A 57,486-nucleotide genomic window follows, 5' to 3' on the forward strand; every position below is an offset into this window, starting at 1 on the left:
ACGGCGAGCGCGCCGAGCAGCACGTACACCGGGTCCGCGGCGTAGATCAGCCAGAGTGAGTACACGGAGCCGATCAGGCCCACGATAAGGTGCCTGCGGTTGTCGCGGCGGGACACTTCTGGCCCGGAGTCGTCGAAACGCGTGCCGGCGTGCGGGTGGGTCAGCCCCTTGCCTCTGATGGTTAAGAGCACCAGGTAGATGGATGAGAAGATGTACGGCAGCAGGTACATGATGGTGGCCAGCTGCACCATGGCGTTGTAGGACGCCGAGGAGAGGAAGAACACCACCACGAAGAACTGGATCGCCAGCGTGGACAGCAGCTGCGCGCGTACTGGGGAACCGTTGGAATTGTGGCTGCCCATGGAGCGGGGCAAAAGGCCGTCGAGAGCCATGAGCACGATCGGCTCGGCGCACAGCATCTGCCACGACACGTACGCGCCCAGCACCGACAGGCACAGACCGATGGAGATCAGGGCGCCGCCCCACGGGCCCACCACCTGCTCGAGCACCGCACCCATGGAATTGTCCGGCAGCGCCGCCAGCTCTTCCTGGCTGAGCACGCCGTAGGAGAGGGTGGACACCGCCACCAGGAGGCCCAAAACGGACAGGAAGCCGATGATGGTGGCCTTGCCCACGTCGCTACGCACACGCGCCTGCTTCGAGTACACCGAGGCGCCCTCGATGCCGATGAAGACCCAGACGGTGTAGAGCATGATCCCCTTGAGCTGGTCAGTGAAGGGGATGTGTGAACCCCAGAAATCCATGGTGAAGCGGTCCCAGGAGAAGCCGAGGAACGCCACCAGCACAATGAAGGCGAGGATGGGCAGCAGTTTTGCCACGGTCGTCACCGCATTCATCACTGCCGCCTGCCTCAAGCCGCGTGTCAGGCCGTAGAAGATCAGCCAGCTCATTGCACTCACTGAGAGGGCCAGCACCCAGCGGTTGGAGAAGGCCGGGAAGTAGTAACCGAGTGTGTTAAAGAACAGTGTGGCGTAACCCACCTGGGCCATCACGGAGCCGAGCCAGTAGCCCATGCCGGAGGTAAACCCGATGAAATCGCCCAGCCCCGCCCGCACGTAGGAATAGACGCCGGAGTCCAGGTGCGGCTTCCTCACCGCGAGGATTTGGAAAACGAAGGCGATGGAAAGCATTCCCACGCCCGCGATAGCCCAGCCGGTGAGCATGGCGCCCGGGCTGGCTACTGAACCAATGTTTTGGGGCAGCGCGAAAATGCCGGACCCGATGGTGGATCCGATAATGAGTGAGACCAAGGTCCACACGGAAACAGTGCGCTTTGACATGGCGAGTAAGACTACATCAGGACTTGTCGACTACAATCATTCCATATTCAAAGCCGTATAAACATTTACAACTGAGGAAACCTTAGAAATGCGCACCAAACTTATCGCCTTCACGAGCGCCATCGCGCTCGCCTGCGCGTCCGTTTCCCCAGCTCATGCCGAAGATGGGTACGATCCCACCAACGTGGTTCCGGGCCTTACAGCCACCGTAGAACCCCCGCTGCCACTCGGTGCAGCATGGTACGAAGCGAACTCCATGCCTAGCTGGGCGACGATCACGCCAGACGGCACCATCCGCCTCGAACCGGGGGAGGACATCACCCCCGGTGTGTACACGTGGACCGTGACCGCGACGTTCGCGGACGACACCACCCAGGACTTCCCGGTCCGCGTCACTGTGGGCGACGAGACTGAGGATGAGGCGTCCCAGGAGGGCGCCGTCATCGACGCGTTTGTTCAGTACGCCCCGGAGGTCTCGCACCGCTGCGCCGCCACAGCCCTCGGCGTCGGCCTGCCGCTGCTTGTGTTGCTGCCCCTCGGGTTCGCGTCCCAGCTGAGCATCCCGTTCGTGGCGCGCCAGGATCACCTGCAGCTGCAGGTGGACGACCTACCGTTGCAGTTGGACGTGAAGCTTCGCGACCTCAACTCCAGGGACGTGGACATGGGCATCGCCGCCATCCTCGCCGCCGCGGGCCTCGCCGGCGCCGGCGCCATCATTTCCCAGTGCCAGTAGGGTCCTCAGGCCACGCGTGTTTGGGGTAGCGGCCCCGCATCTCCTTGCGCACCTGCTGGTACGGCCCCTCCCAGAAGCTGTCTAGGTCGTCCGTCACCGCGAGCGGGCGCCCGGCGGGGGAGAGCAGGTGGTACAGCACCTTCACGCCTGAGACCGTCTGTCCCTTTTGACCAAACATGTGCTGCAGCTTCACGCGCTTGACCGGCCTGCCGCTGCCGTACTGGTATTCATTCGGCGCCGCCGCATCCAGCACCGCCACCTGCCGCCAATCCAGTTGGCGCAGCATCGCTTGCCGCATGTCGCAGCTGCCTATCGACGCACCTTCGGCCACCCCACGTACCTCGACCGAATAATCGCCCTGGCTGACATCCGGCCAGCCCAGCGTCTCGTGCAGGAAGTCCAGCCGCTCCTTCAAGTGCTGCTCCTCCTTGGTGAGCGGGAAGCTGGCGAAATCTAGCCCGGTGAGCGCCTCCGCCGCCTCATCCGGCGTGAGCTTCACCGGTGTGGAGCTGAGCTCGATCGCGCCGATCCTGGCCACCTTCCGGCCCCGGACCTTGCCGTCTTCCAGGTAGGCCACCTTTTCTTCCACCACGCGGTGCTCCGGAAACGCGATCGGCTCCGCCTCCCGGATGACCGCGCCGTTGTGAGTCCGTTGCACCTCCGCGGCGGCGATCCACTCTGCATTGGAGTTGAACTTCGCTCGTGTTCCGGACGCCAGCTGGTAGTCCTCGCCCACCTTCTTGGCTATCCACTGCGGGAAGGCAGACGCAATGACTTCGCCCGGGTCCACCGGGCCCTTGTCTTCCACCAGCCTGCGCAGCCGCTTCGGGTCCGCCTCGCCTGCAAGTCTCGCCACCGTCGGCGCCGCCTGCGCGCCCCACTCCAGCAGCGCCGCGCCGAGTCTCGGGTCCACGGGCATACTCGCGAGCTTCCTACCAAAGGCGGTGATCTTGCCGTTATGTGTCGCCCCGAGCTGTTCGAGGTTGGATGCGGCTTCGGAGAGGTCCTTTGGTTCGTCGATAAGCGGTAAGTCCGGCGACCCCCAAGCCTTCATGGTCAAAAGCGCGCCGGTGAGGTCCGCGGTGAGGATTTCCGGGGTGATGTCCGGCTGCATCTTTGCGTACTCGTCGCGGGTGAAGATGCGCACCACCTCGCCGGGTCCCTCACGTCCCGCGCGGCCCGCCCGCTGGTCAGCGCTGGTTTTCGCCTCCGACACCGTGACCAGGCCCGTCATGCCCCTGGCGTCGCGCTTGGGCACCCTGGACAGCCCGGCGTCCACCACCTTGCGCACCCCCGGCACAGTTATCGACGACTCCGCCACCGACGTCGCCACCACCACCCTGTTGGCGCCGCGCAGCGCCTCGTCCTGCTCCTTGCTGGTCTGGCGGCCGTGGAGGGGCTTCGCGTCGTCGAGGAACCCGCACACCAGGTCCACCTCGCGCACGCCCGGCACAAACACGAGCGTCCGGTGCTCACTCTGGGCGTGGGCGGCGACGTGACGATAAAACTCCTTTGTCCCCCGGATCCTTTCTGCATGCGGCGCGTACTGGATGTCCAGCGGGTGCGTCACCGCCTCCGTGGACAGAATCCGCGCGCCCATGTGGTCTGCGAACTTCTGAGCGTCGAGGGTGGCGGACATGGCGGCCAGGTACAGGTCATCGCGCAGGAGCGCGACCTCCATGCACATCGCCAACACCAGGTCGGTGTCTAGTTGGCGCTCGTGCACCTCGTCGATCACCACGGCGTTGACGCCCTCGAGGCCCGGGTCCTCGAGCAGGCGGTTCAGTAGCACGCCCGGCGTGACAAATTGGACCAACGAGCCGTCCTTGTGTTCGCCGCGGATGCTGTAGCCGACCTTTTCGCTGTCGCTGAGCTGCGCGAGCCTGTGCGCCGCGGACCGCACCGCCACCCTCCTGGGCGCTGTGACCAGCGTTTTTCCCACCTTGTTCGCGATCGCCGGCGGCACCAGTGTGGTCTTGCCCGTGCCGGGCGGCGCCTCCACCAACAGTGGGCCTTTGTCCGGCAACTGGTCGATGACGCGCGACACGGGCAAATCCCGTCCGATTTTCGCGAGGTCAAACATGGCAATAAAGGGTAGCGTGTGGGCCATGAGACGCCTCTTCGCAGCGATCGTCCCTCCGGCCGATGTTCGCGAACACCTCATCACCGCCCTGCGGCCCATCCGCGACTTCTCGGGCACAGAAGTGCGGTGGGCCGACCCCGACAACTGGCACATCACGGTCGCCTTCTACGGGTCACAGCCGAACGACGCCGCCGCGGTCACCGACCACCTGGCCCAAGCCACCGCCTTCACCCGGCCCTTGAGGTTGCACCTCCGAGGGGCCGGGTGTTTTGATCGGCGCACCATGTGGATCGGCGTCGGCGGCGACAAGGCACCGCTGAAAGACCTGATGGCGGACTGCCAGCTCGACCCGGACATGCGCCGACGCCAGCGCGCGCACCTGACCGTCGCGCGGACCGGAACAAGAACCAGGGATCCATGGCTTCTCGACGACCACGCCCACGCCCTCGCCATCTACACCGGCCCCGAATTCGCCGCCGATGAAGTGCTGCTGTTGGAGTCACACCTAGGCAGGGGCCGAAGCGGCGGCCCAAAGTACGAGGTGGTGGATAAGTTCTACCTGCGTTAGTGCTCCTCTTCCGGGTCGGGGAACGGGGCCTCAACCGGTTCTTCGGGTAAGGGTTCCACGTACGGCATCTCCGGGGTGAACCCGAATTTCATGCCGTACTCCTGCTCCAGGTCCTGGATCGCGGCAGTCGCCTGCTCGAGGTCGAGGTCCTGGTCGAAGGTGTCCAGGATCTTGTGGCCTTTGGCGAAAAACTCCGCGACCCGGGCGCGATTCTTGCGCACGGCGGACATGCTGGACTGCCACCTAGGATTGTGCGGCGTGAACTGGTCGCGCAGGAGACCATCTTCCACGGTGACCACGTAGGAGCCGTCGGCGAACAGCCAAATGATGTCCCCCGTGTACGGGTCCGGGATGTAGAACGCCGTCCGGTCGGTCTTCATGTTGTGGTGCCGCTGGCACAGGGGGAACAGGTTGTCCGCCTCGGTTGGGCCGCCCTCGTCGTACGGAATGCGGTGGTCCAGCTGACACTGCTCGGCGGGGCGGTTGCACTCCGGGTAGATGCAGGTGCGGTTGCGGGCGTACACGGCGTGGCGCATTCCCTCGCTGGGGACGTAGCCCCGCAGGCTTTTCTTCAGCTCAGCGTCGAGGTCACGTTCGTCTAAGAATGTGTCGGCGATCCAGCGCTCGAAAGCGGTCGCGGCCTCCGGCTCGGTCCACCCGCGGCCGGAAATGAATACCGGGTCGCCATTGCCGCGGTTCTTTGGGCTGTACACGTGCAGTACCGGCGAGACCTCAATGCCGAGGGCTTCTCCGCTGAGCAGTTTGATGGCCGCGTCGGCCGCGCTGATGCCGAGCTTGCGCGCCACCTCGACGACATTGGCCTGGATCCTCCGACCGTCCAGAGAATTCGTGTCCAGCTGCACGATCGCACGGTCGCGGTACTCGTGGACGCCGAACTTCTCTGAGTTGTCCTGCTCGCGGTTTTCGCGCTTGCGCTTGTCGTAGGCGCGGCCTCTATCCATGCGCTTGATCGCGGCCCGGATGCGGTCCGTAACCGTCTTGCGCTGGGGAACGGCCTGGTCGTGGCGGGTGGGGGTGAAGGTGTCGAACAGGATGCCGTCGATAAGCATGAGTGCTTCCTCGTCCACATCCGGTCCGAGCTCCTCGATCGCGGTGTAGACCGCGGTGAGGTGCCCCACGTCCATCAGGCGCGTTTCCTGCTGCAGTTCGCGCAGGCGCGGGAGGTCCTGCAGCGCGGCGTGCCCCAGGATCGCGTTTTTGACAAACCCCTTGTGCCAACCGGTGGCGAGTTGTAGCTGGGTCACTGTGGCGTCGAAATCTTCGACGTCGAAACCGGGGTACGCGTAGTGCCCAAACATCGTCCAATACGTGTCCCGGATGGCCTGGGCACATTCGCTATCCGGGTCGTGTTCTCGCTGGTTACGGAATTTTTTCGGTGCTGTGGTCGCGGTTGTCACGGTCGCCCCTCTCGTCGTGGCACCTTCCATAATATAGAACACAGAACCGATTGTCAACGGATATGCCAGGAAAAAGAACAAATAAACCACTCACACATTCGACACCGACGAGAGGGTGCGCTACATTAATCCCGTGCTCGTCATTCCGCGGCCACCCGCCCGCATCATCCCTGGTGCGGTTCATTTGCCTGCCTTTTTCACGCCCACTGAGCAGGAGGAACTGGTCAATCAGGCGCGCGAGCTGGCACAGAAAGCGGCGGGGACGCCGGTTGCTATGCGACGTCCAAAGGTCGGCCACGGCCAAATGGATGCCTGGCTGCTCTCGCTAGGCTGGTTCTGGGCGACGAACCCGTACCGCATTGTCAGGGAGGTCGACGGCCACCCGGTGCCGCCGATCCCGGAGAACTTCCAAGCCATCGCGGACAACGTCATGACGAAGGCGCGGGAAATAGACCCGCTTGTCGGCCCGACCCCAACAATCGAAACTGCGCTAGTGAACTTCTACCCGCCGGGCAAGGGCATGGGGCAGCACGTGGACGCGGAGGAGGAATCGGACAACGCGGTGGTCAGCCTGTCGTTCGGCCAAGACACGATCTTCCGCATCGCAGGACGCGATACGCTGCTCCTATCGGGCGACGTCGTCGTCTTTGGCGGGCCCGCCAGAAGGGCGAAACACGGCGTGCTCGGCGCGAGAAAAGGGACGTCCGACCTGCTTGACGGCCGGTTGAACATCACGATGAGACAGATGGAGGGCTCATGAGCGAGCAGAAGGTAGCAGTAGTCACTGGCGGATCGGCAGGCATCGGGGAGGCCACCTGCAGGGCGCTGGCCAAGGACGGCTGGAAGGTCGTCGTGGCGGCGCGGCGCCTGGAGAAGTGCCAGCAGATCGCAGACGAAATCGGCGGGGTAGCGATGGAGTTGGACGTGGTGGACCGGGGGAGCGTCGAGAAGCTTGCGCAGCTTGAACGCGTGGACCTGCTGGTTAACAACGCCGGCGGCGCGAAGGAGCTGGATTACCTACGCGACGCGGACGACGCGGACTGGGAGTGGATGTTCCAGACCAACGTGATGGGCACCATGCGGGTGACCCGCGCGCTGTACCCGCAGCTCAAGGCCGCCAAAGGCCTGGTGGTGAACATCGGATCGGTGGCTGGCACGGACGCGTACAAGGGCGGCTCCGGCTACAACGCCGCAAAGCACGGGTTACGCGGCGTAACCAGGGCGTTTCGGCGCGAGGAGGCGGAAAACGACATCCGCGTGTGCGAGATCGATCCCGGCAGGGTGAAAACCGACTTCGCGCTGAACCGCTTCGGCGGCGACGAGGAGCGCGCAAACAAGGTCTATGAGGGCAAACAAAACCTCACCGCGGACGACATCGCCGAGGCCGTCCGCTGGGTGGCCAGCCTCCCGGCGCACGTGAACATCGACACGATGAGCATCATGCCGGTGGACCAGGCGGAACGCTAGAGGTAATCCACCACCTCCACGTTGAGGCGCTCCCGCAGGTCCGTCATCCATTTTTGAACGTCCACGTAGTCGCCGGCCTCGACGAGGGGGAGCACATGGTGGTCGTAGCTGATCGGCGGGCCGACGGTATAGGTGGGCATGAACCGTGCGCCGGTAAACGACACCTCATCGCCGCGCTCGGTAAACGTGAACTCGCCGATGCCGCCGATCTTGGTCGGCTCCTCCAACTGGCCGTGGAGGAAGTTGCCGTGGGAGTACCAGACGGGCCCGTCGAACGGCTCGACCACGTGCGGGTGCCCGCCGAGCACCAAGTCAGCGCCCGCTTCCAGGGCAGCCGCGGCGGTCTCCTCCTGGAACTCGTTTTGCAGCGGGGCGTACTCATCGCCCATGTGCAGCATCACGACGGTGACGTCTACCTCGGAGTCCAGGGTGGTGATGCGGTCCGTGAGGTTGTCGTCGATAAGCGATGCAAAATGCTCCTCCTCCACAGGCAGGCCGTTGGTGCCGTACGTGGAGCCGAGGAAACCGACGGTGATGCCGTTCGCCTCGATGATGCGCGGGGTGGCGGCGTCGGCGGCGCTGGAGAAGCTGCCCGCGTAGAGCATCCCCCGGTCGCGCATGTGGCCGGTAGAGGCGATCACGCCCTCGCCGCCACGGTCCATGGAGTGGTTGGTGGCGTTGTTCACGATGTCCACGCCAGAACTTTTCAGTGCATCGATGATCTCGGACGGGGAGTTGAACTGCGGGTACCCGGACAGGCCGAACGCCTCGCCGGCGACGGGGACCTCCATGTTGGCGGTGGTGATGTCGGCGTCCGCCATGTACTGTCTGACCGGGTCGAACATGCGCGTAAAGTCGAAGCCGGTGTCCGTGCGTGCGGTGGTGTACACGTCGGAGTGGACGAGGATGTCGCCGACGGAGCGGATGGTCACGGTGGAGACGGCCTCTTCGACCTCTTCAACGACCTCGGGCTCCTCTGGTGTGTCTGGTGTGCATCCCGCGAGCAGGAGCGTGAGGGCCAGCGCCCAGATTCTTCGCATGCCTTAGACTAACCTGCATGCATATCGACGTGCCCATTTCCGGCGACACGATCAAACTCGGACAATTTCTCAAGCTCGCTAACCTCGTCGAATCCGGCGGCCACGCGAAGGAGGCCATCAGCGCCGGCGAGGTCACCGTCAACAACGAGGTGGTCACCTCCAGGGGGCATTCGCTTATCGACGGCGATACCGTCGGCCTCGGAGAAGATTCAGCCACGGTAGTAGTTGACGGAGACGACGGCGACTACTTCGACGAACGCACCGCCAACGACGATTTCGACCCCGAGAAGTGGAGGAACCTCTAATGCCCGCATTTGAAGGCAAAGACGGCATGCCGTTCTGGCAGGACCTGGTCACCCAGAACCAGCTCAAGTCCACCCACTTCTACTCCGATCTGCTGGGCTGGGAGATTGTGGACGGCACCGCCCGCAAAGAGGGCCTGCCGGTGGCGGGCATCGTGCCGGCGCAGATGGACATGTGGGTCACGTCGTTTATCGGCAGCCCGGACAACGTGGAGAAGCTGGGCGGCAAGGTGCTCAGCTCCGACGATTCCGTGGTGCTGTGCCAGGACCCCGCCGGCGGCCTGTTCGGGCTGAAGGAGCCGGAGGAGCGCTTCTTCGCCGCAGGTGAGCCGGGCGTTCCGGCGTGGTACGAGTACTCGGCTCCGAGCATGGACGCCATCGACTTCTACGGCGAACTGTTCGACTGGGAGATCCGCGAGGAAGACGGCTACTTCATCGCGCTGGAAGAAGGCGCGCCGTTTTTGGGCATGTTCGTCGGCGAGCACGCCCAGTGGTTCAGCTACTTCGGCGTGCGCGACGTGGACGCGGCCTGCCGGCAGGTGGAAAACCTCGGCGGTGGGGTGGAGTTCGGCCCCGAAAATGGCACCGCAGGCGTGCACGACGCTAACGGCGCCCAGTTCTTCCTCTCCGAGGTCGACGAGCCCACCTTCGACGAGGTGGACGAAGCAGAGTCCGTCCTGGGCTAGAGCGCCTCAGCGGCGTCTGCGACCCGGCGGCGAATCTCCGCCGGCGTGGAGATGAACCCGTCGGCGTAGTACTCGGTGCCCTCGAGGCCGGATCCCTTCCGCACCTGCACGAACGCAGGTTTGGTTGGCTGCGCGGTGGGGAAGGTGGCGATGTAGCGGGGGGCTGGCGGGAGCGAAACATCCCCCAACGCCCACACCACCTCGGCGCCGACCAGGTCCACTGCTTCCGCTGCATCTGCCACCGAGTCCACATCCAGGATCGTGGTGCCGGACAGCTCCGCGGCGGCGGCTACGTCCGGGCGCCAGAGCATTTCCTTGGCGTTGGCGGGGCCGTCCCAAAGCGAGACTGCCCACCGGCCGTTCGGCTCCGACGGGCGGAACACCGCGCCCAGCTCGTGGGGCTCCACCGCGACCCCGCCGGCCCACTTCGTGGCGGGCAGCGCATGGTCGACGGCGGTGCCGAGCATGAGCATCGCGGCGTGGGTGATGCGGTCCGGCAGCAGGGCCAGGTAGTTCGGCCCGTCCTCGTAGGTTGCGTGAATGTAGGACGCAAGCTGCTTCAGCTGCAGCTCCGGCGGCATGTCTCTTTTCACGCCGCCGACGTTGAAGTCCGGGTCGCCCTGTTCGTTGATGTGCTCTACCAAATCGTCACCCTGTCCTCGGGATCGATCCACATCGTGGACCCCTGTTCCACTTCGAACGCCTCGTAGAATTCGGCGATGTTCGCGGCAATCACGTTGCAGCGGAACTCGTTCGGCGCGTGCGGGTCGATGGCCAACAGCTGCGCGGCCATCTCCGGGCGCGCCTTGGAGCGCCACACCCGCGCCCACGCCAGAAACAGGCGCTGGAAGCCGGTGTACTCGCCCTCAAGGTCGCCAAACTTCTGCGGCTGAACATCCTCGAGGCTGTTGTCATCCAGGTACTTCTTGTACGCCACCACGGCGATGCCCAGGCCGCCGAGGTCGCCAATGTTCTCGCCGAGGGTGAACTCGCCGTTGACGCCCTTCGTTTTCGTGCCCTCCAGCACGGACGGCACCAGGCCGTTGAACTGGCCGACCAGCTTGGCGGTCAGCTGCTCAAAGTTGGCTCGGTCCTCGTCGGTCCACCAGGAGTTGAGGTTGCCCAACCCGTCGTAACGCGAGCCCTGGTCGTCGAAGCCGTGGCCGATCTCGTGGCCGATCACCGCGCCGATCGCGCCGAAGTTTTCCGCGGCGTCAGCGTCCGGGTCGAAGAACGGCGGCTGCAGGATCGCGGCGGGGAAGGTGATGTCGTTGACCACCGGGTTGTAAAACGCGTTGACCGTCTGCGGGGAGGAAACCCATTCCTGCCGGTCAGAGGCTTTGCCAATCTTGGACAGCTGGTAGTCGTGCTCGAACGCGGCGCCGCGGCGCACGTTGTCCACCAGGTCCTCGCTGAACTCCAAGCCGTCGTAGCTGCGCCACTTCTCCGGGTAGCCGATCTTGGCGTTGAACTGCGCGAGCTTCTCCAGTGCGCGCTGCTTCGTCGGCTCGCTCATCCACTCCAGCTGCTGGATGCGGGAACGGTAGGCGGCGATCAAGTACTCGACAAGCTCCAGCATCTTCTCCTTGGATGAGGGCGGGAAATGCTTATCCACGTAGCTGCGCCCGATATCCTCGCCAACCAAGCTCTCCGCGAGCCCCACCCCACGCTTCCAACGGTCGCGCTGCTCGGTGGCGCCGCTCAACTTCTTTCCATAGAACTCGAAGTTGGCCTCGCCGATCTCCTCGGAGAGCACGCCGGCGCGGGAGCGCAGGATGTTCCACGCGGCCCACAGCTGCCAGTCCGCCAGGGTCTCGCGGCGCAACATGCCGTCCAGGTCAGAGGTAAACGACGGCATCATGTTGACGACTTTGCCGGAGAGACCGGAGGCGCCCAGAAGCGTGCGCACCAAAGGCGGCATCTCCTCGAGGTCGGTGGGGTTGTAGGTGGCCACCGCGTCGCGCGCCTTGACCACGTCCCAGTGGCTCGCGGCCAGCTGAGACTCCAGGTTGACGATGCGCTCGGCGGCGATCTGCGGGGTCAGGCCCTGCAGGTACTTCGGTTCGAGGAAACCGAGCATCTTCTCCACGTGAGCCTTGTACGCGGCGAGGGTTTCGGCGTGGTCCTCGTCGCGGTAGTAGGCCTCGTCCGGCAAGCCCAGGCCGGACTGGAAAATGTAGGCCACGGACTCCTCGCCCTGCGAGTCCTTCTCCACCCAGTAGCTCACCGGCCCGCCAATGCCGACGCGCTCCAGCTCTCCAAGGCCGCGGACGAATTCGTCGACGTTTGCGACCTCGATCTTGGCTAGGTCGGGGTCAAGAGAGCTGATGTCGCCGGGGTTGTCCATGAAGGACTTGAACAGAGTGCCGCCGAGACCGGTGCCGTCCTCCAGGATGGCGTGGACGTCTTCTTCGGATTTGTCGCGCAGGACGTAGAACGCGCCGTCGATGCCGCGGTCAGCGGGGATTTCGTGGGCGTTGACCCACGCGCCGTTTACAAGCTCAAAGAGGTCATTCATGCCCCAACTCTACGGGAATTTGGATGGGGGCTTGGGACTGTTCGATGATCCAGTTGCTGGCCTCTTGCTGTTGCGCCAGCGTGTAGCCGCCGTGGGAGCCGATGTCGAAGAAGATGCCCAGTGACTTCAAGCCGAGCGCGCGGAACAACACATTGAACTCGGCGAGCGGTATCCGGCCCGCGGCCAGGTTGGTGCGCATAGCGGGGGCCACCAGGCCGCGGTGCGACTCCTGCATGGAGCACACCAGGTCGTCGCCGCGGCAGATCTCCAGCACGCGGGGGCCGAGCACGCCGTAGCCGTCCGGGAGCGAGCCCAGCGAACCGCGCGAATGCGGCGACGTGCCAGCGGAGAGCACCGCGCCGTTGCCCCCCTGGTGCGGGTTGGCAAACAACGCCACGCCGGAAACGCGCTCCGGTTCGATCGGGCCGCGGCCCGCGGCGATGTCGCTGGTGATGGTGGCAGCGATGTCCGCGCCCAGCGAGTAACCGGTGAAGCTGAACTTCGCGTTAGGGCACACGTTGGCCAGCCGGGACACAGTGTTGCGTGCGCGCTTGAGCCCGCCCGCCTTGGACTTCTCGTACTCCGAAGTGGCAAACGGGGTGGAGGTGTAGGACACCCACAGCGGCTGGATCTCCCCGCCGGTGCCGAGGCGGGTGAGCATGCCGGTCATGAACACGTTGCCGCCGTGCGGAACGTAGTCCGGGATGCCCTCTGCCGTGTTGCCACCGCCCGGCACCGCGATCAAGTAGTGCGCGGCGCAGCTCTGCTGGGCCTGAGCCTGAACGGGTGAGGCCACCAGGGAAAACAGCAGGACAGCTGCGGCGGTGACTTTGGGCAGTTTCATGGCGTTATTCCTCCGGGTCGCGCACCTTCATCGGACCAGGAGTGTACAGGCCCCACCGGGTGGTTTCAGCAATGTCCACCTGCGCCAGCGCAGGCACGTCGCCGGCGGAGTTGGTGCGGCGTGTGTACTTGGCCACAGAGCCCCAGTCGCGCTGCCAGTCGCCCTTGAGGTAGCCCGGTACCTCGTAGGAGGTGTTCACGGCCTCCACCGGGGCGAGCGAGCCGCCGCCGAGGAAGTCCATGAAGCCGGACAGCTTTGCCTTGCCCGGGGCGTCCGGCATGATGCGGTACTCCGGGATCTCGTCTACGCCCGCGTGGTGGTAGAAGGGGCGCTGGCAGGGGTATTGGAACGCCACGGTCCAGTCCAAAAGCCCCGGGGTCTCCGAGTCGAACATGGTGTTCAGCTCCACCAGCTTCGGGTTGCGCAGCGGGGTCACCGCCACCCAGTCCTTCTCCGCCAGGGATGAGTCCTTGGCCACCAGGCGCACCACGTTGGCGTCCTCGGGCAAGTCTGCGATTGGGTAGCGCAGGTTGCGCCACTGCGGGGTCGGGCCCTGGTCCAGCATCTCCACCGCGCCGAGCTTCTGCACGCCGCCATCTGTTTTCCGGCCGTACTGCAGCTCCACCTCGCTGCCCTCTTGCTCGATGCCGTTGATGTCGTGGTGCTCGATGCGGCCGGCCACGGACGCCACCAGCAGCGGGCGCTCCTCGGAGGCGGACGGCAGGTCGAACCAGGAGGTCTCCAGCTCGGCAGACTGCGTCGGCTCGTCCTCGAAGGTGCCCAGCACCGGCACGCGGGTGTAGTCCAGGCCGAACGGCAGGCGCACCGTCGAGCCGTTCACACCGCGCATGGAACGCGGGCGGTTGCCCTGCGTGTTCACGCGCGAGGTGGACTGCGCCTCGTCGGAGCCCGGGTCCACGTCGGCGGTGTCGTCGTCCTGCACCTGCTGGTTGCTCGAATCAGAGGTGTCGGCGTTTTCAGACGCGATGAAGGCAGGAACTCCGTCGGGGTGGAACCCGTAGTTGTCGCCGGAATCTAGAGAGCGGCCGAGCGGGACGCCGTCGATAGGCGAAAGGAATGCGTCGTTGGTGTCCTCCTCCAACAGCACGTCCGCGCCCTGGGCGCAGTGCTCGCCCGCGAAGGTGCGCACGTTGCCCATGCCCACGGAGTAGTCCGGCGCCTGGGAGATGAAGGACTTCACAAACGTCAGGCAGGACAACGCCACAATCAGCGCCGCCGCAACGGCGATGGGGGCGGACATCACACCGGCCCAGCGGGAGGCGTCCACAGGCTTCGGCGGGCGCATGGACTGCACCACGCCCACCACGAACACCACAAGCGCGATGGCCAACACAATGGTGTTGAACTCCACGGCCTTCAGCTGCGGAGTGCGGTCCCACCACGGCACCGCGTAGGAGGACACGTACCACCAGCCGTTCCAGCCCGCCAGCGTCAGGGCCAGCAGGAACAGCACCGCGGCCGTGGCAAAGGAGCGGTTGCGCTTGGACTGCAATGCGATCCGCGAGAGCACCACCGAGCCGTAGGCCGCGATCGCGGCGCCAAGACCGGCGTAGATGCCGAAGTGGTGCGTCCACTTCGTCGGCGTGAACATGAGGAAGAAGGTGGAAAAGCCGATGATCAGCATCATCCGCTGTGCGGTCTTGGTCCTTTCGCCGCCGCGGGCGAGCCACCACAGGGTCAGGCCGATGCACATCAAGAGCACAAACATGGGGAAGCGGCGCGCCAGCGAGCCGTCCACCGTCTGCTCGAACAGCACGGAGTAGCGGCTCCACTCCTCAAACCAGCTCATTGCGGGGCCCACCTCGGAGCGCACCGCGGTCGCCTCCAACACGGTGGCCAGCGTCTGGTCCTTGAACACCGGCGCCATCACAGCCATGCCCGCGCCCATAAACGGCGCGACGTTCGCAAGCGTTGCCTTTCGACGCCCAATGGTCCCCAACACCCAGGGCAAAGAAATCAGGAACACGCCGACTGCCGCCAAACCGGTCGGGCCGCACGCCAGAGTCAGCGCCGCCACGACGGTGCCCCACGCGGCGGGGACCAGGCGGTCGGTTTCCATGGCGCGCTCGAACAGCGCCCACGTGGCCATCAGGCCGAAGGCGATGATCGGCTCCGGGCGGGTGCCGTTGTTGTACGGCAGCCAGAACGCCAGGAACACCAGCGCCGCCGTCCAGTGGGCGACCCTTCTTTGCGCGATAGCGGGGCCGAGCTTCGGCAGGATCTCGCGGGAGAGCAGCCACCACGTGCCCAGGCCCGCCAGCAGCGCCGGCAGGCGCATCCACATCGACGCCGTGCTCACCTGCGACAGCAGCGCGAGCAGATCGTAGAACGGGGAGCCAAACGGGGCCTCCGGCACGCCGTACCAGCGGTAGTAGTTGGCCATGTAGTCCGTGTTGGCGGCCACGCGGGCCATGGTGAGCAGGTAGCCGTCGTCGGAGGTGTTGGCGCCGAAGACGTGCCAGAAGCCGAGGACGGCGGCCACGAGGCCGTCGAGAGGCTTGAGCCCCTGGCGGCGCAAACGCGGCGCGGGGCGGTCCATCTTCCGTAGCGCGGCCAGGGAGATCAGGGCGCTGATCAGGCCGAGCACCATCGCCAGCGTCTTCACCAGCGTCGGCTGGGAGGTGAAGCGGGAGTTGATGTCCACGTTGGCGGACAGGCCTGCGTCGATAAGCTGCTGCTCATCTTCGAGCTCGGTGTAGATGCCGGTGAGCTGCGGGCGGTAATCCTCATCCTCGGAGTATTCGGTTCCCGGGACCTCCACGGTGGTGGAGTCGTGGGTGAGGGTGGCCTTGAGCTGTGCATCGTCCGGCAGCTTCGCCACCTGCGCCGGGGTCAGCTGCAGCAGCACCTCATTGAGGGAGCTGACCACCAGGCCGCCGTCGGGCGAGGTGACAAAGAAGCCGCGGTCGCTGGCCTTCGGGGAGCCTTCGGGCAGGGTGCCCAGAAGCAGCGACTGGCCGTCGCGGAGCTCGTCGATAGCTTTCAGTGGAACGGTGACATCGAGCTGTTGCGGCGCCAGCGAAATCAGCGGGGCGTTGACGGACGCCACCGAGTTATTCTGCGGCCACGACACGGAAGATTCCGTCTGCTTGACCGGCAGAAACGGTACGAGCAACAGCAGGACAAACGCGATCAAACCCGCGACAGTCGCGGTGGTCTGGACTCTTTTCACAGCGGACACCTTACTTCCTTACCGCCACAGCAAACGGGCCGAACTGCTCGACGTCCCAGTCCTGCTCAAATGCGTCTGGGTTGAAGAACAGGCCCTCGTAGCGCACGTTCGGCTGGCTCGGGTAGATGTCGTGCGCGATGTGCGTCTTCAGACCGTCTTTGCCGTTGTCGCGGAACACGAACGCCACCGGCGGCTCCCACTTCGAGTTGTCTACCGCCTCAGTGAACTTCTCCGGGTCGGCGTAGGAGATCTCCGCCCACTGCTTCAGCTCGTCGTTGCGGTGCTCGAACTCGCCCACTGGGTTGGCGTAGTGGCTGGTGTAAGCGTTAAACGCGTAGAAGGGATGGAACGCCATGAAGTTGATCTCGTCGGTGTAGATCACCGCGTCGTTCTTCATGTGGCCGTGGGCCTCGATGAAGTCCGCCATCTCCTGGTAGTAGCGGCCCGCGTCCGGCGGGAAGCGGTCCGCGCGCTCGCCGTTGCCGTCGGTGTCGGCGTAGGCCTGGTCGATGTAGTCCTCGTTTTCCACCGGGATGTTCTGCACCATCTGCAGCGCGCCCACCGCCAGGACCGCGGCGACGGCGGTGGTGTACTTGTTCAGCCCGAACTCGGAAATGGCAATCACGCCGAGGGTGGCAAACAGCGCCACAATCAGCACCTCAAGGCGGAAGCCCAGCAGGGAGGTGCCCAGCAGAGTGACCGCCATCGAGGCCAGCGCCCACAGGTAGCACACGCCTATCGACGCCCCAAGGGCCGCCAACTCAGGCTCCTTGATCCTGTAAATCAGGTAGATCAACCCGATCATGGACAAAAGCCCGATCAGCGAGAACGACAAAAACGGCAGCGGGAAATACGTGCCCTCGATGGGCAGGAAGTGGTTCGCGGTGGACTCCAGCTGCTCGTCGCCGGTGAGCACGCGCCAGACGTACGGGCCCCAGGAGATCGCGGCGATGGCCAGCGAGCCAAGGCCCGTGACCAGCAGGTGCACCAGCGGCTTGACCGAGTGCTTGGTAAAAGTGTGGATGACGGCCAGCACCACCATGGTCAGCGCCGCAATCGCGGTGAACAGCGTGTAGAAGCTGGCGGAAATGCCCAGGTAGACGGCCAGCGCAATGGTGGACGCCCACGAACCGTTGACCGCCCGGTACGACATCACGGCTGCGGCTGGCACGAACATGGCCACCACCGCCGCGTACGGCTCCTCCGGCACCTCCGTGAGCACGACAGCCGTGGTCACGGTGGCGATGGCGAGGGCGGTGGGCAGCGAGCCAGTGAGCCTGCGCCACACCGGCGTGAGCATCGCCGCAGCCGCCGCCAGCGTCGCGATCGCGAACGGCTGGTACACCTCCCAGCCTTCCATGCCCAGCACGTTGGCGGTGCGCCCGCCCAGCCAGAACCAGCCCATGGGGTAGAAGGTGGGCAGGTCCTTGTACGCCATGTCCGCATGACCCAAGTTTTCCGTCATGCGCGACAGGAACTGGGTGCGGAAACCCTGGTCCACCTGGATGCCGTCCAGGTACAACCGGGTCGCGCCCAGCGGGATACCGATGGAGGACACCACCAGCCCCGCCGGCACCAGCGACATCACGGCGGAGGAGACCCAGGGCTTCTTGCCTTTGGTCCACAGCACGGCCAAAACGACGCCGATGCCGATGCACACGAAGGAGGCGGCGGTGGCCAGCGACCTGGTCACCATCGACGTATTAAACGCCGGCAGCGAGATCTTGTGCAGCACGAACCAGGCGGCCAGGGCAATCACGCCGCCAGCGAGCCCGGCCGCGACAGTGCGGACAGCAGTCTGCCCGACCGACAGCTCGTCAGGGTGGTAAGCGGTAGTCATGCGTAACAGTTTCGCATACGCTACCCAACTCCACGTTCTGCCAGGTACATCAGGATTGCCCGTACTCGACGGTTGTCCTCGTCCGGGGTGAGACCCAGCTTGGAGAAGATACTGGAAACGTGCTTCGCCACCGCCGCGCCAGAGAGGAAGAGTTTCTCGGCGATCTGCGCGTTGGACAGGCCCTCCGCCATGTGCTCGAGTACCTCCATCTCGCGCGGTGTGAGCGTGGTCAGCCAACGCGAGCTCGCGGCCATGAGAGCGCTGGCCACGTCCGGGTCGATAACCACACCGCCGGTCGCCACGGTTTCGCACGCCTGGATGAAGTCTTTCACTTCGGCCACGCGGTCTTTGAGTAGGTAGCCGGTGCCGCCGTCGCCGCCGGAGAACAACTCCCGCGCGTAGGCGGGCGCGACGTACTGCGAGAGCACCAGTACGTTGACCGGGCCCTGCTTGCGTAGCGCCAGCGCAGCTTGGAGGCCATCGTCACGCATGTTCGGCGGCATCCGCACGTCCGTGATCACCAGGTCGGGCGCATGCGTATCGACGACCCCCTGCACCTGATCCGCGCTGCCCACCTGCGCCACAACCTCGTGGCCGCGCCGGGTGAGCAGGCCGGCAACACCTTCCCGCAGCAGTGCGGAGTCGTCCGCGACGGCAATCCTCACGGCACAATCCCACTTTCTCCCCGGAACAACAGCAAAGGAATACGCGCGGTGACGGTGGTTGGCCCGCCGTCAGGCGAGTGAAGTTCCAGCTCGCCGCCGAACGCCGCGACGCGCTCCTGCATCCCGTCGAGCCCGCCGCCGGGGGTGATGCGCGCGTTGCCGCCGCCCTGGTCGGTGACCGAGATGTTCAAGGTGTGGTCGCAGGTCACCAGCACGCTGACCGGTTGCTGTGGTGCATGCTTCGCGGCGTTGGTGAGTGCTTCGGCGGCGAAGAAATAGGCGGCGGCGGTGACGGAGTCGTCGATACGCGGCAGCGCGTGCGGCGCGCGGACCGTGACGTGCGGACCGTACTGCGCGGCAGCCGTCTCGATAGCGGCGATGAGCCCGTGGTCCGATAGCTCGCGAGGGTGGATGCCGCGCACGGTTCTCCTGAGTGCGTCGAGGCCGTTGTGGAGGTCGCGCGCGGCATCGTCGAGAAGTGGCGAATCGACGTCGAGCCTGGCCTCGCCGAGCTTCATCGCCGCGGCCACGAAGTGCTGCTGCGCGCCGTCGTGCAGGTCGCGCTCGATGCGCAGGCGCTCCACCTCGTACGCCTCGGCAATCTTGCGCCGCGACGCGGTGAGCTGGTGGATCTTCGCCGCCGCCCGCTGCTCGTGGTTTATTCTTCGCCGCATGTCCGAAAGCGTAGCGGGGTAGAGCTAGCACTACCCATATTCGGGAGTCAGGGCCATAGTGCTTAGCCACGACCATCTGTGAGATAGAAACCATGCTTGAACTCAGAGACATCACAAAGTCATTCCCCCAGCAGCGGGTCCTCGAAGGCATCAGCCTGACGGTGGGCGACGGCGAATCCGTGGCCATCATGGGGCCTTCGGGCTCCGGCAAATCGACCCTGTTGCACTGCATGTCCGGCGTGCTCGTACCCGATCAGGGCGAGGTGCTTTTCGACGGCCAGGATGTGTCGGCAATGAGCGACGCCGAACGCTCGCGCCTGCGCCTGGAGCACTTCGGCTTCATCTTCCAAGACGGCCAGTTGCTGCCGGAGCTGACCGCCACCGAAAACGTTGCCCTGCCGCAGATCATGCGCGGGGTGTCGCGGTCGCAAGCACACGACGAAGCCATTGACATGCTCACTCGCCTAGGCCTGGGTGCCTATGTGGACCGGTACCCGGGGCAGCTCTCCGGCGGCCAAGGGCAGCGCGTGGCCATCGCGCGTGCCTTGGCCGGGCCGCCGTCTGTAGTGTTCGCCGACGAGCCGACGGCGGCACTGGACCAGGCCACCGGCCACGAAGTCATGCAGCAGATCGTGGCCGTGTGCCAGAAGTTCGGTGTGACACTCGTGGTGGTTACGCACGACCCGAAGATCGCCGACTGGTGCAGCCGCCGTGTTGAAATCCGCGACGGCCTGATCCACTCGGAGGTGGCGCGATGAGTGCGGTGACGTTGATGCGGTCGGCGGTGTCGCAGACAAACGAAGGGCGCTCGCAGCGGCAGATCGGCGAGCGCTGGGTGCGTGCGTTGTCGCTGGTTGCGGTGACGGTTGCGACCTGGATGCTGTGCACCCTTATGGGCGGCACCTGGATGTTCGTGGCGCGCAACATGCACCCGCACGAGGCGCTCGTAGAGGTCGATCCGATCTCACTGGCGTATGTGTTCCTCGCTCTGTTTGCCAGTTTGCTGCTGGTGCCCAGCTTGTTGGGACTGCTTACTCAAGCTGCGCGAGCAAATCTAGGCGGGCGCGAGGAGCACTTAGCGGTGCTGCGTCTCATCGGCGCGACGGCTGGTGAGGTACGCGGGATGATGATCCTGGAATCGCTGCGCCAGGCGCTTGTCGGGCTGGTGCTCGGCTCGGTGCTGTACGTGGTCACGTGCCCCGCATGGAGTCTGCTGACGTTCCAGGAAAAGCGTGTCGGCACCTGGGAGATCTTCACTTGGTGGGTCATCCCCGCCGCGTGGATCGTGGTGCTTGTCCTGGCCGCGTGCTCCGTGTGGCTCGCGTTGCGACGAGTCGCCGTTACCCCACTCGGCGTGACCAAGAAAATCCCGCCGAAGGGCCAAAGCTGGGTCACGCTGGCGCTGTCGGTAGTTGGTGCGGTGCTGCTGTACCGCTACCTGAGTTCGCTAACCATCGCGCCGGAGGCAGACGCGTTGGAATTCGTGCCGGTGCTCGTCGTAGCCGGCGGCATCCTCACCGTCAACGCACTGATCGCCGTCGGCATCATCCAGCTGCTCGCGCGGCTGAGCTACCGGGTCCCCGGGGCTGCCAACTACGTGGCCACGCGCCGGGTGGGCCGGGGTGCCAGGACCACATGGAAACGCGTGACCGCGCTCTACTTCGTGGCGTTCATTGGTAGTTACGGTACTTGGGTCTCTGCCATCCCCTCGTTTGAAGAGGACCCGGTGATCAAGATGATCACGGGTGATATTCCCTCTGGCGTGGTCATCACCGTGGTCTTCGCGGCGGTGCTGATGGTGTCGTCCACTTTGCTCACCCAGGTGCTGAGTGTGGTGGAGCAGAAGCAGCTGACCAAGTCGTTCTACTTCATCGGTGCGCCCGCAGCCTTCCACACCAAGGTGGCTGTGCGCGAGGTCGGCATGCCAATGCTGGTGGTGGCGCTGCTCGGGTTCGGGATGGGCAGCCTGATGGGCACCGTCATGGTCTTGGTCCACGTCAATGTGATGGACAAGTTGGTGCTGTTCGGCGCGCTCGTTGTGGTGGCGCTGATCGGTTGCGTCCTGGCGGTGCTGGGGACCGGCCGGTTACGCGAGAAGGTGCTGCTCGGGATGGGCCGGGCGAAGGACTAGGTGGTCCTGACACTTTCAGGCAGAAAAATTCAGCCGCGATCCGTTAGCGGGGACGGGTCGCGGCTGAATTATGCGGGCAGTACTAGAAGTTCAGCTTGCTCATGATCGGCGCCGGGATGGCCTTCAGCACCAGGGAGATGGGGCCGAAGAGTTTGTGCACGAACACGGAGGGCTTTCCGGCCAAGGCAGCTTCGACGGCAGCCTCGGCGACGTCTTCCTTGTTCACAGTGAGCGGGGCTTCATCCAAGCCGTCGGTCATCTTGGTGCGTACCTGGCCGGGGCGGACCACGGTGACGGTCACGCCGTCGTCCTTCAGGGCCTCGCCGAGCTGCAGGTAGAAGCCGTCGATGCCGGCCTTGGAGGCGCCGTAGACGAAGTTGGAGCGGCGCACGCGCTGGCCCGCCACGGAGGACAGGGCGATGATCGTGCCGTGGCCCTGGCGCTTCATGTGCTGGCCCAGCAGGACGCCGACGGACATCGGGGCGGTGAAGTTGGTCTGCGCGGACGCGACTGCCGCTGCCTGGTCCTGCCAGAGCTGCTCTTGGTCCCCGAGGGTGCCAAAGGCGACCACGGCGACATCGACGTCGCCGTCTTCAAACGCGGCGTCGATCACGGCCGGGTGAGCGGCGAAATCGAGCGCATCGAAGTCCACGAGGCGCACGTGGCCCGCGCCGGCTTGTTGGACGGCCGAGATCGCGCCGTCGATACGCGGGGAGTCCTTGCGCGCACACAGGGTGACGGTGGGGTTGCCGCCGCGGGAGGCGAGCTCGGCGACGATGGCGAGGCCGATCTCGCTGGTGCCGCCGAGGAGCAGGATGTGCTGGGCTTGGCCTACTGCATTCAACATGGTCGGTTCTCCTTAGTTCAGCTCGAGTCGGCGGGACATGTCGGACGCGAACACGCCGGTCGGGTCGATTTCGCGGCGGGTCTTCAGCCAGCCGGGCAGCCCCGGGTACATGGCGTGGAACTTCTCGGCGGAGGTGCGGGACTCCTTAGCCAGGTAGAGGCGGCCGCCGAACTGCATGACCTGGTCGTCCAGGCGGTCCAGGAACTCGTTGAGACCCGGGCGGATAGGAAAGTCCACGCACACGTTCCAGCCCTTCATCGGGTAGGACAGCGGCGCCTGGTTGCCCTCGCCGAACAGCTTGAACACGTTCAGGGCGGTGTAGTGGCCGGAAGCCTGGATGTCGTAGATGATGTCCTTGAACGGCTCCACGGCGTCGGTGGGCACGACGAACTGGTACTGCAGGAAGCCGGCCTTGCCGTAGCCGCGGTTCCACTCGCCGATCAGATCCAGCGGCTGGTAGAACTGCGTGAGGTTTTGCACCTGGTTACGCGCGGGCGAGCCCATCAGGTAGTACGCCTCGCCGATGGCCATCAGCGACAGCTTGTTCATGGTCCAGGACGGGAAGATGTCCGGCACCGTCATCAGCTGCGGGGCGTTGAACTTCAGCGGGTCCTTCGCCAGCTTCGGGGCGAGCTCCTTGAGCTGGTCCAGGGTGGCCAGGGACCCGCGGGAGATGGTGGAGCGGCCGGTCTTCGGAGGCGCGGAGATGGCGTCGAACCAGGCCGAGGAGTAGGTGTAGTTCACCTCGGAGCCGTCGGAATGCAGCGCGATCGTCTCATCCAGGGTGTCGGTGCGGTCGGTGTCCGCGATGAAGTAGGCGGTTTCCGTGAACGTCATCTGGATGCGGGCGCGCAGGATGATGCCGGTCAGGCCCATACCGCCGACGGTGGCCCAGAACAGCTCGGCAGTTTCGCCCGTCGGCTCGAGGTGCAGCACGCGCCCGTCCGCGACCAACAGCTCCATGGAGAGCACGTGGTCGCCGAAAGAGCCTGCGGAGTGGTGGTTCTTGCCGTGGATGTCCGGGCCGATGGCGCCGCCGATGGTGACCTGGCGGGTTCCGGGCAGCACCGGGACCCACAGGCCGTAGGGCAGCGCGGCCTTCATCAGCTGGTCCAGGGTCACGCCGCCGTCCACGTCGACGATGCCGGTGTCCGGGTCGATGGAGTGGATGCGGTTCAGCGGGGTCATGTCCACGACGAGGCCGCCGCCGTTTTGGGCGGGGTCGCCGTAGGAGCGGCCCATGCCGCGGGCGATGACGCCGCGGCGCTTATGCTCTGGAAGCTCGGAGTTTTCGTCGGCCACCTGCTTGACAGCCTGGGCGATCGTGTCAACGTCGGCGGTGGACAACACCTGTGCGGTAGAGGGGGCGGTACGGCCCCAGCCGTAAAGGGATTGGGTTGTCAGTTCCATGCCCATCACCCTACGCCGGAATCACAGATCCATGATGCTACGAATCTCCGCGGGGAGCTCTTCTTGGCTGGAAATCACAGGTTTGCCGGCGGCCTTGTGCTCGCGCAGGATCTCGTAGATGCGGGTGCGTCCCTTGGAGTCCACGAAGGGCAGTTCCTCCGCCATGAGGCGGGCCATGAAGTCGGACAACGGAGCGTCGATACGCTGTGCTGCCTCGTGGATCGCGTGCGGGTCGTCGCCTTTGTAATGCTTCCTCATGGAAAGAAAGCCTATATTGGGCGCCATGTCCAGCACCCTCTACCGCTCAGACCACCTCGCGCCGGTGATCCGCCTCACCGAGCGCCGGGCTGGTGCGACGCTGCTTGTGCGCGTCGGCCTGGTCTCCGATGAGGTTGTGTACCGGTGGGTGGGCATCGACGAGGACGCGACCATCGCGGAGTGCTGCGAGATCGTGGGGGAGGTCTTCGGCGTCGAGGATGTGGGTGCGGATGCGCCACAGGGGCGTTTGCTTTGCGACGTCCTAAAGTCCCCCGGCGAATCCACCCACTTCTCCCACGGCTTGTGGTCTTTTGAAATGCAGTTGGCCAACGTGTACCCGCGCGACGAGTCCACACCGCCGTCCGTGTGCGTGGCGGGCTCCGGATCGTTCGGCGCGGCGCCTTTCGACATCCGGGCAGTCAACGCCCGTTTGATGGGAGAAGTCGAGGTGCCGGGGCTGCGCGCCGAGGTGCGCGAGTTCATGGCGCGTGCCCGCGGGCACGACTTCGCCCCGTTGATGCAGGCGCTGGATGTGGGGGCGGGGAAGCGGATTGCGGCGCTGCCGGTGGAGGCCGGGCGGTTGGAAAGAGACGCCTTCTGGTCCCTGGTGTTCGCGCTGACCTGCTGCGCCGGAGGGGAGACCGCGCACATCGCCGAAAGCATCTTCGCCTCGCTGGGGCACGGGGATTTGGGCATCGGGGAGATTCGGGCGCTGTGCGCTGAATCGCTCGCTTCGCTGGATGAAATTGGCGGCGAAAGGGCCCCGGCGGAGATGCTGGATATCTACCGCCAGCTCATGCGCGGGTAGGGTATTCGCCCGTGGCTTCAAGTTCTACCCTGAAACAGCAGCTCGTGCCCTTCCTCTTGGTCGGCGTCGGCTGCGCCGTCCTCGACTTCGGCATCACCTACACCCTGGACGTGCCGTTGGGGTGGCAGCGCGACTTTGCCAAGGCCGTCGGCTGGGTCTTCGGCACCCTCGCCGCCTACGTGCTCAACTCCAAGTTCTCCTTCCAATCCAAGATCAACGCGAAGAAGGCCGGGGCAGTCTTCGTGCTCTACGCGGTGACCTTCGCGGTGCAGATGGTGCTGTGGCGCGTGACGGACTCGCCGCTGACCTCGCTGGGCCTGGTCAACCCGTGGAAGAACGTCGTGTCCTTTGTCATCGCCCAGGGCGTGGCCACCGTGGTCAACTTTGAGCTGCAGCGGCACCTGATCTTCCGCGAAGCCAAGAAAACTATGGCCGCCTAAAGTCCTCTTTAGCCCCGCGGCGCAGTAGCTTCAGCCACTGGTAGAAGCCCTTCGGGTCCTTCTTCTCCAGCAGGAAGAACCAGCCGAAGCGGACCACCTCCTGCAGCTGCATCTTCTTCATGCCGCGCTGGTTAATGATGTAGCCGCGGTTGCGGTACGTGAAATACCGCTTGGTGGGGTTGTTGGGGAACTGCGCGTGCGCGCGGCCGCCCATGATCGGGTGGAACTCGCCCGAGCCGTCCGGGTGCAGGTAGAACGTGGTCAACGCCGTGCCGTAGGGGAGGCCGGATTGTGCCAGGCGACGGTGGTACTCCACCTCGTCGCCCCGGATAAACAGGCGGTAGTCCGGCACACCGATGCGCTCCATCGCCTCCGCCGAAATCAACGCGCCGTTGAACAGGCTGGCGTACTGGGGTAAAAAGTCGCCCTTTAATTGGTCCACGCGGCGGTGCCAGGTGGTGCCCTGCCTTAGGGGGAACGCCAGCTTTTCGGGGTCGTCGATGTTCGCCACCACCGGGGAAACCTCCGCCAGCTGGTGCTTCTCGGCGGTTCGGTAGAGCTCTTCGAGGACGGTGTGGTCTTTCGGGCGGCCGTCGTCGTCCGCGCACCAGATCGCGTCCGCGCCCAGGGCCAGGGCGTGCAGGAATCCGTAGGCGAACCCGCCTGCGCCACCCAGGTTGGTTTTGGACGGCAGGTAGACGGCGCGGTCGGCCGCGAGGTCGTCGAGAAGCTCCCGCACCTCGTCTTGCGCCCCGTTGTCCACCACAATCACCCAATCCACCGGGTGCGTCTGGTTAACCACCTGTTCCAGCGAATGTTTCAGCAGGTCAACGCGGCGGTGGGTGACAATCACGGCGGCGGTCGTGCCGTTCGGATTCAACGCAGTCATGCCTTTATTGTGCCCGAGGGATCCAAACGCGCATTCTTCACGTCTAAGTAGGCATGGCGAATTTGTGACGGGATGAATGTCGACTTCGAGCCGGTACTCACGCACGAGAGCCAGCGTGTGGCCGGGACCAACTACAGGCGGGTAAGCGGGCGACGGTATCTGGCTGAGCACCACTGCCGGGAGGCGTGGTTGGTGGATCTTTCCTCTCGCCACCACCCGCGCCGGGTGCACTATTGGGGACCGGCCGCCGCCCGAGCTGTCGCGCACGCGGTTGAGCGGCCCGGGTCCGTGCTCGGCGGGTTTTCGGCGTTGGCGGTGTACGGGATGCCGTTTCTAGTGGAAGGGGCGGATACTGTGTTGTTCTCCGCCACCGCGAAAAACCAGGTGGGCGGGGAGTTCTCGCCGACGGTGCGGCGGCCTTCTCGTGCCTCGTTCAGCGCCTGGGTTCTGGTTCACCGAGGGGTGTCTTTCCGGGCTGCGTCGCCGGTCGACGCATTGGTCCAAGCGCTGCAACAGGTGAAAAAGGGCGAACACGGTTGGGACGTTGTGGGGGTCGCCGGGTGGTCGCCGCAGGAGCTTATGGCTCTCCAGCTCATCGACTGCGCTCGTCGGTTCCTCGGCATTTCATTGCGGGACATCCACGACGGTGCGCGGGGGAGAGTGGATGCGCGGTGGCTGAAACGGCTGCTGGCCTGCAGCAGCAGCCGCGCCGATTCGCCGAAAGAAACCGAGATGCGTCTGTTGGTCAAGGAATTGGCCGCTCGCTACGGATACACCGTGGAAGAGCAGGTGCCATTTATTGTTAACGGGAGGATCGTCACGGTTTTCGATTTGGCTATCCCGGAGTTGAAGATCGCCATCATGTACGACGGCGCCCACCACCTGGAATGGAAACAGCGTAAGAAGGACTCTTCCATCACCATCAAGATGACCGCGGCAGGGTGGACGCCTGCGCGGTGCGCCTCAGAGACCATGTTTGAGTGTCTCGAGCTCATCGAGGACATCATGCAGAAAAGTTCACGCGGTCAGCCCGTCTGAGTGAACTTTTCCGCATCGCGCATTTTTCGGCCTGGGGAAAGTGAACTATTCCGCATGCCGATGTAGACGGATTCATCGGCGTGTGAATTTTTCTGCAGGGGGCTATTCCCCGTGGAAGCGCTCGACCAGCTCCGCGACGTACTCGCCGGTCTCGGGGCCCTCGTAGGCGCCCACGACGTCGGCGACCAGGCCGGCTTCGCGGATCTCGCCCTTGTCCACCCACAGGGCGGTGTTGCACAGCTGGGCCAAAAAGTCGTTGGAGTGGGAGGCGAAGACCAGGATGCCGGACTTTTTCACCATCTCGGCGAGCCGGACGCGGGCTTTGGCCATGAAGGCGGCGTCGACGGCGCCGATACCCTCGTCCAACAGCAAAATCTCCGGCTCGATGGAGGTGACCACGCCCAGCGCCAGGCGGACTCGCATGCCGGTGGAGTAGGTGCGAAGCGGCATGTTGAGGTAGTCGCCGAGCTCGGAAAACTCGGCGATTTCGTCCATCTTCGCCTTCATCTGCTTGCGCGTCTGGCCCAGGAACAACCCGCGGATGATGATGTTTTCGTAGCCGGAGATCTCCGGGTCCATGCCCACACCCAGGTCGAAGACGGGGGCGACGCGGCCGCGCACGTCGGCGACGCCGCGGGTGGGCTCGTAGATACCGGACAGCAGGCGCAGCAGGGTGGACTTGCCGGCGCCGTTGTGGCCGACCAGGCCGACGCGGTCGCCTTCCCTCAAATGAAGGTTGATGTCGCGCAGCGCCTCCACGACCACGGTGTTGGAGGCGTTCTGGCCGATCTTGCCGCCCGCGGAGGACATCACGGCCTTCTTCAGGGAGCGGGATTTGGCGTCGAAGATGGGGAAGTCGACGCAGGCGTTGTAGGTGTCGATGGAAACCATGTGAAACTCCTAACCTCCTAAACCCAGTACGGCACGCGGAAGCGCCAGCGCTTCATGGCCAGCAGGGTGATCAGGATGCCGGCAACGGTGCAGGCGAGGACGATGCCCCAGTGGTAGGCGGCCAACGGTTCGTCGATAAGCGGGGCCCTCACGATCTCGAGGTAGTGGTAGAGGGGGTTGACCTCGGCGAGCATGGCGCGCTGCGCGACCTCGCCGCCTTGGTCTTTGAGGGTGCGGGTGGTCCAGACGATCGGGGTGACGTAGAAGAGGAGCTGCACCAGGGCCTCGAGAAGCGGGGCGACGTCGCGGAAGCGGGTGGCCACCATGCCGAAGAACATGGCCACCCACACGCCGTTGACCACAAGCAGCGCCAGCCCGGGGATGAACAGCAGCGTGTGCAGGGTCAGCGGGATGCGGAAGATCAACACCAGCAGCAGCCAGATCACCATGTTGTGCGCCAAAAACAGCAGTTGGCGCCACACCAGGCGGTAGACGTGCACCGACAGCGCGGACGGGAGCTGTTTGATCAGCCCCTCGTTTTCGATGAAGACGTTCGCGCCGTCCTTGATGCAGCCGGAGAGGAAGCCCCAGACGATGAAGCCGACGGTGACGTGGGGGAGAAACTCCGCGACGTCGATCTGGAACAGCATGGAGTACAAAAGGCCCAGCGCCAGCGACATCACGCCGGTGGCGATGGTGATCCAGAGTGGACCGAGGGTGGACCTCTTATACCGCTGCTTGATGTCTTGCCACCCCAGTTGCAGCCAGAGCTCGTGCTGGCCCCAGCCGCGGATGAGGTCGTCGAACGCGCGCCGGAAGGTCTTGGACTTCGACGGCGGCGTGTCTTCGCCCGGAGGGCTGGTCATGCGGGCGACGTCTTGGCGCAGCTGATCTTCGTTGTGCACGCAGATCACCCTAGTGCACTGCATTTGCGCACCCGAGCTGGCGGTGTGCGCCGTGTCGGACAGGCGTGCATAATTGGGGCATTCTTGCCTGAAGGGAGGTCGGCCGTGGCGTATGACGTGTGGGGAGTGCGTGGACTTTACACATCGCTCGGTAGCGGCTGGACGTACCTGAACGCCCACACACAGCCGCAGGTGCCGGAGAAGGTGGCGACGGCGGTCTCGCGAAGCTTCCGCGGCGCGGCGCTGGTGCCGCCGCCGGAGCCGGTGCTGGGATCGCACTCGAAGGAGGCGTTGGGCCAGCCGGAGGGCGTGCAGTACCCGGAGATGGCGCGGGTGGCCATCGCGGACCTGACCGGTGTGGCGACGGACCAGGTGGTGCTGGGACCGAGCGTGTCTGCGCTGTACTCGGCGCTGGTCAACGCGATGAAGCCGATGCTGCGCCGCAATTCCTCTATCGTGCTCAACCCGCTGGACCGGCCGCATTTGACCAAGCGTCTGCGGCGCGCCGGGCTGGATGAGGCGTGGGCGCAGGCGGACCTGGCCACCGGCGATCTGCCGGCGTGGCAGTACAGCGAGATCGCGGACGGCTCCACCCGCCTGGTATCTGTGCCGGCGGCGCACGCGGAGCTGGGCAACGTGGTGCGCGTCGCCGACATTGTGGAGGCGGTGCGCGAAAGGTCGAGGGCGTGGGTGCTTGTGGACGCCACCGCGTACGCCCCTTACCGGCCCGTTGACCTCGAGGCATGGGGTGCGGACGTGGCCGCAGTGGACATCGCTCAGCTGGGCGGGCCGGACATCGCCGCGCTGATCTTCCGCGACACCGCCATGTTCAAGCGCCTTGACATGGACGCGCTGGACCTGGAGGTCTCCCAGGGCTTGGCGGGCGCGGTGCCGGCGGTGGTGGACCACTACGCCTCGCTGGTGGAGGGTTTCTCTGGCCGTGCGACCCGCCGCAACCGCTTGAAGTACTCCCTGGACGCGACCACCGCTTATCTCAACGGCCTGCGGGATGACCTGCACACGTTCTTGGGCACCCTGCCCGCCGTGCACATCGTTGGCGTCAGCGGCGAGGCGGCCGCGGACGCTCGCGTGGAGCGCATCCCGCGCCTGGCGTTCGGCGTGACGGGAGTCCCCAGCGAAACTGTGCTGCAGCGGCTGCTTGCCAACGGCATCGTGGCCACAAAGACGTGCGCCACACCGCTTCTCGACGACATGGGCGTGGCCGACATGGGCGGCGCCGTGACCATCGCCATGTCGCCGTTTAACACCCAGAACGACATTGAGCAGCTGGTGCGGACGGTGGCGTCTTTGGCCTAGACCGTCAGGATGAGTTTCCCGGTGTTGTCGCCGGAATCCAGGTGCTTGTGGGCTTTCTTGGCGTCTTCGAGCGGGAAGCGCGCGGAGATGTTTGGGGCGATCTTGCCGGACTCGATCAGCGGCCACACATTTTCCACCGTGGAGGAAACAATCGCCGCCTTCATCGGGCGCGGCCGTGCGCGCAGGGTCGTGGCGGTGACGGAGAGGCGACGCGGCATCATCCGCCCCAGCGACAGCGTGCCTTTCGGCCCGCCCTGCACCGCGATGACGATGAGGTGCCCGTCCGTGTTCAGCGTCTTGATGTTCTGCTCCAGGTACGGCCCGCCAACCACGTCCAGGATCGCGTCCGCCCAGCCGGGCAGCTCCTCGGCGAAGTCCTGCTCCTTGTAGTTGATCAGGATGTCCGCACCGAGCTCGCGGCAATACTCGAGCTTTTCTTGGCTGCCGGCGGTAACGGCCACCTCGCAGCCGAGCGCCTTGCACATCTGGATGGCAAAGGAGCCGATGCCGCCGGCGCCGCCGTGGATGAGTACGCGGTCGCCTTTGGAGATCCCGGCGATCATGCCCAGGTTGGACCACACCGTGCACGCCACCTCGACCACGCCGGCGGTTTCCTCAACCGTCAGGCCCTTTGGGATGGGTGTGAGCTGACCCTCCGGCACTGCGACATACTCGGCGTAGCCGCCGCCGGCGAGCAGGCAGCCGACCTCCTCGCCTTCCTTGCGGCCAGTCGTGCCCGGGTCTGTGATGATTCCCGCGCATTCCAGACCCATAATCTCGGACTCGCCTTTCGGCGGCGGGTACTTCCCGGCGGCTTGCATCAGGTCGCCGCGGTTTACGCCGGCGGCCACGACCTTGACGAGGACTTCGCCGTCTTGCGGGGTGGGCCTTTGGGCGTCGTAAAGCATGAGCTGTTCACTAATTGCTTTCATGCGGTCAGGCTACGTTAGACTGCTCTGAGTTGGAGACGTGGCAGAGTGGCCGAATGCACCGGTCTTGAAAACCGGCGAGGTTTATCCCTCCGCGGGTTCAAATCCCGCCGTCTCCGCCAACTACTTTTTGGGGGCCTTTGCTTATCGACGCCTTCCGGTTTCCCTCCCTTCCTTACATCCCGGTGAATTTATTGGGGTTGCCTAGGAGGACCATCGTGTATGCGTGTAATCTCTTTAGCGCGTCCGACTCTGAGTTGTACACCAATTGGTGTAACTAGAGCGGGGAACATTGAAATGCTTGCTGATATGGAGGCCAGAGATGAGCGAGAATAAAGGACCAAACGCGAAGAAAAACCGCTGGTGGCGCAGTGTTGCCGCGGTAGTCAGCACAGTGGCGCTGGGCATCGGCGGGGTGGCGGTGCCGGGCACTCCGGTGGCGAGCGCGTGGACTCAGACGGACATCCCTCAAAGTTTCGGGAAAGATCTTGACGAAAACTATATGCCGAAGACCACAGCTAGCTTCTGGCAATTCGACCCGGAAACCTTGAAAGAAGACGGTAGCTTCGCCTACACGATTCAGGGGTCCGCAACGGCGCCAAAGCCAAAACCAGAACCGGATGCTCCGGTGGAGAAGCAGAGCGGCGCGTCCGATATTAAAACGATGACTGTGTGGGTCTGGCCTGCAACTTCCAACGTGACGTTGAAGGAACCCGCTCCGGCGGACTTCCGGTGGGAAAGCGGTGAAGAACGGCAGTTTGCGAGCATTGAGGAAGTCGACGTGGACCCTGGCAGGGTCGAGGACGCAGACGGCAACGAGATTGGCGGCGGTAAGGGCTACAAGATTGTTTTCGAAAACATCGACGCAGCAAAAGATAGTTTTACCGCGGACCTCCAGGCCCAGCTGAACGGGGATATCCCTGCCGGCGAGAGGGTGACGGCCGCCAGCTTTGTGGAATCAACGATTAACCCCGATGTTTTTTGGGACGCAGAAGAACAGTGGATCGAACAAGATCCGAGCACCCCGGATACTTGCGCAGGTGTCGCACACGGTAAGCACCGCCTCCAAGGCGGAGGCTACGGCCGGTGGATGGCCGAAATGTACCTCGGTTCCTTGAACGGAAACCTGGAACTTAGGGGCGCGCCGCGTATTACGTTCACGCTGCCTAACGGGACAGAGATCAGTGGCGAGGACTCGGATATGGAAAAAGGCCAGGTTGACTCGCCCGTCTTGGATGAACGTTTTAAGCAGCAGTTCGAAGAAAACAACCCGAATACCGTGTGGGGGCAGAAGTTCGACTGGCCCTTCGACATTAACACCCACACAGGCGACTTCTGGCTTCCTACCGGGACCGTCCTAGAGATCGAGCAAAGAATCTACGACCTGGACAAGCCGTGTTCGGACGAAAAATGGGGAGGCGAGAAACTGCACCACCGCGCGATGCTTACGTCCGCGGCCGCGGATGTCGCGAAATCCGCGGGTGCCTTCACCAATTTCGTAGTGCCTGAGGAGCCGTGTGATTGTGAGCTCGGTTCGGTGGGCGACAAGGTCTGGGTGGACACTAACCGGAACGGTAAGGAGGACCCGGATGAGAAGACGGGTGTTCCTGGTGTGACCGTCGTTGTCATGGACAAGGACGGCAAGGAAGAAGTCGCACGCACTGTCACCGATAAGGATGGCAACTGGAAGGTTAACCTCAAACCGGGCGACTACACGGTTGTCTACGAGCCGGGTGACCACACTCCGAGTGACAAGGAGCAGGTGAAGCGTACTGTCACTGTTGAGCCGGGCAAGGACCGTGACGATGTTGACCTTGGTATTTTGCCGTCTGGTTCTGTTGGTGATCGTGTTTGGGTTGACGAGGACGGCGACGGTAAGCAGGGCGAGAATGAGAAGGGCCTTGAAAACGTCGTGGTGTTGGTGTCCCGTGAGGGTGAGCCGACGCGTTCCGCAGTCACCGATGCAAACGGTGATTGGAAGATTGAGGGTCTGAACCCGAACGCTGAGTACGACATCCGGTTTGTGAAGCCTGAGGGCTGGGAGGTTACCGGTAAGGTTCCGGGTTCGGATGAGTCCGGTCTGGCTTCGAAGGTGACGGTGAAGCCGGGTGAGTACGACCGCACTTACGATCTGGGTCTGCGGAAACTCGATCCGGATTGTGATTGTGAGCCGGTCAAGCCGGGCACGATCGGTGATCGTGTCTGGGTTGATGAGAACGGTGATGGCAAGGAAGACCCGGATGAGAAGACGGGTGTTCCGGATGTGACCGTGATTGTCCGTGACAAGGATGGCAATGAGGTCACCCGTACTGTCACGGATGAGGACGGTAACTGGAAGGTTGACGTTGAGCCGGGCGAGTACACCGTGGAATACATCCCGGGTGGTCGTACTCCGTCGCAGCCGGATCAGGTCAAGACCACTGTGACGATCAAGCCTGGCGAGAAGCGTGATGATGTTGACCTTGGCATCCTGCCGTCTGGTTCTGTTGGTGATCGTGTTTGGGTTGACGAGGACGGCGACGGTAAGCAGGGCGAGAATGAGAAGGGCCTTGAAAACGTCGTGGTGCTGGTGTCCCGTGAGGGTGAGCCGACGCGTTCCGCAGTCACCGATGCAAACGGTGATTGGAAGATTGAGGGGCTGAACCCGAACGCTGAGTACGACATCCGCTTTGTGAAGCCTGAGGGCTGGGAGGTCACCGGTAAGGTTCCGGGTTCAGATGAGTCCGGTCTGGCTTCGAAGGTGACGGTGAAGCCGAATGAGTACAACGACTCCTACGACCTTGGTCTGAAGAAGATTGATACGTGTCGCGAGTGTGAGCCGAAGAAGCCGAACCGTCTCGGTGATCTCGTGTGGGTGGATACCAACGGCAACGGCAAACAGGATCCGGACGAGACTGAGGGTGCGCCTGACGTCACGGTGATTGTCCGCGACGGAGAAGGCAACGAGGTCACCCGCACCGTCACGGATGAGGACGGTGAGTGGAAGGTCGACGTCGAGCCGGGCGACTACGAGATTGAGTACCGTCCGCGCGACTGGAAGCCGACCGATCCGGAGAAGGTGACCCAGACGGCCACCGTGGATGAGGGCGATGAAGGTAAGGACTATCTGGACTTCGACTTGGGTGTGCAGCCGAAGGAGCCAACCCCTCCGGAGAAAGAAATCGTTCCGACCACTGTCGAGAAGGCTGTCCCGACCACAGTGAAGCAGCCGGTGCCGACCACTGTGGAGAAGGAAGTGCCGACCACCGTGACGAAGGAGATCCCGACGACGATCCAAACCACGACCACCGCTGAGGCTCCGAAGCGCAGCACCATCGGCGACAAGGTCTGGGAGGACACTAACGGCGACGGTAAGGAGGATCCGGATGAGAAGACCGGTATTCCGAATGTGCCAGTGGTGATCGTCGATAAGGATGGCAACGAGGTCACCCGTACCGTCTCGGATGAGGACGGTAACTGGAAGGTTGACGTGGAACCGGGCGAGTACACCGTGGAATACATCCCGGGTGGTCGTACTCCGTCGCAGACGGATCAGGTCAAGACCACTGTGACGATCAAGCCTGGCGAGAAGCGTGATGATGTTGACCTTGGCGTTTTGCCGTCTGGTTCTGTTGGTGATCGTGTTTGGGTTGACGAGGACGGCGACGGTAAGCAGGGCGAGAATGAGAAGGGCCTTGAAAACGTCGTGGTGTTGGTGTCCCGTGAGGGTGAGCCGACGCGTTCCGCAGTCACCGATGCAAACGGTGATTGGAAGATTGAGGGGCTGAACCCGAACGCTGAGTACGACATCCGCTTTGTGAAGCCTGAGGGCTGGGAGGTCACCGGTAAGGTTCCGGGTTCGGATGAGTCTGGTCTGGTTTCCAAGGTGACGGTGAAGCCGAACGAATACAACGACAGCTACGACCTTGGTCTGAAGAAGATTGATCCGGATTGCGATTGTGAGCCGGTCAAACCGGGCACGATCGGGAACCGCGTGTGGATCGACCACAACGGCGACGGTAAGCAAGACCCCAAGGAGACTGAGGGTGCGCCTGACGTGACCGTGATCGTCCGTGACAAGGATGGCAACGAGGTCACCCGCACTGTCACGGATGAGGACGGTAACTGGAAGGTCGACGTCGAGCCGGGCGACTACGAGATTGAGTACCGCCCGCGCGACTGGAAGCCGACCGACCCGAAGCGCGTGATCCAGAAGGTCACTGTGGAAGAGGGCAAGGACTACCTGGACCTCGACCTTGGCGTGCAGAAGCCGAAGCCGGGTGAGCCGACCCCGCCGACCGAGAAGCCGGAGAAGGGCTCGTCGAGCGAGACGCTCGACCGCTGCGTGGCCAACGCGGTGCGCTCTCCGCTGCTGTACTTGGTGCCGGTGGCGCTGCTGGGTGCATTCGGTGGTGAGATTGCCCGTCCGTACATGGGCGCGATCAACGAGCAGGTCAACCAGATCAACGCGCAGTTCCAGGAGGCCATGCGCCGCAACAGCCCGGACTGGGGCCATGGCGGCCGTGGCGGTCGCGACAACGACCAGTTCGCTGAGCTGCGTGGCCAGATCGATGCGGCGAACCGTCGTATCGCGGAGCTCGGCCAGGACCCGAACGTCCAGCGCTTCGGCACCGTCGCCGCTGGCATCATCGGCCTGATCGCCGCGGGCGGCGTGCTCTACGACTGGTGCTCCAACGAGAAGGGCGAGGCTTTCACCTCCATCGGTGGTTCCTCCGCCGAGGAGTCCGGTGCGGAAGGCCGCCAGTCCTCCAGCAAGGACGCGGCATAACCGCTAAGTAACAGCGAAAACCGGCCAGGTGTCTCACCTGGCCGGTTTTTCTATTGCTGCTGGTTAGGCGAGCTCGTCTGGGAAAAGCTCTGGCATGGTGTGGAATTGGCGGGTGCCCGGGAAGTCCGAAGGGACGTCGATAAGCAAATCCTTTGCTCGCTTCGTATCCGGGCGATTCTGTCCGGCGACGACCTGCACCTTCTCAATCGGGAACTCGCCGCGCAGCTGCACCACCGCGGAACCGTCGTTGCGGTACGCGAAGTTCTCGCCGAGCAGGCCGGCGACTTCCGAGACGGACTCGGTGGAGCTGCCCAGATTGTCCGCGCGCCACGAACCCTCGAGATCGCCGAGGGGGACGCCGAGGAGGACAATGCCGTCCGCGGTCTTAGCCAGCGCGGAGGTCTTCGGGGTGAAATAGAACGGCACGGACGCGCTCTCGCCGACCAACGGGCCAGCAGTGAGCGAATCCAGGTTCGCCGGGAACCAAACTAAGTAATCAGACGGGTCATCTGAAGTATCGCGGGCGGCGAGGCCGGAGGTGAGCCAAGTGTGGATTTTCATGCGGCCGAGTATACGGATTTCGCCCAGGGCGTTTCGGGGTGTATTTGGACGCGCGGGGCCGACAGAGTAATGTGGAGCAAGGTCTGGAGATGTGCCAGAGTGGCCGAATGGGGCTCCCTGCTAAGGAGTTGCCCCCTTGACGGGGGCCGCAGGTTCAAATCCTGTCATCTCCGCCACCGCGCCCGTAGCTCAACGGATAGAGCATCTGACTACGGATCAGAAGGTTGGGGGTTCGAATCCCTCCGGGCGCACAAGAGAAATCCCTGCTCCGGCGGGGATTTCGGCGTATGTGGGGCAGCAAAAAGCCCCGCCGGCGAGGGCGGGGCTAGGGCACGGTCGGGGTTAAACGACAAAAAGTGTGTCTGATTCAGCGTGTCGTGGGGGTTAGATTTGGCCTTTTTGGATGCCGATTGAGTGTGTGTAGTTGGTGTCGATAGCGTTGTCGTAGAGGGCTGGTCGTCCGGTTTCGTGGTCGGCTTCGTTCTCGTTTCGGGTCAGGGTGGATACTTTGGCGAGTTGGCCCTGGCCCCAGTCGGACTGACTGGCGATTCGTACTGGATCGTCAGGCAGTTCCGTTTTCAAATAGAGCCACCAATCCAGCATGCGGCGTTGTCGTTCACCTGATCTGCCGCGGTGTGTTCTGGCGAGCAGTTTGAGCTGGGCGTTGATGCCGCCTTCCAGGCTGTTGGTGGTGGATTTGATCCACTCTGGTTGAAGTACTGCTTTTGGCGGGTTGAGGTAGACAAACAGCATCTCGGACCGCCAAAGATGGTTGAGGCTGTTGTATGCCTTGCGCACGTTGTGATGCGTCCACACGCGGGTCCATGCACCGGTTTTGGGATCTTTGACCAGGGTTTTCTCGTCCATCCATGACCGGTAGAGCGTGGAGAACTCGTGCAGCTGCGCACCCCATGCAGCGGCTTCATCCAGCGTGGTGATCCGGGTCAGCTTCAGCGCAAGTCGGTAGATGGTGCGCCCGGCATCGGTGCGTGGGTTACTGGTGGTGTAGCGGCGTACCACGCGTTGGGCGTGGACGAGGCAGCGTTGAATTTTCGTAGTCGGCCAGCACTTTTTGATCGCGCTGTATGCGCCTTGGCCGCCGTCGATGACGGCGATGAGTGGGGCTTCGATGCGCTCAAGCAGCAGTTGGTAGTCGCGGGTGGTTTCGTGTTTGCACCAGTGCCAGGCAATCACGTGGTCGATCGTCGCCGCGACGATCAAGCAGCCGCCAGCGGTGTAGGTGCCGTCAAGGAAGATCTGGTCGTAGACCCGCTTGTCGTGGCCGGCGGTGGGGTCAGGCACATCAACGAACCAGAACGGTTCGAATCGACGTTGCATCGTGCGCGGTGAGCACCCCACACGGCGGGCAACGGTATCGAGGCTGGCGCCGGTGGTGAGGTGGTCGATGAAGACGGTGAACGCCGCCGCGTTGGTGATGTCGCTTCTGCGTTTCACGCTGGAGGCGCCGCATCGTTTGCAGCGCCACCTGGTGGTGCCTTTGCTAGTGGTGCCGTTTCGTTTCATTTCTCCGCCGCAGTGGCAGCGTGGTTGGTTCTTTGACATTGCGACACCACACCACGCCGCACATAGCACATCACGGCAGCCACACCGAGGATTGAACGCTCGAGACCTAAATATATGCCCCCGAAGCATATATTTCCCTGAAACCTACAGGTCAAACCCTGAAAATCGTCGATTCCAGACACACTTTTTGTCGTTTAACCCCACGGTCGTGTTAGCTCTGGCGGGTCTCCACCACCGGGGCCGCGACAGTTGCGGCCGGCTTGTCGTTGCCGTTGCTGCTGCCACCGACGCTGACATCGACGCCGTTGACGCGCGGGATGCAGGTGCGGACGGCTGCGGTCAGGAGCAGGGCAGCGACGACACCAATGGCAGCGCCACTTGCGGCGGTGAGCTGCGCGGGCTCGATGTTGAACTGGCGTGCAGCGTCATTGAACGCTTGCTCAGCTCGCTCGCCAATGTCGTTGAGGCCCGGGACGTTAACCTGGCCCGCCAGCGCAAGCGGGACCATCGCAATCAGCGGGAGACCAAGGCCCACCAGGGAAGCGATGCAGCGCGGGTCGGAGGAACCGCCGTCAACGCCGACGTTCGCGTCGATGAGGTGATCGCCGTTTTCGTCCTGGCCTTTGCGAGAGGAGCCGAAGCCCACCAAGCCGCCGTTGGCGTTGCCGGTGACCATCGGGTTGGCGTTGCCGGTGACCACGGCAGAGTTGTTGGAGCCGTTGTTGTTCGCGTTGCCGGTGACGACCGGATTGGCGTTGCCCGTGATGACCACCGTCGGATTCGCATTGTTGGTGACCACGGCGCTGTTGTTAGAGCCGTTGTCGTTGGCGTTGCCAGTGACGACTGGATTGGCGTTGCCCGTGACGACCACAGTCGGGTTCGCGTTGTTGGTCACCACGGCGGAGTTGTTCGACCCGTTGTCGTTCGCGTTGCCGGTAATGACGGGGTTCGCATTGCCGGTAATGACCGGATTGGCATTGCCGGTGACAACAGGGTTCGCGTTGTCAGTCACCACAACGGAGTTGTTGGAACCGTTCTCGCGCAGGTTGTCGTTCACGTTGCCGGTGATGACTACGGACGGGTTCGCGTTTCCGGTGATGACCGGGTTGGCGTTGTTTGTGATCACCACGGACGGGTTGCCGTTGTTGGACAGGTTGTCCCGCGGGTTGGCATTGTCAGTGATGACCACGTTCGGGCTGCCGTTGTTGTTGCCGATGTTGGACGGGTTCGCGTTGTTGGTGATCACAACGTTGATCAAGCGTCCAGCACCGCCGCCGCTGGTTCCACCGTCACCGCCGCCGGTTCCACCGTCACCGCCGCCGGTTCCGCCCTCGCTACCGCCGTTTCCGCCACCGATGATGTCGCCCAGGTTGCCGAGCAGACCGCCACCGGTACCGGCACCGATCAGGCTGCCCAGGATTGGTCCGAGGATGCTAGCGACGGTGCCTGCCGTTTCTGCGGGTGTCTTTGACGGGTTCTTGGCCGCAATCCTCAGGGTGGCCTTGAACGTGTCAGTTCCGTCGTTCACCTGAATTGGAAGGTCGAAGTCGCCCTCCTTGAACGTGGTTGGTGGGGTGACGCGGATGGTGGTGCCGTCGTTGGAGACGGACCAGCCAGTCGGCAGAGCGGCTCCGCTCTTAGACACGCTGACGCCCTCCGGCAGGGTGATTCCCTCGACGGACTGCGCGGACGTGGACTTCTCAAAGTCCAGCGAATAGCGGGAATCCAGCTGCTTTTCCCATTCGGCGCCCGGGCGCTCGTCGATGATGTTGACGCGCAGCGTCGTGTCAAAGGTCTCGCCAGCGGCGGTGGTCACGCGCACCGGAATGTCCTTCTTACCTGCGCCAAAGGCGGCGGTGGACTTCGGGCGGATCAGGGTCAGCGTGCCGTCGTTGTTGTTGAAGCCCCAGTTGAAGATGGTGTTCGCGCGCGGTGCCACGGTGTCGCCGGGCTGAAGCTGCAGCCCTTCGACTACAGCTTCATCGGCGTTCCAGAAGTTTGCGGTGTCAAAGCGCTGCTCGAAGGTTGCGGCAGTGGTGCCCTCGCTTGTCGACGGCTGCTCCGCCGGCGCCGGTTCAGCATCACTCGTCGGCGTGGTCGTCTCCTGAGCCTGAACAGGGGAGACAAACGGTGCCACGAGGGCAAGGGACAGGGCACCTGCCGCGATGACGGTACGGCGGGAACGAACGGACTTCGCCATGGTGGCTCCTTTAAGGGTTCAGCGGATTATCAGCGATATATGACACGTATCGCAGATCACGCGTAGATTTTTACACACATATGGCAAGAATCAACGCGTCTGAGACAAATACTTTCCGGGTGGGTACCCTCACCGTGTGACTACGGCCAACGCGGCGGCGATCGCGCACCTGGAAAAACAACTGAACCGGCACCGGTTGGACTCCGGCGACCTGGACGGCCTCCACGAGGAGCTGACAGAAATCCCGTTGCACGATGTGGTGCACGTGGTGGAGCGGCAGCCGTCGAAACGCGGCGCTGTGCTCATCCGCCTGCTGTCGCCAGAGCGTGCCGCGGCGGCCTTCGACGCGCTTGATCCCGCCCACCAGGCGGAGATTGTGGAGGCACTCGGGCGCGAAGATGTCGCCGGCCTGTTCAGCGCGCTCGGCGCCGAGGACCGCGTGCGCATGCTGGACAACATGCCCGCGGAGATCGCGGAGCGGTTCCTGGGGGATCTGGACGAGGACGCGCGGGCGGACACCAACCTCATTCTCGGCTACGAGAAGGGCTCGGTCGGCCGTGCTATGAGCCCCAATGTGGCGGCGGTTGGTCCGGGTGAGGGGGTGCGGGACGTCGTCGACAAGCTAAGGGCTCAGGCGGATGACTTTGAGACCGTCTACACCATCGCAGTGGTGGATCCGGAGCGCACGCTGTGCGGTGTGGTGTGGCTTCGCGACCTGTTCAGGGCAGCGCCGGACGCCCGAGTCGGCGATGTGATGAGGGAGAGCCCGGCGGTGCAGGTCAGCGACGACGCCGAGGACGCTGCCCGCCGCCTGCTTTCGTCCGGCCAGCTCGCGTTTCCGGTGGTCGACGACGGCAACCGCCTCATGGGCATCTTCACCTTCGACGAGGCCCAAGACATTGTGGAGCACGCCGACAGCGAGGACACCGCGCGCCAGGGCGGCTCCGAGTCCCTGAAGCAGCCGTACCTAGCCACCCCGGTGCTCAAGCTGGTGCGCTCGCGCATCGTGTGGCTGTTGGTGCTGGCGCTCTCGGCCATTTTGACCGTGCAGGTCCTCGGCGTGTTCGAGGGCACGCTCGCGCAGGTGACAGTGCTGTCGCTGTTCATCCCGCTGCTCACCGGCACGGGCGGCAACACCGGCAACCAGGCGGCCACGACGGTGACAAGGGCACTCGCGCTTCACGACGTCACCAAAGGCGACATCCTGAAAGTCATGTGGCGCGAACTGCGCGTCGGCGCGACCCTCGGAACAGTGCTGGGCGTGCTCGGATTGGCTATCGCGTGGGCCGTTTTCGGCCAAGACATCGGAATAGTGATAGGAAGCACACTATTTTGTGTCTGCGCCATGTCTGCGACCGTTGGCGGGCTCATGCCGATCGTGGCGAAGACCGTCGGCGCGGACCCGGCGGTGTTTTCCAACCCGTTCATCTCTACCTTCTGCGACGCGACCGGCCTGGTGATCTACTTCGCCATTGCCAAGGCGGTACTCGGCTTGTAGGTGGGGTGTTGTTTATGTGTTTGGCCTGCGGTTTTGGCGGTGAGTTCACCCGGGTGTAATGTTCTTCTTCGTTGTCCACACGGCAACGAACTGAATACGCGCCCGTAGCTCAACGGATAGAGCATCTGACTACGGATCAGAAGGTTGGGGGTTCGAATCCCTCCGGGCGCACCATCTGTCATGAGTCGCGTCATGCTTGACGCATGAGTCGCGACATGCTGGACGGACCGGCATCCCAGTTGTTTTTGTTCTGGGGTGCCGGTTTTGTTCATTCGGGGGGCAGTGGTGGGTCGCCGTGTTTCCAGTAGGCCTTTTGGTAGTCGCGGGCGGTGATGATGTCGTTGCGTAGTGCTTCCGGCACGGCGTGCGGGTGGGTGTGAGGGGCGCGTGATTTCGGTGCGATTGCCTCGACGCCGCCTGCGTCGTAGGCGTTGAGGATCTGGTGGACGCGTTGCCGTGAGATGCCGAAGCGTTTGGCGACGCCGGTGGGTGTGCCACCTTGATCTCTGACGGCTCTGACGATGGCGATGTTGCGGTTAGGACTGTTCATAGTGTCAAACATGTCCCGACTCACCAGTCAAACATCACCGACACGACTGAAGTAACCCTAAGTGTCAACAATGACGCGACTGACCTGTCAAGGATCACGACGCCTTCCGCAGGCACACCCCGTCAAATATGTCGTGACTTCAGGCACCTCCGGGCGCACCATCTGTTTGAACGCCCCGAGCATCCCGCTCGGGGCGTTTTCATTTCTCTCAGTTTTTGGTAACACCTAAGCGTTCATTATTAGGAACTTTAGAAAACCGTTCAAAGCTGAAAAAGCCCTGATTAACTGCTCTTTCAGGGTTGGCGCTTGCTTGAAAGCGCCTGTCCAAGTTGGTAGGTTCTACGGAAGTTCCGCGGGAGAAGTGTGTTCTATGTACTTCTTCCTCGAATTTCTCCCTTTTACAAAAACAACCATTGGAGCCATCTTGAAGAACGCTTCCTCCCCGTTCGAGTTCAACTCGGACGCTGCCGCCCAGGGCCCTTCGAACCCTGGGCGTTACAACGCAATGTCCTCTGCGGACCGCAACCCGCGCCGCCACTCCGGCAAGCGCTCCGTCATCGCCGGCATGACGTCTGTCTCCCTGGCACTGGCCGGGCTGACGGTGCCGAGCGTTGTTGGGGGTGGAAATCCGGAAGTTTCCCAAATTGCAGCAGCTGCTGAAATGACGGTTCAAAATGTTCGTCCCGTTAATACTGGCAAAGAGTGGGTCGTTTATGTTCCAGACGAAGCTCAAGGGCTCAAAAGTGTCACAAAAATTGAGCTCGAAATTTATGTCAGTGTCACAGATGAAAATGCGTCAAATACCAAAGAAAAGAAGTGGATCGCAGCCTTAGATAATGACCTGGCGAGCCTGAATCTTTCGGTTGAACAAGGGGGGAACACTGCAAATGTCAGCAGCGTCGATGTTTCCCCGATTCGGGATTACTCGCGTCGTGTCACCCTTAAACTTGATTCTCCAATTGATTATGAAGTTGGGATTGGACAAGCCTTCAAAATTAAAGCAGAAGGCGATAAAGTTAAAGCGCTACCAGGGCGTGGTGATTCTTTCGCTGATGTGACCCTTAGAGCTGAAGCAGCCCAGGGCAAGGTTGTTGATGGTTCGGTGACGGATCAGAACGATGAGCCGGTGCCGGGTGTGAAGGTTGAGCTGGTTGACGGCGATTCTCGTATCGAGGTGGAAGTTGACGGCAACGGCAACATCGTGTCGAAGGATGTGCCTGCTGGTAAGTACACCGTTGAGGTGACGCCGCCGGATGGCTATGAGCTTTCTCCGGAGGAGAAGGACAAGCTGCGGGATAATCCGGTTGAGGTGCGTCCGGGTGAGCGTGCGCAGCTGCCGGACATCAAGCTGGATAACAAGAATCCGGGTTCGGTTGTTGATGGTTCGGTGAAGGATCAGTACGACAAGCCGGTTCCGGGTGTGAAGGTTGAGCTTGTTGATGGCGATCGTCGTATCGAGGTTGATGTTGATGGTGAGGGCAACATCATTTCGAGGGATGACGTGCCGGCTGGTGATTACACCGTTGAGGTGACGTTGCCGGATGGCTATGAGCTTTCTCCGGAGGAGAACGACAAGCTGCGGGATAATCCGGTTGAGGTGCGTCCGGGTGAGCGTGCGCAGCTGCCGGACATCAAGCTGGATAACAAGAATCCGGGTTCGGTTGTTGATGGTTCGGTGAAGGATCAGTACGACAAGCCGGTTCCGGGTGTGAAGGTTGAGCTTGTTGATGGCGATCGTCGTATCGAGGTTGATGTTGATGGTGAGGGCAACATCATTTCGAGGGATGACGTGCCGGCTGGTGATTACACCGTTGAGGTGACGTTGCCGGATGGCTATGAGCTTTCTCCGGAGGAGAACGACAAGCTGCGGGATAATCCGGTTGAGGTGCGTCCGGGTGAGCGTGCGCAGCTGCCGGACATCAAGCTGGATAACAAGAATCCGGGTTCGGTTGTTGATGGTTCGGTGAAGGATCAGTACGACAAGCCGGTTCCGGGTGTGAAGGTTGAGCTTGTTGATGGCGATCGTCGTATCGAGGTTGATGTTGATGGTGAGGGCAACATCATTTCGAGGGATGACGTGCCGGCTGGTGATTACACCGTTGAGGTGACGTTGCCGGATGGCTATGAGCTTTCTCCGGAGGAGAACGACAAGCTGCGGGATAATCCGGTTGAGGTGCGTCCGGGTGAGCGTGCGCAGCTGCCGGACATCAAGCTGGATAAGCGGCCTCAGCCAGAACCGAGCAATACTTCTACATCTGTCGTGCCGGTACCGAGCCCGACCGAGCCGTCTACCACGACGCAGCCGTCCACGTCTACTACGGCCACCCCGACGTCGACCAAGACGACCACGACGCAGCCGTCCACGTCCACTTCGGCCACCCCGACGTCGACCAAGACGACCACGACGCAGCCGTCCACGTCTACTTCGGCCACCCCGACGTCGACCAAGACGACCACGACGCAGCCGTCCACGTCCACTTCGACGACCGAGCAGTCCACTCCGACGTCGACCACGGCGACCACCACGAAGCCGGCCACTTCGACGACCAAGCAGTCCACTCCGACTTCGACCACGGCGACCACCACGAAGCCGACCACCACGAAGACGACGACCTCGGCGACCAAACCGACGGCCGCGCCTGCTCCGACCACGACCTCCAAGCCGGAGCCGAAGAAGCCGAGCATCATCGGCACTGTCACCGACCCGGAGGGCAACCCACTTCCGCCGTCGAAGGATAAGGCCGGCAAGCCGCAGCCGCCGACCGTGATTGTCAAGGACAAGGACGGCAACCAGGTCGGCGACCCGATCAAGGTCGACGAGAACGGCAACTTCGAGGTTCCGGAGGTGCCGGAGGACGGCGATTACGTGGTGATCGTCGACGCGCCGGACGGCTTCAACGATCCGAAACCGCAGGTTGTCCCGGTGAAGAAGGGCGAGACCTCCAAGCTGCCGCCGATCAAGGTGGACAAGCCGGAGATCGAGCTGGACAAGAACAAGCCGGCTGCGCAGCCGGGCTCCGTCCACGGTTGGTTGGTCGATGATTCCAACCGTCCGATCACCGGTTCCGACATCAAGCTGGTGAAGAAGGGCGTTACCGACCCGGAGACCGGTGAGAAGTTCGACTACGAGGTCCCGATCAAGGTCGACGCAGACGGCTACTTTGTCACCCCGCCGATCGACTTCAAGTACTTCCCGGACGGTAAGGCCGACTTCGACCTCGAGGTCACCCTGCCTGAGGGCTGGCCGGATGTGGACGTCAACGGCGACAAGATCAACCGCACCGTGACCGTTAAGTCTGGCGAGTCCACCCCGGTCGAGATCAAGGTTGAGGCGCCGAAGACCCAGTCCATCGTCGGCCGAGTCGACGACGGCAACGGCAAGGCGGTGCCGGGCACCGTTGTTGTGGTCACCGATCCGCGCGGCAACTCCCGCGTCATCCCGGTCGAGGACGACGGCTCCTTCGAAATCGACGACGTCATCCCGGGCGTCCACGATGTGGAGATCCTCACCCCGGGCCGCGGCAACGATGTCGACCCGATCAAGGTGCCGGTTCGTGCTGGCGAGGACGTCGAGCTGCCGGAGATCCACCTGACCACGAACAAGTCCCTGAAGCTTGAGAAGCGAGTATGGGGCCGCGATGCAGACAACAACGGCCAGGTCGAGAACGAGGATGGCGAGCTTGTCGACGATGTGATGACCGTCAAGGACGGCGAGGACCTCATCTACGCCCTCATCGTCACCAATGACGGCGACGAGCCGATCAAGGACATCGAGTTCGACGATCCGGAGCTGGAAAAGCGCAACATCGAGCTGACCATGCCGGAAGATTGGACCGCCGAGTCTGAGCTGGCACCGGGCGAGTCTAAGGTTTGGAGCGCCAAGATGAAGGCGCCGGAGGACGCGTTCGACTTCAACAACGTCGCAACCGCAAACGGTGTCACCTCCAAGGGAGAGAAGGTCGGCTCCCTGCCGGATTCCGCTTACACCAAGTTCCTGCGTGGCGCTGTGGCCAAGAAGGTCAACGCCCGCTTCGCGACGAACAAGGACAAGCCGGTTAAGGCTGAGGCCAACTCGCCGCTGGGCTTCACCTACGAGGTGAAGAACACCGGTTCCACCGCGATGGTCAACGTCAAACTCACCGACATCGTCTACGAGGACGGCGTTGACGAGGACAAGTGCGTGCCGGTGAAGGCATCCGACAAGACAACGGACAGCCAGTGCTACGAGCTTGATGTCAAGGCTCCGGAGGGATTCAACGAAACCCTGCTGCCGGGCGAGCGCGTGATCTTTACCGCTGAGCTGCCGGAAGGCCTCAAGCCGGGTGCGAAGCACCACAACGCTGCTGAGGCTCGCGGTGAGCTTCCGGCACGTCCGGGCCGCGGTGGCAGCTACGCGGGTGAGCCGCAGTACGGCGACGATCCGTCGTCCGTGCTGATCATCTCCCCGAAGGACAACATCAAGGGCAACGCCCACGTTGTGGTCTCCGAGGGCGCTGAGCTCGACTCCAGCGACCTCCAGGTTGTCGCCTGGGTCGACGAAAACGCCAATGGCAAGCAGGACCCGGACGAGGCCCTGCGCGGCCTGAAGCTCACGCTGGTGCCGTCCGACGGCACGCCGTCCTTCGCCGGTAATGCTGATGAGAACGGCAACGTCCTGTTCGAGGGCACTCCGTACGGCAAGTACACGGTGAAGATTGACAGCCCGGGCGAGCTGCGCCTGGTTGACCCGAAGGATCCGGAGAACAACTCCTTCGATCCGGGTGCGGTCCTCGAGTCCAAGGAGTTCGAGGTCAACAAGGACGAGCAGTACATCAGCCTCCAGCTTGAGACCCCGCGCACCGTGGGTATCTCTGAAGGTGATGCCGCACAGGCGCAGGGTGAAGAGGAAGGCAGCTCCCTGGGCAAGTGCCTGGCCTCTGCCTCCTCTGTGTCCAACCCGGTCGCGTGGCTGGTCCCGCTCGGTCTGCTTGGTGCCGTCATGGGTGGCGTCGGCGTGATGTTCGAGGATGAGCTGAACCAGATTTCTGCTCAGGCCAACGCGGCAATCCGTGAGGCAATGCCGAACGTCGACCTTGGCATCGGCTTCCAGCAGCCGGAGTGGGTCACTGAGATCCAGGGTCAGTGGCAGGCGCAGATCGACCAGGTGAACCGTCAGCTGGCACAGATCAGCCCGGCAGCCCCGGCTGCTGCGGGCGGCGTCGCTCTGCTGGCTATCGCTGGTTTGCTCACGGGTATCTTCTACGCCGGCTGCGAGGCTGGCTGGTTCGAGCCGAGTGAGGAGAGCAGCTCCGCCGGCAGCTCCTCCAAGGCAGACGCTGAGGGCACTGAAGATGTCGCTGGCTCCAGCAGCTCCAGCTCCGGGGGTGGCAGCTCCAAGAAGAATGAGGCTGACGCTGACACCCAGCCGGAAGAGGCCGCCAACTAAGGCCCCGAGGGCTCTAGTCCATGGCTGAGCTCTCAAACGTGCCCCGGTCTCGTCGATAGGCATCGGCGAGGCCGGGGCGCTGTATATTTACAGGTTTTAAATATTGAGACGACGCGCTGAAACGTATACATTCGTAGGTGCTTTTTGGGCTTTCGCGCGCTTTTTCACATTCGAGAGGTAATAATGGCTTCAAACTCCAAGGTCAACCGCATCGCCGGGCTGTCGCTCGCCGCTGCAGTCGCAGGCACGATGACGCTCGTGCCCGTTGCGAAGGCGGAAACCACGTCTCCGTCCTCGGAGGCCACGACGTCGAAGGCTCCGGTCGTCTCCACGACGGACACCGGCTCCGCCGCTCCGGCAACCTCCTCCGCTGCTCCGGCAGCCTCCTCCGCTGCTTCGGCGACCTCCTCCACCGTTGCCCCGGCAACGACGTCGAGTGAGACGGCTGCGGGGTCCCCGAAGGCGTCGACAAGCAAAGTTGCACCCACGACCAAGGCGGACACCACGCAGGAGTGGGCTGACATTCTCAAGGGCTTCGCCTCCCTGATTGTCTCCGCGACGGCCGCGGGTTCCGGCACCTCGGGTGTGCAGTACACCTCCGACGACCACACCTACAGCGCAGTGGCCAGCAACCCGACCAACGGCCGCCTCTACGCTGTCTCTGACAAGGGCAACTTGCTGCGCATCCACCCGCAGACCGGCAACCTGAAGGATCTGGGAGAGATCCCGGGCTTCGATGCCGAGGAGATCACCTCCGCCGCCTTTACTAAGGACGGCACGCTGGTACTTTTCGACGGCGAAACTGTCTACACCAAGGACCTCGCCGACGACGAAACCGGTCCGACGAGCAAGCCGGCGAACCTCGATTTTGTGAAGAAGCCCGTTGAGGGCGTGCTCGATCTGCCGAAGCTTGCGTGGGCTCCGACCGACAACGACGCCGAGCTGGTCGCACTTGCCACCGAGGACGGCAAGGCGACGCGCTACACCCTGAACGTGAAGGACGCGAAGACCACCGCCGACGAGGCTCCCGCCAAGGTTGACGAGAGCGTGAACCTGGACGACGTCGCCGCGTTCGAGTACGCCTACCTGGCCGACGACGCCACCTTCTTCGCCGACGGCGAGGGCAACGCCGTCAAGCTTGAGGACGGCAAGATCGTCGCCGTTGAGACGGACCGTACGGAAGAGGACAACTACAAGGCCGTGGCCGGCCTGGAGGCGAAGCCGCTGTCTGCTGCTGGCGAGACCCCGACGTCCGAAGCTGACGCGCCGACCACCACTGCGGCTGATGCGCCCGCTGGTGCTGGCTCCGCGACGGTTACCCCGACCACCACCGCTGAGCCGACGCCGTCCAAGAAGGCCCCGAGCGTTGGCCAGCGAGACCCTGAGATCGTCGAGCTCGAGGCTGAGGTTGTCACCGACGATGGCCGTTCCGTGCAGGGCGTCAGCTTTGTCAGCAAGGACGGCACCGTCGACGGCAGCACCGACGAAACCGGCAAGGGCAAGGTTTCTCTGAAGCTGGACGATGCCTCGCGCGGCAAGGACACCTTTAACCTGGCAATCGCCGAGGCGCCGGAAGGCTGGGGCGGCTCCGTGGCTGAGGTCCAGCGTGGCGCCAAGTCCGTGAAGTTCGTCCTCCCGAAGGGCGAGAACGCTTCCGCGACCACCACCGTTGCTGCGCCGAAGGACACGCCGACGTCGACGACCACCACGAAGACGACTGAGTCCAAGGACAACTTCTTCGAGGTAGAAGTCCTGGTCAAGACCGCCGACGACAAGCTCGTCGAGGGCGCTGAGTTCAAGAGTGAGGACGGCCGCGTGGTCGGCACCACCGCCGCCAACGGCCGCGGCCGCATCGGCATCGACTTGAAGAAGAACTCGCGCGACAACAACCTCATCCAGCTGACCCTGAAGGAAGCTCCGAAGGGCTACAAGAACACCGAGGTGCTCATCCGCCGCGACGAGGACAAGGCCGAGCTCGTGCTTCCGCGCGACCCGAACGCCACCCCGTCGTCCACGCTGAGCAAGCCGGACCAGGTGCTGAAGGTTATCGACCAGGTCCGTCCGATGGCGTCGTCCTTCCTCGCCCCAGCGGCCGCACTGGCTGGCGCCGGTGGTCTGGCGGGTGCCGCCGGTCTTGGCGGTGCGAAGAGCACCAAGACCACCAAGACCACGTTCGGCGGCACGAAGGTCACCTCCAGCAAGAAGGCTGGTCGCTCCACGGGCCGGTCCACCAGCGTGAAGCCGTCGGCGAAGGTGGTCACCCGCAGTGGCAACTCCAACAAGGTGGCCAAGTCGACTTCGACGACGCGCACAACCTCCTCCGACAAGGAGCGCGATGGTGATCTCGCGGATACCGGTACCCCGATGCGCGCAATCATCGCGCTCGGTGTGCTGTCCGTGCTCATCGGTGGCGCCTACCTGGCCCTGGGGCGTCGTCGCGAGAACCAGTAAGGCCGCGTCGGGCTAGAACACCTCGACGCGCCCGCCGACGGACTCGATCTGCACCAGCTGCTTCTCCCAGCCGGGGGTGCCCGGGTGCACGCGCATGATCGGGCGCGAGGAGATCTCCACGGGCGAGACGGACTCGCGTCGCGCCCCCTTGCGCGCGGCCATGCGCAGGTGGGCGCGGTGGCCGGACTTGGTCAGTTCCTCAAGTGATCGGCTCTCGCCGGACAGTGAGTCGCGGGCGCCTTGAAGGAGGGCGATGAACTCGTCGAGCACGGGCACCAGCGATTCTGCGTTGGTCTCGCACATGTTGCGCACCAGATCCGGGTCGGTGCTGGCCACACGCGTGGAGCCACGGAAGGACCCGGCGGACAGGGATTGCGCCAGGGTGCCGCCGTGGTCGCCGACTAAAGCCAGCGCCTCGGCGATGACGTGGGGCAGGTGGGACACTCGGGCGACGGCCTCGTCGTGGCGGTCCACAGACACCGGCACCGCCTCCGCACCAACCACCGCGGCCAGGCGGCACACCACGGTGAACAGCTCGGCCCACTCGGGGTCGCCGGGGTGCTCGCGGGCGTAATCGAAGGTGACGGCCCACGCGGCGCTTGCGAACAGCCCTTCCTGGGAGGCGGTCCACCCGGAAAACTCCGTGCCGGCCATGGGATGCCCGCCCACGTAGCGGGACTCCAAGCCGCGCTGCACAACAAGGTCGAAGACGGGCTTTTTCACGCTCACCACGTCGGTGATGCCGCACGACGGCGCAAACTCGGCTACCTGGTCTAGCACGGAGGCCACGGCCCGCATCGGCACCGCCACGACCACCAGCGCACGTTCGTCCTCGGCGCGGCGCAGCACCTCTTCTACGGAGTCGGACACGTCGAAGCCGTCCCTGCGCGCGGCACGTGCGCCGTGCAGCGTGAAGCCGTAGACGCGCTCGCCGCGCGCGTGCAGGTCGCGCATGAGTGATCCGCCGATGAGTCCGAGGCCGACGATGCACACTGGGGGCAGCTGATGTGTAGTCACCGCACACAGTCTAGTGACACCTCCGCGCCCGCGGACTACGCTTCGACACCATGAGCCAGGATTTCCCGGACGGGTACGCAGTCACCGTCGAGCGCGCAGACGGCGCGTGGCGTGTGCGCGAGTTCGACGACGACTTTTCGGACCTTTCCACCTCCATCACCGCGGTGCGCAACCTGCGCGCGGAAGGTCCTGCGTTCGCGCTGCTCAATGTGGAGGAGGACTACCTGGTCATCGTGCGCCCGGGCCCGTCACAAACCCGCGTGCTCATCTCCGATGCGACGATGGCGGTGGACGACGATTTCGCCGCGGACATCCTGGACGAGGCCGGAGCCGAGATCCCGGACATCGACCCGGACGAGCTGGACAATGTGGACGCGTGGGCGGACGGGGACTTCGACATCCTCGCGGATCTCGGCCTGTCGGAAGAACAGATGAGCATTTTGCTTGACGACGACGCGGACCCGGCCGACCTTGCCCAGGCAATCGCCGACGAGCTCGGCTTCGGCGACGAGTTGGACGACGTTGTCGGCTAGCCTGCGGCGCGCCGAGGAGCGCATGCGCGTCGCGCTCGAGACCGCAACACAGACTCCCGCCGGCGACGTGCCGGTGGGCGCTGTCGTGTTTGACGGGGCCGGGGTGGTGGTGGGCAGGGGCGTGAATCGTCGAGAAGCGAACTGCGATCCCACCGCCCACGCCGAGGTGGAAGCGATCCGCGACGCGGCGCGGACGTTGGGGACGTGGCGGCTGGATGGATGCGAGCTGGTGGTGACGCTGGAGCCGTGCACGATGTGCGCCGGGGCGATTTTGGGCGCGCGGGTGTCCTCGCTGGTCTTCGGCGCGTGGGAGCCGAAGACGGGCGCGGTGGGCAGTGTGCTGGACGCGATCCGGGACCCGCGCCACCTGCACACCCCGGAGGTGCGCGCGGGTGTGTTGGAGGCGGAAGCTGCCAAAATGCTGGCGGAGTTCTTCGAAGGTCTGAGGAGTAATTGAATCGTTACCCAACGCCGCTACGTTCGGACCTATAGTGGGGCACCTAGCTGATCCCAACGAACAAAGGAGTAAGACAATGGGTATTGAGGACAAGGCAGACCAGCTCAAGGGCGGCGCTAAGGAAGCGCTGGGCAACGTCACCGATAACGAGAACCTGGCCAACGAGGGCAAGGCTGACCAGCTGATCGGCTCCGCCAAGGAGAAGCTCTCCGAGGCTGGCGACGCTATCAAGGACAAGGCCAACGAGGTCGCCGCTAAGGTCGAGGACAAGCGCGACGAGGCTGAGGACGCCGCTGAGCGCTAATTTGGTTATCCGGTAGCGCTGCCGTTAATCTGTTCGGCGGTAGCGTGTCCGAGCGGCCGAAGGTACTCGCCTCGAAAGCGAGTGAGGGTAAAACCTCCGCGGGTTCAAATCCCGCCGCTACCGCCAACGTGTCAAGCCCCCGGAAACGGGGGCTTTTCGCATGTCTGGGGCTGCCACTAGGATGGGCCGGGTTACGCTCGCGCGGGCCGCGGGCGGGAAGGAACGGGTCTTTTACGTGGCGAAACTGCTGTACAAACTCGGGCGCTGGTCGTACCTGCACAAGTGGCGGGTGATCGTCGCCTGGCTGCTGCTGCTCGGGGCGACGGCTGCTGGCGCGCTGTCGCTGATGAAGCCGTTCACGGACGAGTTCGCCATCGAGGACACCCCGGCCATCAACGCGCTGGACACTATGGCGGAGAACTTCCCGGACGCGGGCAACGTGGCCACCGCGCCGAGCGTGAACCTGGTCTTCGCCGCGCCGGAGGGGCAACGGCTGGACACCCCGGAGCACATGGCGGCGATGGATCAAACCGTCGGCTACATCCGGAACCACCTGGGCGTGGAGGGCCAGCGCTTCGGTAACCCGGTGCAGGTCAACGATGAATTGCAACGCACCATCATCGAGCAGATGTCGGAGATGGGCATGCCACCCGAGCGCGCGGAGGCGGACGCGCACAATTTGCGGATGCTTTCCGACGACGCGCGTATCGGCTACACCACCTTCGACTTCGATGCCCCGTCGTCGATGTCCGTGGACCAGGCGGACCGCGACGTGGTGACTGAGGCCATGCAGCTGGGCCGCGACGCCGGGCTGCAGGTGGAGGCCGGCGGCGCCGGCTTCGGCGACCCGATCGCGGTGAAAACCACCTCCGAGCTGGTTGGCCTGGGCGTGGCGTTTGTGGTGCTGGTGGTGACGTTTGGTTCCCTCGCGGCGTCGGTGATCCCGCTGATCTCCGCCGTGGTGGGCGTGGGCATCGGCGCGCTTTTGGTGATGCTGACCACGCACTGGGTGGAGCTGAACAACGTCACCCCGGTGCTGGCCGTGATGATCGGCCTGGCCGTGGGCATCGACTACGCCCTGTTCATCCTCTCGCGCTTCCGGCAGGAGGCGCGGGACCTGCCGCCGGACAAGGCTGCGGGCATGGCCGTGGGCACCGCCGGTTCCTCGGTGGTGTTCGCCGGCACCACGGTGTTCACGGCCCTGGTGGCGCTGGCGTTGGCGCAGATCGAGTTCCTCACCTGGATGGGCCTGGCGGCCGCAGCCACCGTCGCGATTGCCGTGCTGGTGGCGCTCACCCTCGTGCCGGCGCTGCTCGGCCTGTGGGGCTCGAAGGCGTTCGCGGGCAAGATCCCCGGCCTGGCGGGCAACCCCGGGCCCGGGAAACGCCCGGGCAAGGACCTGGACGAAAACTCCATGGGCCGGCGCTGGGTCCGCTTCGTGGAGAAGGCCCCCGGCCTGGTCATGGCCGTGGTGGTGCTGGGCCTCGGCGCCCTGAGCATCCCGGTGCTGAACCTGGAGATGGCGCTGCCGTCTGACACCACCTCCAACCTGGACACCACCCAGCGCAAGTCCGCCGACCTGATGGCGGAGGGCTTCGGCCCCGGCGTCAACGCCCCGCTGCTGTTGGTGGTGGACGCGCACAGCGTCAACCCGGATTCGGAGATCCTGCAGCCGTACATGGACGCCATCCCGGACGAGGCCGGCGGCGACGCCGAGAAGGCGGCGCTGGCCAGCTTCATCTACACCGTGGGCGAGGTCGGTGCCGTCGGCGGCATCACCCACGCCCAGCTCATCGGCGCCAACGACGACCTCACCGCCGCGCAGATCCTGGCCACTCCGGACGGCGGGCCTGAGGAGCAGCGCACCCTCGCCGTCGCCCACGGCGTGCGCGACGTGATCGGCCAGGTGGAAGACGCCACCGGGGTAGACGTGGGGCTGACCGGCCTGACCGCGGTGCAGATGGACATCACCGAGGAGCTCGCCGAGGCCATGCCGCTGTACCTGTCCATCGTGGTGGGTCTGGCCATCGTGCTGCTCATGGTGGTGTTCCGCTCCATCCTCGTGCCCCTGGTGGCCGGGCTCGGCTTCTTGCTCTCTGTCGGCGCCGCGTTCGGCGTGACCGTCCTGGTCTTCCAGGAGGGTCTGTTCGGCCTGGTCAACACCCCGGGCCCGATCCTGTCGTTCTTGCCCATCTTCATGATCGGCGTGACCTTCGGCCTGGCCATGGACTACCAGGTCTTCCTGGTCACCCGCATCCGTGAGGCGTATCTGAAACGTGGGGACGCGGATAAGCTTCGCGCCGTCTACGAATCCACCGTCGAAGGCTTCGCGCAGGGCGCACGCGTGGTCACCGCAGCCGCGATCATCATGATCGCCGTGTTCATCGCTTTCCTTGACCAGCCGCTGCCGTTCATCCAAATCTTCGGTTTCGCCCTCGGCATCGCCGTGCTTTTCGACGCCTTCTTTATCCGCATGGCCCTCGTCCCCGCCACCATGTACATCCTGGGCCGCTCCACCTGGTGGATGCCCGCATGGCTCGACCGTCTCCTGCCCGAAGTGGACGTCGAGGGCACCGAACTAGAAAAGGAACACGCATGACCGACGTGACGTTTGAGGCCCACACCCAGCTCGAGCCCGCGCCGGGCCGCCACGGCCGCACCGGCGTGATCCACACCCCGCACGGTGACATCCAGACCCCGGCGTTCATCCCCGTGGCCACGAAGGCGACGGTGAAGACACTCACGCCGGAGCAGATTCGGCAGACCGGTGCGCAGGCGATCTTGTCCAACGCGTACCACCTCTACCTGCAGCCCGGCCCCGACATCGTGGACGAGGCCGGCGGCGTGGCCGCATTTGAAAACTGGCACGGGCCCACCTACACCGACTCTGGCGGCTTCCAAGTGATGAGCCTTGGCGTCGGGTTTAAGAAGGTCCTGGCCATGGACGTGGCGGGGCTGACCGATTCCGACATCCGCGCCGCCAACAAGGACCGCATGGCGCGCGTGGACGACGACGGCGTGGACTTCAAATCCGTCATCGACGGCTCGTCGCACCGCTTCACGCCCGAGGTGTCCATGCAGATCCAGCACCAGCTCGGCGCCGACATCATGTTCGCCTTCGACGAGCTGACCACGCTCGTGGACACCCGCGCCTACCAGGTGCATTCCGTCGAACGCACGCGCCGCTGGGCCCGCAGGTGCCTGCTTGAGCATGATCGCTTGACGACGGCACGTTCCGGCAAACCCCTCCAATCCCTCTGGGGCGTCGTCCAGGGTGCCCAATACGAGGACCTGCGCCGATCTGCCGTGCGGGGCCTGTTGGACCTGGACAAGGAAGCCCGCGCGGAGGGCCGCCGCGGCTTTGGTGGCTTCGGTATCGGCGGCGCGCTGGAGAAAGAGAACCTGGGCACCATCGTCGGCTGGGTCACCGACGAGCTGCCCGTTGACATGCCGCGCCACCTTCTGGGCATCTCCGAACCGGACGACATCTTCACCGCGGTGGAGGCCGGCGCCGACACCTTCGACTGCGTGGCACCGACCCGCCTGGGCCGCCGCGGCGGGGTATACACCCTGGACGGGCGGATGAACCTCGCCGGAGCCCGCTTCAAGCGCGACTTCGCCGGCGTGGACGAGGAGTTCGGCGGCTACGTCTCCGAGAACTACTCGCGGGCCTACATCCACCACTTGCTCAAGGCCAAGGAGTTTTTGGCCGGAACGCTGTGCACGATGCACAACCTGGAGTTCATGATCCGGCTGGTGGACAACATCCGCGCCGCCATCGACGCCGGCGACTACGAGGCCTACCGCGACGAGTTCCTCGGCCGCTACTACGCGGCGAATTAGGTGCAACTGTCGCAGTGCCCACAAACCCTGCGCAAGAAACCCCTAGTATGCGCAAAATCCGCGCATACTCTGGATCCTCTTCTCAGGGTTTGCGGGCGGGTGGGTGGTGGGGGCGAGGGCACGCCCCCTTACGCCGCCGCGCGCTCCTCGGCCCGGCGCACCGCGGCGATGGTCGGGTACGTCACCGGCAGGAGCACGACCTCCATGGCGGTTTTCCACACGAAGCCGACCACCACGTAGTTTAGAAACGCGCCGAAAGAGTCGATGCCGATGACGCTGGCGGCGATGGAGCAAAACAGCAGCGTGTCGGCGAATTCGCCGATCACGGTGGAGCCGATCAGGCGCGCCCAGAGCCGCTGCGCGCCAAAGCGGTCTTTCATCCGCTGCAGCACCCACGCGTTGAGCAGCTGCCCCACCACGTACCCGGTCAGTGACGCCGCCACGATCTGGGGCAAGAGGCCGAGGACGGCGGCGAAGGTGTCGTCCATGTCGTAAAACTCGGCGGCCGGCAGCCAGATCGCAATGTAGAAGGACAGGACCGCAACGACGGCGATGCCGAAGCCGGTGAACACCGCGCGGCGGGCGGCTTTGAACCCGTAGACCTCGGCGATCACGTCGCCGATGACATAGGAGATGGGGAAGAGGAAGAACGCGCCGTCGGTGATCAGCGGCCCGAGCGCCACGCCTTTTTGTGCGGTGATGTTGGAGATCAAAAACACTGCGCAGAAGAGGGCGAGCAGGTAGGGGTACGGGGAGCGGGAAACGCGGGGTGACATGCGATTTATCATGGCACACATGTCTGATTTTCAAGCTCCCGCCGGACGTTACGCGCCAAGCCCCAGCGGTGATCTGCACTTCGGCAACCTCCGCACCGCGGTGCTGGCGTGGTTGTTCGCCCGCCAGACGGGCCGCAACTTCTACCTGCGGGTGGAGGATATTGACTCGGAGCGCTCGTCCTCGGAGTCCGCGGCCCGCCAGATCGAGGATCTGACAATGCTCGGACTCGACTTCGATCCGCCGGTGATCTACCAGCACGATCGCGGCGACGCGTACGCGGAGGCGCTGTCCCGCCTGGACACCTACGAGTGTTACTGCTCCCGCCGCGACATCCGAGAGGCGGCCTCCGCGCCCCACGCCCGGCCCGGCATGTACCCGGGCAC

At 64.0% G+C, this 57,486-nt stretch carries 45 protein-coding genes, 5 tRNA genes and 1 pseudogene (2 of these 51 running past the window's edge); 27 read left to right on the top strand and 24 right to left on the bottom strand.

From position 1 onward, the window contains the following. Nucleotides 1–1,301, bottom strand: the 5' portion of a protein-coding gene (locus CAFEA_RS00440) for an amino acid permease (RefSeq protein WP_063938689.1). The gene continues 151 nt to the left of window position 1, outside the view; only the first 1,301 of its 1,452 coding nucleotides appear in the window; its start codon is at nucleotides 1,299–1,301; its stop codon lies beyond the left edge, outside the window. Nucleotides 1,302–1,389: 88 nt separating this feature from the next. Between CAFEA_RS00440 and CAFEA_RS00445 the strand changes: the two genes are divergently transcribed. Then, nucleotides 1,390–2,034, top strand: a complete 645-nt coding sequence (locus tag CAFEA_RS00445) for a Rib/alpha-like domain-containing protein (protein WP_063938690.1) — start codon at nucleotides 1,390–1,392, stop codon at nucleotides 2,032–2,034. Here CAFEA_RS00445 and CAFEA_RS00450 read toward each other — a convergent pair. Beyond that, nucleotides 2,015–4,117 (bottom strand): ATP-dependent helicase C-terminal domain-containing protein, encoded by a 2,103-nt coding sequence (locus tag CAFEA_RS00450; protein ID WP_063938752.1) that lies wholly within the window; start codon nucleotides 4,115–4,117, stop codon nucleotides 2,015–2,017. The two genes, CAFEA_RS00445 and CAFEA_RS00450, sit on opposite strands and share 20 nt — an antisense overlap. Before the next feature lie 25 nt (nucleotides 4,118–4,142). Between CAFEA_RS00450 and thpR the strand changes: the two genes are divergently transcribed. Further along, nucleotides 4,143–4,685, top strand: a complete 543-nt coding sequence (thpR, locus tag CAFEA_RS00455; protein WP_063938691.1) for an RNA 2',3'-cyclic phosphodiesterase — start codon at nucleotides 4,143–4,145, stop codon at nucleotides 4,683–4,685. On the opposite strand, the gene CAFEA_RS00460 is transcribed toward thpR, so the two are convergent. Then, nucleotides 4,682–6,004 (bottom strand): HNH endonuclease signature motif containing protein, encoded by a 1,323-nt coding sequence (locus CAFEA_RS00460; RefSeq protein WP_063938692.1) that lies wholly within the window; start codon nucleotides 6,002–6,004, stop codon nucleotides 4,682–4,684. The genes thpR and CAFEA_RS00460 overlap by 4 nt on opposite strands. Before the next feature lie 232 nt (nucleotides 6,005–6,236). Between CAFEA_RS00460 and CAFEA_RS00465 the strand changes: the two genes are divergently transcribed. Next, nucleotides 6,237–6,863 carry an alpha-ketoglutarate-dependent dioxygenase AlkB gene (locus CAFEA_RS00465; RefSeq protein ID WP_253705015.1) on the top strand — a complete coding sequence of 209 codons (627 nt, stop codon included), beginning with the start codon at nucleotides 6,237–6,239 and terminating at the stop codon, nucleotides 6,861–6,863. Next, a complete protein-coding gene (locus tag CAFEA_RS00470; RefSeq protein WP_063938694.1) occupies nucleotides 6,860–7,570 on the top strand; it encodes an SDR family oxidoreductase in 711 nt (236 codons plus the stop codon). Before CAFEA_RS00465 ends, CAFEA_RS00470 begins: the two co-directional genes overlap by 4 nt. On the opposite strand, the gene CAFEA_RS00475 is transcribed toward CAFEA_RS00470, so the two are convergent. Next, complete coding sequence (locus CAFEA_RS00475) at nucleotides 7,567–8,610, bottom strand: CapA family protein (protein ID WP_063938695.1); 1,044 nt, start codon at nucleotides 8,608–8,610, stop codon at nucleotides 7,567–7,569. The genes CAFEA_RS00470 and CAFEA_RS00475 overlap by 4 nt on opposite strands. A 17-nt stretch (nucleotides 8,611–8,627) precedes the next feature. On the opposite strand from CAFEA_RS00475, the gene CAFEA_RS00480 reads away from it, so the two are divergent. Next, nucleotides 8,628–8,915, top strand: coding sequence for an RNA-binding S4 domain-containing protein (locus CAFEA_RS00480; RefSeq protein ID WP_063938696.1), 288 nt, complete (start codon nucleotides 8,628–8,630; stop codon nucleotides 8,913–8,915). Beyond that, nucleotides 8,915–9,598, top strand: coding sequence for a VOC family protein (locus tag CAFEA_RS00485; RefSeq protein WP_063938697.1), 684 nt, complete (start codon nucleotides 8,915–8,917; stop codon nucleotides 9,596–9,598). The genes CAFEA_RS00480 and CAFEA_RS00485 overlap by 1 nt, the downstream gene beginning before the upstream one ends. On the opposite strand, the gene CAFEA_RS00490 is transcribed toward CAFEA_RS00485, so the two are convergent. Genes CAFEA_RS00490 through CAFEA_RS00520 form a run of 7 tightly spaced genes read right to left on the bottom strand, consistent with a single transcriptional unit; the run spans nucleotide 9,595 to nucleotide 19,332 of the window. After that, the gene (locus tag CAFEA_RS00490; protein WP_063938698.1) at nucleotides 9,595–10,242 is read right to left on the bottom strand and encodes a hypothetical protein; all 648 of its coding nucleotides are present in this window, start codon (nucleotides 10,240–10,242) and stop codon (nucleotides 9,595–9,597) included. The two genes, CAFEA_RS00485 and CAFEA_RS00490, sit on opposite strands and share 4 nt — an antisense overlap. Then, on the bottom strand, nucleotides 10,236–12,116 hold the full coding sequence (locus CAFEA_RS00495; protein WP_063938699.1) for a M13 family metallopeptidase: 1,881 nt from the start codon (nucleotides 12,114–12,116) through the stop codon (nucleotides 10,236–10,238). The genes CAFEA_RS00490 and CAFEA_RS00495 overlap by 7 nt, the downstream gene beginning before the upstream one ends. Continuing rightward, nucleotides 12,109–12,960 carry a cutinase family protein gene (locus CAFEA_RS00500; RefSeq protein ID WP_063938700.1) on the bottom strand — a complete coding sequence of 284 codons (852 nt, stop codon included), beginning with the start codon at nucleotides 12,958–12,960 and terminating at the stop codon, nucleotides 12,109–12,111. The genes CAFEA_RS00495 and CAFEA_RS00500 overlap by 8 nt, the downstream gene beginning before the upstream one ends. 4 nt (nucleotides 12,961–12,964) lie before the next feature. Next, on the bottom strand, nucleotides 12,965–16,153 hold the full coding sequence (locus CAFEA_RS00505) for an arabinosyltransferase domain-containing protein (RefSeq protein WP_253705016.1): 3,189 nt from the start codon (nucleotides 16,151–16,153) through the stop codon (nucleotides 12,965–12,967). A 10-nt stretch (nucleotides 16,154–16,163) separates the two neighbouring features. Further along, the gene (locus tag CAFEA_RS00510) at nucleotides 16,164–17,993 is read right to left on the bottom strand and encodes an arabinofuranosyltransferase (protein WP_063938702.1); all 1,830 of its coding nucleotides are present in this window, start codon (nucleotides 17,991–17,993) and stop codon (nucleotides 16,164–16,166) included. A 20-nt stretch (nucleotides 17,994–18,013) separates the two neighbouring features. After that, nucleotides 18,014–18,658, bottom strand: coding sequence for a response regulator transcription factor (locus CAFEA_RS00515; protein WP_063938703.1), 645 nt, complete (start codon nucleotides 18,656–18,658; stop codon nucleotides 18,014–18,016). Continuing rightward, a complete protein-coding gene (locus CAFEA_RS00520; RefSeq protein ID WP_063938704.1) occupies nucleotides 18,655–19,332 on the bottom strand; it encodes a sensor histidine kinase in 678 nt (225 codons plus the stop codon). The genes CAFEA_RS00515 and CAFEA_RS00520 overlap by 4 nt, the downstream gene beginning before the upstream one ends. Nucleotides 19,333–19,424: 92 nt before the next feature. Here CAFEA_RS00520 and CAFEA_RS00525 point away from each other — a divergent pair, with 92 nt between their 5' ends. Both CAFEA_RS00525 and CAFEA_RS00530 read left to right on the top strand, forming a co-directional pair. Then, nucleotides 19,425–20,090, top strand: coding sequence for an ABC transporter ATP-binding protein (locus tag CAFEA_RS00525; RefSeq protein WP_063938705.1), 666 nt, complete (start codon nucleotides 19,425–19,427; stop codon nucleotides 20,088–20,090). Then, a complete protein-coding gene (locus CAFEA_RS00530; protein WP_063938706.1) occupies nucleotides 20,087–21,463 on the top strand; it encodes an FtsX-like permease family protein in 1,377 nt (458 codons plus the stop codon). The genes CAFEA_RS00525 and CAFEA_RS00530 overlap by 4 nt, the downstream gene beginning before the upstream one ends. An 82-nt stretch (nucleotides 21,464–21,545) precedes the next feature. On the opposite strand, the gene dprE2 is transcribed toward CAFEA_RS00530, so the two are convergent. The 3 genes from dprE2 to CAFEA_RS00545 are packed head-to-tail and all read right to left on the bottom strand — an operon-like array spanning nucleotide 21,546 to nucleotide 23,978. Then, complete coding sequence (gene dprE2 / locus CAFEA_RS00535) at nucleotides 21,546–22,310, bottom strand: decaprenylphospho-beta-D-erythro-pentofuranosid-2-ulose 2-reductase (RefSeq protein ID WP_063938707.1); 765 nt, start codon at nucleotides 22,308–22,310, stop codon at nucleotides 21,546–21,548. Nucleotides 22,311–22,322: 12 nt separating this feature from the next. Further along, complete coding sequence (gene dprE1 / locus CAFEA_RS00540; RefSeq protein WP_394326890.1) at nucleotides 22,323–23,720, bottom strand: decaprenylphosphoryl-beta-D-ribose oxidase; 1,398 nt, start codon at nucleotides 23,718–23,720, stop codon at nucleotides 22,323–22,325. Between the two features lie 21 nt (nucleotides 23,721–23,741). Further along, on the bottom strand, nucleotides 23,742–23,978 hold the full coding sequence (locus CAFEA_RS00545; protein WP_034996843.1) for a hypothetical protein: 237 nt from the start codon (nucleotides 23,976–23,978) through the stop codon (nucleotides 23,742–23,744). A gap of 25 nt (nucleotides 23,979–24,003) precedes the next feature. Here CAFEA_RS00545 and CAFEA_RS00550 point away from each other — a divergent pair, with 25 nt between their 5' ends. Together CAFEA_RS00550 and CAFEA_RS00555 are read left to right on the top strand one after the other, a co-directional pair. Continuing rightward, nucleotides 24,004–24,786, top strand: coding sequence for a hypothetical protein (locus CAFEA_RS00550; RefSeq protein WP_063938709.1), 783 nt, complete (start codon nucleotides 24,004–24,006; stop codon nucleotides 24,784–24,786). A gap of 11 nt (nucleotides 24,787–24,797) precedes the next feature. Then, entirely contained in the window at nucleotides 24,798–25,226 is a 429-nt protein-coding gene (locus CAFEA_RS00555; RefSeq protein WP_253705017.1) for a GtrA family protein, read from the top strand. Here CAFEA_RS00555 and glfT1 read toward each other — a convergent pair. After that, on the bottom strand, nucleotides 25,213–26,115 hold the full coding sequence (glfT1, locus tag CAFEA_RS00560) for a galactofuranosyltransferase GlfT1 (protein ID WP_063938710.1): 903 nt from the start codon (nucleotides 26,113–26,115) through the stop codon (nucleotides 25,213–25,215). The two genes, CAFEA_RS00555 and glfT1, sit on opposite strands and share 14 nt — an antisense overlap. A gap of 72 nt (nucleotides 26,116–26,187) precedes the next feature. On the opposite strand from glfT1, the gene CAFEA_RS00565 reads away from it, so the two are divergent. Beyond that, nucleotides 26,188–27,153 (top strand): putative endonuclease domain-containing protein, encoded by a 966-nt coding sequence (locus tag CAFEA_RS00565; protein WP_063938711.1) that lies wholly within the window; start codon nucleotides 26,188–26,190, stop codon nucleotides 27,151–27,153. Between the two features lie 102 nt (nucleotides 27,154–27,255). Here CAFEA_RS00565 and wzt read toward each other — a convergent pair whose 3' ends face one another. Both wzt and wzm read right to left on the bottom strand, forming a co-directional pair. After that, nucleotides 27,256–28,044: a galactan export ABC transporter ATP-binding subunit Wzt/RfbE gene (gene wzt, locus CAFEA_RS00570; protein ID WP_063938712.1), complete on the bottom strand. Its 789-nt coding sequence runs from the start codon at nucleotides 28,042–28,044 to the stop codon at nucleotides 27,256–27,258. A 17-nt stretch (nucleotides 28,045–28,061) separates the two neighbouring features. Beyond that, nucleotides 28,062–28,973, bottom strand: a complete 912-nt coding sequence (gene wzm / locus CAFEA_RS00575; RefSeq protein ID WP_063938713.1) for a galactan export ABC transporter permease subunit Wzm/RfbD — start codon at nucleotides 28,971–28,973, stop codon at nucleotides 28,062–28,064. 81 nt (nucleotides 28,974–29,054) lie between these two features. Between wzm and CAFEA_RS00580 the strand changes: the two genes are divergently transcribed. Then, entirely contained in the window at nucleotides 29,055–30,266 is a 1,212-nt protein-coding gene (locus CAFEA_RS00580; protein WP_063938714.1) for an aminotransferase class V-fold PLP-dependent enzyme, read from the top strand. Here CAFEA_RS00580 and CAFEA_RS00585 read toward each other — a convergent pair. Next, the gene (locus tag CAFEA_RS00585; RefSeq protein WP_063938715.1) at nucleotides 30,263–31,198 is read right to left on the bottom strand and encodes an NAD(P)H-quinone oxidoreductase; all 936 of its coding nucleotides are present in this window, start codon (nucleotides 31,196–31,198) and stop codon (nucleotides 30,263–30,265) included. The genes CAFEA_RS00580 and CAFEA_RS00585 overlap by 4 nt on opposite strands. A gap of 31 nt (nucleotides 31,199–31,229) precedes the next feature. On the opposite strand from CAFEA_RS00585, the gene CAFEA_RS00590 reads away from it, so the two are divergent. Both CAFEA_RS00590 and CAFEA_RS00595 read left to right on the top strand, forming a co-directional pair. Then, a tRNA-Ser gene (locus CAFEA_RS00590) sits at nucleotides 31,230–31,317 on the top strand. 200 nt (nucleotides 31,318–31,517) lie between these two features. Then, entirely contained in the window at nucleotides 31,518–35,963 is a 4,446-nt protein-coding gene (locus CAFEA_RS00595; RefSeq protein WP_063938716.1) for an SdrD B-like domain-containing protein, read from the top strand. A 63-nt stretch (nucleotides 35,964–36,026) separates the two neighbouring features. Here the strand turns inward: CAFEA_RS00595 and CAFEA_RS00600 are convergent, their stop codons facing one another. Then, the gene (locus tag CAFEA_RS00600) at nucleotides 36,027–36,524 is read right to left on the bottom strand and encodes a hypothetical protein (protein ID WP_063938717.1); all 498 of its coding nucleotides are present in this window, start codon (nucleotides 36,522–36,524) and stop codon (nucleotides 36,027–36,029) included. Between the two features lie 85 nt (nucleotides 36,525–36,609). Here CAFEA_RS00600 and CAFEA_RS00605 point away from each other — a divergent pair. Together CAFEA_RS00605 and CAFEA_RS00610 are read left to right on the top strand one after the other, a co-directional pair. Then, nucleotides 36,610–36,700 (top strand) — tRNA-Ser (locus CAFEA_RS00605). 2 nt (nucleotides 36,701–36,702) lie between these two features. Beyond that, a tRNA-Arg gene (locus CAFEA_RS00610) sits at nucleotides 36,703–36,775 on the top strand. Nucleotides 36,776–36,908: 133 nt separating this feature from the next. On the opposite strand, the gene CAFEA_RS00615 is transcribed toward CAFEA_RS00610, so the two are convergent. Together CAFEA_RS00615 and CAFEA_RS00620 are read right to left on the bottom strand one after the other, a co-directional pair. Then, complete coding sequence (locus tag CAFEA_RS00615; RefSeq protein WP_063937531.1) at nucleotides 36,909–38,087, bottom strand: IS1249 family transposase; 1,179 nt, start codon at nucleotides 38,085–38,087, stop codon at nucleotides 36,909–36,911. A gap of 172 nt (nucleotides 38,088–38,259) precedes the next feature. Then, entirely contained in the window at nucleotides 38,260–40,248 is a 1,989-nt protein-coding gene (locus tag CAFEA_RS00620) for a hypothetical protein (RefSeq protein WP_063938718.1), read from the bottom strand. Nucleotides 40,249–40,384: 136 nt separating this feature from the next. Between CAFEA_RS00620 and mgtE the strand changes: the two genes are divergently transcribed. Both mgtE and CAFEA_RS00630 read left to right on the top strand, forming a co-directional pair. Further along, nucleotides 40,385–41,746 (top strand): magnesium transporter, encoded by a 1,362-nt coding sequence (mgtE, locus tag CAFEA_RS00625; protein WP_063938719.1) that lies wholly within the window; start codon nucleotides 40,385–40,387, stop codon nucleotides 41,744–41,746. Nucleotides 41,747–41,844: 98 nt separating this feature from the next. Then, nucleotides 41,845–41,920 (top strand) — tRNA-Arg (locus CAFEA_RS00630). A 148-nt stretch (nucleotides 41,921–42,068) separates the two neighbouring features. Here the strand turns inward: CAFEA_RS00630 and CAFEA_RS00635 are convergent. After that, nucleotides 42,069–42,296: pseudogene (locus CAFEA_RS00635) on the bottom strand (helix-turn-helix domain-containing protein); the annotation flags it as partial. A gap of 1,102 nt (nucleotides 42,297–43,398) precedes the next feature. Here CAFEA_RS00635 and CAFEA_RS00640 point away from each other — a divergent pair. Both CAFEA_RS00640 and CAFEA_RS00645 read left to right on the top strand, forming a co-directional pair. After that, nucleotides 43,399–47,721: a SpaA isopeptide-forming pilin-related protein gene (locus CAFEA_RS00640; protein WP_290183523.1), complete on the top strand. Its 4,323-nt coding sequence runs from the start codon at nucleotides 43,399–43,401 to the stop codon at nucleotides 47,719–47,721. A 183-nt stretch (nucleotides 47,722–47,904) separates the two neighbouring features. Continuing rightward, nucleotides 47,905–50,172, top strand: coding sequence for a hypothetical protein (locus CAFEA_RS00645; protein ID WP_063938722.1), 2,268 nt, complete (start codon nucleotides 47,905–47,907; stop codon nucleotides 50,170–50,172). A 12-nt stretch (nucleotides 50,173–50,184) separates the two neighbouring features. Here the strand turns inward: CAFEA_RS00645 and CAFEA_RS00650 are convergent, their stop codons facing one another. Further along, complete coding sequence (locus tag CAFEA_RS00650) at nucleotides 50,185–51,189, bottom strand: prephenate dehydrogenase (RefSeq protein WP_063938723.1); 1,005 nt, start codon at nucleotides 51,187–51,189, stop codon at nucleotides 50,185–50,187. Nucleotides 51,190–51,239: 50 nt separating this feature from the next. Here CAFEA_RS00650 and CAFEA_RS00655 point away from each other — a divergent pair, with 50 nt between their 5' ends. From CAFEA_RS00655 to tgt, 6 genes are all read left to right on the top strand, one after another. Continuing rightward, nucleotides 51,240–51,722, top strand: coding sequence for a tRNA adenosine deaminase-associated protein (locus tag CAFEA_RS00655; protein ID WP_063938724.1), 483 nt, complete (start codon nucleotides 51,240–51,242; stop codon nucleotides 51,720–51,722). A gap of 22 nt (nucleotides 51,723–51,744) precedes the next feature. Beyond that, nucleotides 51,745–52,179, top strand: a complete 435-nt coding sequence (locus CAFEA_RS00660) for a nucleoside deaminase (protein ID WP_063938725.1) — start codon at nucleotides 51,745–51,747, stop codon at nucleotides 52,177–52,179. Nucleotides 52,180–52,255: 76 nt separating this feature from the next. After that, nucleotides 52,256–52,483 carry a CsbD family protein gene (locus CAFEA_RS00665; protein ID WP_063938726.1) on the top strand — a complete coding sequence of 76 codons (228 nt, stop codon included), beginning with the start codon at nucleotides 52,256–52,258 and terminating at the stop codon, nucleotides 52,481–52,483. A gap of 38 nt (nucleotides 52,484–52,521) precedes the next feature. After that, nucleotides 52,522–52,609 (top strand) — tRNA-Ser (locus CAFEA_RS00670). A 109-nt stretch (nucleotides 52,610–52,718) separates the two neighbouring features. Next, the gene (locus CAFEA_RS00675) at nucleotides 52,719–55,082 is read left to right on the top strand and encodes an MMPL family transporter (protein WP_063938727.1); all 2,364 of its coding nucleotides are present in this window, start codon (nucleotides 52,719–52,721) and stop codon (nucleotides 55,080–55,082) included. Then, a complete protein-coding gene (gene tgt, locus CAFEA_RS00680) occupies nucleotides 55,079–56,326 on the top strand; it encodes a tRNA guanosine(34) transglycosylase Tgt (RefSeq protein WP_063938728.1) in 1,248 nt (415 codons plus the stop codon). Before CAFEA_RS00675 ends, tgt begins: the two co-directional genes overlap by 4 nt. A 128-nt stretch (nucleotides 56,327–56,454) precedes the next feature. Here tgt and CAFEA_RS00685 read toward each other — a convergent pair whose 3' ends face one another. Continuing rightward, on the bottom strand, nucleotides 56,455–57,102 hold the full coding sequence (locus CAFEA_RS00685) for a queuosine precursor transporter (RefSeq protein WP_063938729.1): 648 nt from the start codon (nucleotides 57,100–57,102) through the stop codon (nucleotides 56,455–56,457). A 19-nt stretch (nucleotides 57,103–57,121) separates the two neighbouring features. On the opposite strand from CAFEA_RS00685, the gene gluQRS reads away from it, so the two are divergent. Next, nucleotides 57,122–57,486 carry the start of a tRNA glutamyl-Q(34) synthetase GluQRS gene (gluQRS, locus tag CAFEA_RS00690; RefSeq protein WP_063938754.1) on the top strand. It continues 574 nt past the right edge of the window, so only the first 365 of its 939 coding nucleotides appear in the window; it begins with the start codon at nucleotides 57,122–57,124; the stop codon falls past the right edge of the window.

This window comes from Corynebacterium afermentans subsp. afermentans (genome assembly GCF_030408355.1).
Classification (GTDB): Bacteria; Actinomycetota; Actinomycetes; order Mycobacteriales; family Mycobacteriaceae; genus Corynebacterium; species Corynebacterium afermentans.

Coding starts and splice junctions, on each gene's coding strand:
- CAFEA_RS00665 (WP_063938726.1), top strand. CDS start 52,256: ATGGGTATTGAGGACAAGGCAGACCAGCTCAAGGGCGGCGCTAAGGAA.
- CAFEA_RS00485 (WP_063938697.1), top strand. CDS start 8,915: ATGCCCGCATTTGAAGGCAAAGACGGCATGCCGTTCTGGCAGGACCTG.
- wzt (WP_063938712.1), bottom strand. CDS start 28,044: ATGGTTTCCATCGACACCTACAACGCCTGCGTCGACTTCCCCATCTTC.
- CAFEA_RS00525 (WP_063938705.1), top strand. CDS start 19,425: ATGCTTGAACTCAGAGACATCACAAAGTCATTCCCCCAGCAGCGGGTC.
- dprE2 (WP_063938707.1), bottom strand. CDS start 22,310: ATGTTGAATGCAGTAGGCCAAGCCCAGCACATCCTGCTCCTCGGCGGC.
- CAFEA_RS00480 (WP_063938696.1), top strand. CDS start 8,628: ATGCATATCGACGTGCCCATTTCCGGCGACACGATCAAACTCGGACAA.
- thpR (WP_063938691.1), top strand. CDS start 4,143: ATGAGACGCCTCTTCGCAGCGATCGTCCCTCCGGCCGATGTTCGCGAA.
- CAFEA_RS00585 (WP_063938715.1), bottom strand. CDS start 31,198: ATGAAAGCAATTAGTGAACAGCTCATGCTTTACGACGCCCAAAGGCCC.
- CAFEA_RS00685 (WP_063938729.1), bottom strand. CDS start 57,102: ATGTCACCCCGCGTTTCCCGCTCCCCGTACCCCTACCTGCTCGCCCTC.
- CAFEA_RS00520 (WP_063938704.1), bottom strand. CDS start 19,332: ATGCGGCGAAGAATAAACCACGAGCAGCGGGCGGCGGCGAAGATCCAC.
- CAFEA_RS00660 (WP_063938725.1), top strand. CDS start 51,745: ATGCGCGTCGCGCTCGAGACCGCAACACAGACTCCCGCCGGCGACGTG.
- CAFEA_RS00510 (WP_063938702.1), bottom strand. CDS start 17,993: ATGACTACCGCTTACCACCCTGACGAGCTGTCGGTCGGGCAGACTGCT.
- CAFEA_RS00550 (WP_063938709.1), top strand. CDS start 24,004: ATGTCCAGCACCCTCTACCGCTCAGACCACCTCGCGCCGGTGATCCGC.
- tgt (WP_063938728.1), top strand. CDS start 55,079: ATGACCGACGTGACGTTTGAGGCCCACACCCAGCTCGAGCCCGCGCCG.
- CAFEA_RS00445 (WP_063938690.1), top strand. CDS start 1,390: ATGCGCACCAAACTTATCGCCTTCACGAGCGCCATCGCGCTCGCCTGC.
- CAFEA_RS00500 (WP_063938700.1), bottom strand. CDS start 12,960: ATGAAACTGCCCAAAGTCACCGCCGCAGCTGTCCTGCTGTTTTCCCTG.
- CAFEA_RS00530 (WP_063938706.1), top strand. CDS start 20,087: ATGAGTGCGGTGACGTTGATGCGGTCGGCGGTGTCGCAGACAAACGAA.
- CAFEA_RS00495 (WP_063938699.1), bottom strand. CDS start 12,116: ATGAATGACCTCTTTGAGCTTGTAAACGGCGCGTGGGTCAACGCCCAC.
- wzm (WP_063938713.1), bottom strand. CDS start 28,973: ATGCAGTGCACTAGGGTGATCTGCGTGCACAACGAAGATCAGCTGCGC.
- dprE1 (WP_394326890.1), bottom strand. CDS start 23,720: ATGGAACTGACAACCCAATCCCTTTACGGCTGGGGCCGTACCGCCCCC.
- CAFEA_RS00645 (WP_063938722.1), top strand. CDS start 47,905: ATGGCTTCAAACTCCAAGGTCAACCGCATCGCCGGGCTGTCGCTCGCC.
- CAFEA_RS00470 (WP_063938694.1), top strand. CDS start 6,860: ATGAGCGAGCAGAAGGTAGCAGTAGTCACTGGCGGATCGGCAGGCATC.
- glfT1 (WP_063938710.1), bottom strand. CDS start 26,115: ATGACTGCGTTGAATCCGAACGGCACGACCGCCGCCGTGATTGTCACC.
- CAFEA_RS00600 (WP_063938717.1), bottom strand. CDS start 36,524: ATGAAAATCCACACTTGGCTCACCTCCGGCCTCGCCGCCCGCGATACT.
- CAFEA_RS00620 (WP_063938718.1), bottom strand. CDS start 40,248: ATGGCGAAGTCCGTTCGTTCCCGCCGTACCGTCATCGCGGCAGGTGCC.
- CAFEA_RS00595 (WP_063938716.1), top strand. CDS start 31,518: ATGAGCGAGAATAAAGGACCAAACGCGAAGAAAAACCGCTGGTGGCGC.
- CAFEA_RS00615 (WP_063937531.1), bottom strand. CDS start 38,087: ATGTCAAAGAACCAACCACGCTGCCACTGCGGCGGAGAAATGAAACGA.
- CAFEA_RS00475 (WP_063938695.1), bottom strand. CDS start 8,610: ATGCGAAGAATCTGGGCGCTGGCCCTCACGCTCCTGCTCGCGGGATGC.
- CAFEA_RS00460 (WP_063938692.1), bottom strand. CDS start 6,004: ATGTTTGGGCACTACGCGTACCCCGGTTTCGACGTCGAAGATTTCGAC.
- CAFEA_RS00565 (WP_063938711.1), top strand. CDS start 26,188: ATGAATGTCGACTTCGAGCCGGTACTCACGCACGAGAGCCAGCGTGTG.
- CAFEA_RS00545 (WP_034996843.1), bottom strand. CDS start 23,978: ATGAGGAAGCATTACAAAGGCGACGACCCGCACGCGATCCACGAGGCA.
- CAFEA_RS00655 (WP_063938724.1), top strand. CDS start 51,240: ATGAGCCAGGATTTCCCGGACGGGTACGCAGTCACCGTCGAGCGCGCA.
- CAFEA_RS00450 (WP_063938752.1), bottom strand. CDS start 4,117: ATGTTTGACCTCGCGAAAATCGGACGGGATTTGCCCGTGTCGCGCGTC.